30 protein-coding genes are annotated in these 42510 nt (G+C 72.4%); 9 read left to right on the top strand and 21 right to left on the bottom strand.

Annotated features, from left to right (window positions below; genetic code table 11):
- On the top strand, nt 1–133 hold a 133-nt coding region (locus tag CCL05_RS46245), incomplete at its 5' end, for a chorismate mutase family protein (protein ID WP_483025076.1).
- 550 nt (nt 134–683) lie between these two features.
- Here CCL05_RS46245 and CCL05_RS18205 read toward each other — a convergent pair.
- Nucleotides 684–1817 (bottom strand): hypothetical protein, encoded by a 1134-nt coding sequence (locus tag CCL05_RS18205; protein WP_086561556.1) that lies wholly within the window; start codon nt 1815–1817, stop codon nt 684–686.
- A 214-nt stretch (nt 1818–2031) separates the two neighbouring features.
- On the opposite strand from CCL05_RS18205, the gene CCL05_RS43980 reads away from it, so the two are divergent.
- Nucleotides 2032–3021, top strand: a complete 990-nt coding sequence (locus CCL05_RS43980; RefSeq protein ID WP_107400478.1) for an LAETG motif-containing sortase-dependent surface protein — start codon at nt 2032–2034, stop codon at nt 3019–3021.
- 90 nt (nt 3022–3111) lie between these two features.
- On the opposite strand, the gene CCL05_RS18190 is transcribed toward CCL05_RS43980, so the two are convergent.
- The 8 genes from CCL05_RS18190 to CCL05_RS18155 form a co-directional block, all read right to left on the bottom strand.
- Nucleotides 3112–4899: a GMC family oxidoreductase N-terminal domain-containing protein gene (locus CCL05_RS18190; RefSeq protein ID WP_086561554.1), complete on the bottom strand. Its 1788-nt coding sequence runs from the start codon at nt 4897–4899 to the stop codon at nt 3112–3114.
- A 17-nt stretch (nt 4900–4916) separates the two neighbouring features.
- Nucleotides 4917–6545, bottom strand: a complete 1629-nt coding sequence (locus CCL05_RS18185; protein WP_086561553.1) for a succinic semialdehyde dehydrogenase — start codon at nt 6543–6545, stop codon at nt 4917–4919.
- Between the two features lie 137 nt (nt 6546–6682).
- Nucleotides 6683–8332, bottom strand: coding sequence for a serine/threonine-protein kinase (locus CCL05_RS18180; protein WP_086561552.1), 1650 nt, complete (start codon nt 8330–8332; stop codon nt 6683–6685).
- Nucleotides 8333–8393: 61 nt separating this feature from the next.
- A complete protein-coding gene (locus tag CCL05_RS18175) occupies nt 8394–10037 on the bottom strand; it encodes a serine/threonine-protein kinase (protein ID WP_086561551.1) in 1644 nt (547 codons plus the stop codon).
- A 126-nt stretch (nt 10038–10163) separates the two neighbouring features.
- Nucleotides 10164–11375, bottom strand: coding sequence for a serine/threonine-protein kinase (locus tag CCL05_RS18170; protein ID WP_086561550.1), 1212 nt, complete (start codon nt 11373–11375; stop codon nt 10164–10166).
- 105 nt (nt 11376–11480) lie between these two features.
- Nucleotides 11481–13283: a serine/threonine-protein kinase gene (locus CCL05_RS18165; RefSeq protein WP_086561549.1), complete on the bottom strand. Its 1803-nt coding sequence runs from the start codon at nt 13281–13283 to the stop codon at nt 11481–11483.
- Nucleotides 13284–13450: 167 nt separating this feature from the next.
- Nucleotides 13451–15988, bottom strand: coding sequence for a protein kinase (locus CCL05_RS18160; RefSeq protein ID WP_086561558.1), 2538 nt, complete (start codon nt 15986–15988; stop codon nt 13451–13453).
- 152 nt (nt 15989–16140) lie between these two features.
- On the bottom strand, nt 16141–18162 hold the full coding sequence (locus CCL05_RS18155) for a serine/threonine-protein kinase (protein ID WP_086561548.1): 2022 nt from the start codon (nt 18160–18162) through the stop codon (nt 16141–16143).
- A gap of 184 nt (nt 18163–18346) precedes the next feature.
- On the opposite strand from CCL05_RS18155, the gene CCL05_RS18150 reads away from it, so the two are divergent.
- A complete protein-coding gene (locus tag CCL05_RS18150) occupies nt 18347–19390 on the top strand; it encodes a serine hydrolase domain-containing protein (RefSeq protein WP_086561547.1) in 1044 nt (347 codons plus the stop codon).
- Nucleotides 19391–19477: 87 nt separating this feature from the next.
- Here CCL05_RS18150 and CCL05_RS18145 read toward each other — a convergent pair whose 3' ends face one another.
- Nucleotides 19478–21184, bottom strand: coding sequence for a glycerol-3-phosphate dehydrogenase/oxidase (locus tag CCL05_RS18145; protein ID WP_086561546.1), 1707 nt, complete (start codon nt 21182–21184; stop codon nt 19478–19480).
- A 290-nt stretch (nt 21185–21474) separates the two neighbouring features.
- On the opposite strand from CCL05_RS18145, the gene CCL05_RS18140 reads away from it, so the two are divergent.
- Nucleotides 21475–22683, top strand: a complete 1209-nt coding sequence (locus CCL05_RS18140) for a nucleotide sugar dehydrogenase (RefSeq protein ID WP_086561545.1) — start codon at nt 21475–21477, stop codon at nt 22681–22683.
- A gap of 658 nt (nt 22684–23341) precedes the next feature.
- On the opposite strand, the gene CCL05_RS18135 is transcribed toward CCL05_RS18140, so the two are convergent.
- The 4 genes from CCL05_RS18135 to CCL05_RS18115 all read right to left on the bottom strand — a co-directional run bounded on the left by CCL05_RS18135 (nt 23342) and on the right by CCL05_RS18115 (nt 28070).
- A complete protein-coding gene (locus CCL05_RS18135) occupies nt 23342–24466 on the bottom strand; it encodes a GuaB3 family IMP dehydrogenase-related protein (RefSeq protein WP_020276389.1) in 1125 nt (374 codons plus the stop codon).
- A gap of 102 nt (nt 24467–24568) precedes the next feature.
- Complete coding sequence (gene guaB, locus CCL05_RS18130) at nt 24569–26074, bottom strand: IMP dehydrogenase (RefSeq protein ID WP_086561544.1); 1506 nt, start codon at nt 26072–26074, stop codon at nt 24569–24571.
- Nucleotides 26075–26227: 153 nt separating this feature from the next.
- Nucleotides 26228–26815, bottom strand: a complete 588-nt coding sequence (locus tag CCL05_RS18125; protein WP_086561543.1) for a sigma-70 family RNA polymerase sigma factor — start codon at nt 26813–26815, stop codon at nt 26228–26230.
- A gap of 643 nt (nt 26816–27458) precedes the next feature.
- Nucleotides 27459–28070 (bottom strand): response regulator transcription factor, encoded by a 612-nt coding sequence (locus CCL05_RS18115; protein WP_003948568.1) that lies wholly within the window; start codon nt 28068–28070, stop codon nt 27459–27461.
- A gap of 380 nt (nt 28071–28450) precedes the next feature.
- Between CCL05_RS18115 and CCL05_RS18110 the strand changes: the two genes are divergently transcribed.
- On the top strand, nt 28451–28780 hold the full coding sequence (locus CCL05_RS18110) for a WhiB family transcriptional regulator (RefSeq protein WP_086561542.1): 330 nt from the start codon (nt 28451–28453) through the stop codon (nt 28778–28780).
- 129 nt (nt 28781–28909) lie between these two features.
- Here the strand turns inward: CCL05_RS18110 and CCL05_RS18105 are convergent, their stop codons facing one another.
- On the bottom strand, nt 28910–29806 hold the full coding sequence (locus CCL05_RS18105) for a LysR family transcriptional regulator (RefSeq protein ID WP_086561541.1): 897 nt from the start codon (nt 29804–29806) through the stop codon (nt 28910–28912).
- Nucleotides 29807–29886: 80 nt separating this feature from the next.
- Between CCL05_RS18105 and CCL05_RS18100 the strand changes: the two genes are divergently transcribed.
- A complete protein-coding gene (locus CCL05_RS18100) occupies nt 29887–30555 on the top strand; it encodes an MOSC domain-containing protein (protein WP_086561540.1) in 669 nt (222 codons plus the stop codon).
- A 94-nt stretch (nt 30556–30649) separates the two neighbouring features.
- The gene (locus CCL05_RS18095) at nt 30650–31423 is read left to right on the top strand and encodes an SDR family NAD(P)-dependent oxidoreductase (protein WP_086561539.1); all 774 of its coding nucleotides are present in this window, start codon (nt 30650–30652) and stop codon (nt 31421–31423) included.
- On the opposite strand, the gene CCL05_RS18090 is transcribed toward CCL05_RS18095, so the two are convergent.
- Complete coding sequence (locus tag CCL05_RS18090) at nt 31392–35003, bottom strand: tetratricopeptide repeat protein (RefSeq protein ID WP_086561538.1); 3612 nt, start codon at nt 35001–35003, stop codon at nt 31392–31394. The two genes, CCL05_RS18095 and CCL05_RS18090, sit on opposite strands and share 32 nt — an antisense overlap.
- Before the next feature lie 95 nt (nt 35004–35098).
- On the opposite strand from CCL05_RS18090, the gene CCL05_RS18085 reads away from it, so the two are divergent.
- Nucleotides 35099–35806: an ester cyclase gene (locus tag CCL05_RS18085; protein WP_086561537.1), complete on the top strand. Its 708-nt coding sequence runs from the start codon at nt 35099–35101 to the stop codon at nt 35804–35806.
- A gap of 72 nt (nt 35807–35878) precedes the next feature.
- On the opposite strand, the gene groL is transcribed toward CCL05_RS18085, so the two are convergent.
- The 4 genes from groL to CCL05_RS18065 form a co-directional block, all read right to left on the bottom strand.
- Nucleotides 35879–37504: a chaperonin GroEL gene (gene groL / locus CCL05_RS18080; RefSeq protein ID WP_086561536.1), complete on the bottom strand. Its 1626-nt coding sequence runs from the start codon at nt 37502–37504 to the stop codon at nt 35879–35881.
- 116 nt (nt 37505–37620) lie between these two features.
- Nucleotides 37621–37929 carry a co-chaperone GroES gene (gene groES, locus CCL05_RS18075; protein ID WP_003974211.1) on the bottom strand — a complete coding sequence of 103 codons (309 nt, stop codon included), beginning with the start codon at nt 37927–37929 and terminating at the stop codon, nt 37621–37623.
- 340 nt (nt 37930–38269) lie between these two features.
- Nucleotides 38270–39007: a polysaccharide deacetylase family protein gene (locus CCL05_RS18070; protein WP_086561535.1), complete on the bottom strand. Its 738-nt coding sequence runs from the start codon at nt 39005–39007 to the stop codon at nt 38270–38272.
- Entirely contained in the window at nt 39004–39927 is a 924-nt protein-coding gene (locus CCL05_RS18065; protein ID WP_086561534.1) for a polysaccharide deacetylase family protein, read from the bottom strand. Before CCL05_RS18065 ends, CCL05_RS18070 begins: the two co-directional genes overlap by 4 nt.
- A gap of 142 nt (nt 39928–40069) precedes the next feature.
- Between CCL05_RS18065 and CCL05_RS18060 the strand changes: the two genes are divergently transcribed.
- A complete protein-coding gene (locus CCL05_RS18060; protein ID WP_086561533.1) occupies nt 40070–41233 on the top strand; it encodes a class I SAM-dependent methyltransferase in 1164 nt (387 codons plus the stop codon).
- Nucleotides 41234–41236: 3 nt separating this feature from the next.
- On the opposite strand, the gene CCL05_RS18055 is transcribed toward CCL05_RS18060, so the two are convergent.
- Nucleotides 41237–42499: an RNA polymerase sigma factor gene (locus CCL05_RS18055; protein WP_086561557.1), complete on the bottom strand. Its 1263-nt coding sequence runs from the start codon at nt 42497–42499 to the stop codon at nt 41237–41239.
- Nucleotides 42500–42510: the final 11 nt, after the last annotated feature.

Raw genomic sequence — 42510 nt, 5'->3', positions numbered from 1 at the left:
GATCTCCTCCGGCGGCCGGCGCGTGAACCTCTCCCGCGAGATGGAGGTCCTCGGCCGCTACCGCGAGGCGCTGGGCAAGCCCGGCACAGCCCTCGCGATGACCCTGCTGGAGATGTGCCGCGGCCGGATCTGAATCCCCGTTGCCAAGACACGGGCCTGATCTGAATCCCCGTTGCCAAGACAGGGGCCGGATCTGGATCTCCGTTCCCAGGACAGGCGTGCGCCCCCCTCTCACCCGTACGGCGCGTGACCGCCCCGCGGGCCGCTTCGTTGGTCCCGGTATCCGTGCCAGCCAGGCGCGGGCCTGAGAGAACCACGCGTGGCTCGCTGGAGCGATGAGACGTACGGATCGTGCCGTGCGTCGTGGGACGTCGCTCCAGGGAAAGTGACCGGACGGCAGGGGACAGCAGCCCGGTCACCCGAGAGAACGGTCGGCTCCGGGGACGCCCGGGGCCGACCGGCGGACCTGCAAAAACGCACAAGACCGGGTCGGACGGTTGCGGGCGCCGCGTTCATCCAGCACCCAAATCCCCTCGTGGGCATCCGCATTGCCCCCTTGCCAGAGGTACAGACCAGCGGCGCACCCCCCGGCGCCGCTTCCAGGCACCGGCGCTGCCCTGACGTCGGTGCTGACGAGAAGAAGGGCCTCGCGGCTGCACCCCGCGGGGCCCTTCCCTCTGCCGTCAGGTGCGCGACACCGTCCCGCACGCGTCCGCGTCGCGGTCGATGTCCTTGCTCCGGTCGTACGGATCCGTCGTCGGACCGCTCGGCGCCGCGCCCGTGGGCTCGCTCGACGGGAACTCCGGGTGCAGATAGCCGTCGTAGACGTCGCAGGAGGAGTTGCCGATCTCCTGGTCGTACTCCATGAGCAGCAGCCGGCCCTCGGTCACCCGGTACCGCGCGGGGTCGGCGAGTTCGACGTCGAGCACCCGGCGCACGATGGTGCGGGTGACCTCGGTGGGGCCGTCGGCCCGTACGACGGGGTAGACGAAGGTGTAGTCGGCGTGCACGGCCACGCCCCCTTGCGATCCCTTCTCGAACGTCATGCGCCCGCGGGTCTTGATCACGTCGCCGGCCGGACGCACCTCCTCGGGGTCGAAGCGGCTGAACAACGTCACCGGGTCGTGCTTCCTGCTCGGCGAGCGCAGGGCGGTGCCGAGGTTGTCCAGGACGTCCGGCTGCTTGGGGTCGAGCACCGAGAGCGCGGCCTCGGGGCGGGCGCCGCGCACCGTCCTCGGGTCGAGGTTGGCGCCCACCAGCAGCTTCTTCGTCAGCTTCAGCGCCTGCTCCACACGGTCCTTGGGGACCGGTCCGACGGCCTTGGCCGCGGGCAGCACGATGCCGGTCTCGCCGTCGGCCCAGCGCAGCGCCGGGGAGCCGGCGAACGGCTCGTCCAGGGTGGGGGTTTCGGGGTCCGAAGCCTCGGGCGCGGTACTGGGGGCCGCGGTCTCGACGGGCAGCGGTGAGGCGGCCGGTGACTCGTCCGTGCCGAAGGGGTCACCGGGCAGCAGCGACGGCTTCAGCGCCACCAACGCCACGGCGACGGCGAGGGGCACACCGAGCACGGCCCACAGCTTGCGGCGCCGCGCCGCCCGGCCGTTCGTCTCCTGCCGATCCGGGCCCGTCCGCCACCCGGGAGGCAACTCGCCCCGGGCCTCCTGCTGTCGCAGCCGCTCGGTCACCATGCGCGCGCGTGCGGACGGCTCCTTCGGGGCTGAGGCATGGCTGTCCCGCTCGGCGTCGCGGATGAACTGTTCCCAGACGTCGTCGGGGATCTCCGAGGCCGACGGCTCATCGTCGGACGGCTTTTCAGACACGAAGCCAAGATCTAAGCGGCTGGGAAGCGTCTTCACAAGAAGGTCTTGGCTGTGACTCAGCCCACATAAAAATTCTGTGAATGCCAGCACAACCATTCACAGCTCTCACGGATCAAACCTGCCGAACCAAGGGCCACGCCCGCGCCCCACACGCGGAGGCCTCCTCAACGTTCGTACCGCTCCCCGCGGTACGCCCGGACTCTCCGAGGTCTTCATGAAGCTTCGCCGCGCCATGGCAGCAGCGGCCGCCACGGCGGTCATAGCCCCGGTCGCACTGCTCGCGGCACCGGCCGCGTACGCGACCGACGAAACGACGCCCACGCCGAGCACGCCGGCGAGCGAGTCCGCCACCCAGACACCGCCCGCTTCGAGCCCGCCCGCGAGCGACTCCGTCACCCAGACACCGCCGGCTTCGAGCCCGCCCGCGAGCGAGTCCGCCACCCAGACACCGCCCGCTTCGAGCCCGCCCGCGAGCGACTCCGCCACCCCGGCGCCGTCCACCTCCGAGCCCGAGGAGTCGGAGTCCCCCGACCCCGAGCCCTCGGTCTGCGAGGACACCAAGGTCGACGTGAGCATCTCCGGCCTGCCCGGCAAGATCGCGGCGGGCAGCGGCTGGCACAAGTTCTCGCTGAACGTGCTCAACAACTCCGACTCCACGCTCAACGACCTCGACTTCTTCGCCGGGGCCTCCCCCGACAAGAACGGCGAGGAGCTGTTCTCCAGCAAGCAGGTCCAGCTCCAGGCCTGGGACCCCCAGGACAAGATCTGGGTCGACCTCAACGAGGGCGGCTACGCGGTCGGTTACGTCGGCTACACCGACGAGCTCAAGCCCGACTACGAGGTCAACATCCCGCTGCGCCTCAACGTCAAGCCGTCCGCTCCGGTCGGCGCCGGCTTCTCCCTCGGCGCGACGATCTACGGCGACAACGACGCCGAGTGCACCGGCTTCGGCGACGTGTCGTACAAGTTCCAGATCGTCTCGGCCGGTACGGACACCGGCGGCACCAAGCCGCAGGAAGGCGGCAAGGCGCCCGTCACCGACGAGAAGCCGGCCGGCAACACGCCGGAGGTCACCGGCAGCCTCGCCGAGACCGGCTCCAGCTCCGCCCTGCCGATGATCAGCCTCGTCGGCGGTGCCGCGGTCGTCGCCGGTGCCGGCGCGATCTTCGTCGTGCGTCGCCGCAAGGCCGGCGTCCAGGCCTAAGCCACAGCGGCCGGCGGGCCGTTGCACCAGCGGAAGAGGGACCTGCGCTCGGAGGGGGGCGCAGGTCCCTCTTCCGCTGTCCGCTGCCGGTCAGCTCTTCGGCGGTACCGCCGGCAGGCCGAGGAACGGCAGCCGCAGCGCGCCGAACGCGTCCGCCGGGACCGCCGGGGACTTCGGCTCGACCGGCTGGAGACGCTCGTAGGCCGCGCCCTGCCGCGGTCGCGGATCGGGCTCGCCCTTGTTGGGCCAGAACGACATGGCCCGCTCGGCCTGGGCGGTGATGGTGAGGGACGGGTTGACGCCCAGATTGGCGGAGACCGCGGCGCCGTCGACGACCGAGATGCCGGGGTGGCCGTAGAGGCGGTGGTACGGGTCGATCACGCCCGTCTCGCGGGAGTCGCCGATCGGGCAGCCGCCCAGGAAGTGGGCCGTGAGCGGGGTGCCCATCAGTTCGCCGACGTTCGAGCCCGCGAAGCCGTTGATCTCGGCGGCGAGTGCGGACGCGCTCTCCGTGGCCGCCTTGATCTGCTTCGGGTTCGGGGCGCCGTGGCCCTGGCGGGCGGTGAGCAGGCCGCGGCCGACCCCCGACGGTTTCAGGTACGTCGTCAGGGAGTTGTCCAGCGACTGCATCACCAGGCCGATGATGGTCCGCTCCGACCAGCGGCGGTTGGACAGGGAGCGCAGTACCAGCAAGGGGTGTTTCGCCGCGTGGGCGAGGAAGCCCAGCACCCGTGAGGTGCCCGAGTCACTCCCGGCGTACGGGACCTGGAGGATCGACAGGCCGCCCATCGAGTTGGAGCCCTTGCCGTAGCGGACCGGCTCGATGTGGGTGTTCTCGTCCGGGTGGATCGAGGACGTGATGGCCACGCCCCGCGTGAAGTCGGCCTTCGGCGCGCCGTGCGCCTTGCGGTAGCGCCGGTCGTCGGTCTGGGCGCCGACCAGGGCCTCGGAGTTGGTGCGGGTCAGCCCGCCCAGCTTGTCCGACAGGTACGGCAGCTGGCCGCCGGCCTTCATACGGTGCAGCAGCGTCTGGGTGCCGTACGTGCCGGCGGCGAGGACGACCTGGCGGGCCCTGTAGGTCCGGCCCTTGGCCTTGCGGCGGTCGTCGGTGGGCAGGGTGGCGACGGCGTACCCGCCGCGCGAGTCGTCGGTGACCGAGACGACCGTCGTCAGGGGGTGGACGACCGCGCCCGCCTTCTCGGCGAGGTACAGGTAGTTCTCGTTGAGGGTGTTCTTCGCGCCGTGGCGGCAGCCGGTCATGCACTCGCCGCACTCCGCGCAGGCCCTGCGGGCCGGGCCCGCCCCGCCGAAGTACGGGTCGGGCACCTCCTGACCGGGCTTCGCCTTCGCGGTGCCGTCGGCGTCCTCGCCGTCGCCGAAGAAGACGCCGACGGGGGCGAGGTGGAAGGAGTCGCCGCAGCCCATGCGCTCCGCGGCGGCCTTCAGATGCACGTCGGACGGCGTCATGGTCGGGTTGAGCCGTACGCCGAGCATGCGGCGGGCCTGGTCGTAGTACGGCTTCAGCTCCTCCTGCCAGTCCGTGATGTCCCGCCACTGGGGGTCCTCGAAGAACGGCTCGGGCGGGACGTAGAGGGTGTTGGCGTAGTTGAGGGAACCGCCGCCGACGCCCGCTCCCGCCAGGACCATGACGTTGCCCAGGAGGTGGATGCGCTGGATGCCGTACATGCCGAGTTTCGGCGCCCAGAGGTAGTTCTTGAGGTCCCAGGAGTTCTTGGGGAGTGTCTCGCGGGTGAAGCGGCGGCCGGCTTCCAGGACGCCGACCTTGTAGCCCTTCTCCGTGAGGCGAAGGGCGGTCACCGAGCCGCCGAATCCGGAGCCGACGACGATGACGTCGTAGTCGTAAGCGTCCTGAGGCACGTGCTCTCCTCGCTGCGTCACCGGAACCGGAATGCCTTCATCAGGCGCAGGCTCCTGCTCATGAACTGGGCGTACTTCTCGTCGTCCATGCCCAGCGAGGGGGCCATCGGCAGGACTCGCTGGTGGGCGACCGTCTGGGCCTCGGTGTACTTGAGGATGCCCTCGGAGCCGTGGCGGCGGCCGAGGCCGGAGTCCTTCATGCCGCCCATGGGCGACTGGACGCTGCCGTAGGCGGGGGCGTAGCCCTCGTTGATGTTGACGGTGCCGGTGCGCAGGCGGGCGGCGACCTCCCGGCCGCGGCGGGCGTTCTTCGTCCAGACCGAGGAGTTGAGGCCGTACGCCGTGGCGTTGGCGCGCTCGATCACCTCGTCCTCGTCCGTGAAGCGGTAGACCGAGACGACCGGGCCGAAGGTCTCCTCCGTGCAGACGGACATGTCCGTGGCGACCCCGTCGAGGATCGTGGGCTCGAAGAAGTACGGGCCGATGTCCGGCCGGGCCACGCCGCCCGCGACGACCTTCGCGCCCTTGGCGACCGCCTCCTCCACGTGCCGGGTGACGGTCTGAAGCTGGCGTTCGCCGACCAGGGAGCCCATGTCGGCGCCGTACGCCAGGGACGTGCCGAGGCGGATGGCCTTCGTGCGGGCGGCGAAGCGCTCCAGGAAGGTGTCCGCGATCGACTCGTGGACGTAGAGCCGCTCGATGGAGATGCACAGCTGGCCCGCCGAGGAGAAGCAGGCCCGGACGGCACCGGCCGCGGCCTTCTCGATGTCGGCGTCCTCCAGCACCAGCATGGCGTTCTTGCCGCCGAGTTCGAGGGAGACGCCGACCAGCCGGGCGGCGGCGCCCCGGGCGACCTCGCGGCCGGTGCGCGTGGAGCCGGTGAAGGAGACGTAGTCGGCGTGCCGGACGACCTCCGGGCCGACGACGGGGCCGTCGCCGAGGACGACCTGGAAGACGTCGGCGGGCAGGCCGGCCTCGATGAGCAGGTCACGGGCCCACAGGGCGGTCAGGCAGGTCTCCGTGTCGGGCTTCATGACGACCGCGTTGCCCGCGACGAAGGCGGGGAGCGCGTCGCCGACCGACAGCTCCAGGGGGTAGTTCCAGGGCGCGATCTGGCCGACGACGCCGCGCGGGTGGCGCAGTTCGGTGACCTTGGTGAGGGTCGGCATGGCGCCTGCGTGCCGCTTCGGGCGGAGGTAGGCGGGGGCCTTGCGGCCGTAGTGCCGGGCGGCGACCGCGACGGCCTGGACCTCTTCGTGGGCGTGCAGCCGGGCCTTGCCGGTCTCCAGCTGGATCAGGTCGAGCACCTCGGCCTGGCGCTCCAGCACCAGGTCGTGGAAGCGCAGCAGGACGGCGGCGCGCTGCCGTACCGGCGTCTGCGCCCACACGGCCTGGGCGGTGCGGGCCAGGTCGAAGGCCCGCACCACGTCCTCGGGCGTCGACTCCGGCAGGTCGGCCAGCTTCTCGCCGGTGAACGGCGTGTGGTTGGCGGTCCGGCCGGAGCCGGCCACACCCTTGGTGAGCTGGGCGACCAGCTCGGGGGTGACCACGTCGGCGGCGGTGCGGGCGCCCTCCGGCGCGGGGGCGAGGGGGTTCGTGCCGGCCTGTGCCGTGCCGGTCTTCTCCGGGGCGTGCGCGTCCGTCATGAGGCGCAGGGTATGCCCCGGCGGAGCCTTTGGGTACCCGTCGGTAATACGGCTTCACCGAGTGCACACACGGCGCCAGTGGCTGCTGGCAACGAACGCCCTGATCAGGCCGTTGTGCGGTGACCAGTGGGCGTGATTCAGCCTTTTACGATCGCGAGCCGGTCCCGGGCGCCCTTGAACACCGAGGTGCCCTCCTGCTCGTCGGGCGTGCCCTTGGGCATGTCGACGCGCAGTTCGTACATGCGGTCGTCGTCGGTGCGGATCACCGCCCGCATGACCCGCCTGGGGTCCTCGTCCAGGTTGTAGGTGGTGTCGGCGAGGGCGGCCTCGTAGCCCTGGACGCTGGTGCGGGTGTACCGCGTGTCCCCCCGAACGACGGGCGCGTTGCGGACCTGGTCCATCGGGGAGCCCGGGGCCCGGTCCCACAGGAGGAGGCGGACCTGGACGGTACCGCCCTGTTCGTCGCCGTAGAGCACCGTGCGGGGCTGGTCGGTCGCGCTGCCGGTCCGGCCGAGTTCGCGGTAGTGGCTCGGGAGAGGGAGCACGGCCGCCAGGTCCGGATCGCGGTGCGGGGTCCAGGGCTCCGTCCCTTCGTCGGTCTCCGCGCTGCTGGTGTCGCCGAGGTGGGTGGCGGCGCCTATGCCGCCGGCGAGCAGGGCGCTCATCAGGGCGAGGGGGCCGGGCCGGAGGAGGCTCTGGCGCTTCGGGGGTGCGGGGTGGCTCCGCGTCGCGGTGTCGTCAGGAGCTGGAGAATCCCGTATGTCCGAGGACTCGCCTATATCCGAGAACTCCCGTACATCCGCGGCCTGCTGCGTCTCCTTCGGCATCTCCTCCGCCGCCGGCCACTGCCCGGCCGCCGCCTCCAGTGTCTTCGCGACCTCCTCGGCGTCCGGCCGCTGTTCGGGGTCCTGCACAAGCAGTCGTGTGATCAGCGGCCCGAGCGGTCCGGCCTGCTTCGGTGCGGGCGGCTCGGGGGCGAGGATCGCGGCGAGCGTGGCCTCCGGCGTGTCCCGGCGGAACGGGGACGCCCCCTCGACGGCCGCGTACAGCAGGACGCCCAGGGACCACAGGTCGGAGGCGGGCCCGGCGATGCGGCCGGACATCCGCTCGGGCGCGACGAACTCCAGGGAGCCGACGAGCTCCCCGCCGGCTGTGAGCGATTCCTCGCCCGGCACATGGGCGATGCCGAAGTCGGTGAGGACGATCCGCTGGTGCGGGCCCAGCAGCACATTGGCCGGTTTCACGTCCCGGTGCACGATGCCGACGGAGTGCGCGGCACGCAGGGCACCGAGGACGGCGAGGCCGATCCGGGCGGCTTCGCGCACCTCGACCGGGCCGCGCCGGAGCACCTCGTGCAGGGACTCGCCCGGCACCAACTCCATGACGATCCAGGGCAGTCCGTCGAGCACCGCGTCGACCGCGTCCAGCCCGTCGCGTCCGAGCCGCACGGGGCGATCGGTCCGCCCGGCGCGTGCGTCCGGCCGGTGCTCCGGCTCGACGACCACGTCGTGGATGGTGACGGCGGCGGGATGGTCGACGCGGGCGGCGGCGCGGGCCTCGCGGTAGAGCCGGTGGGCCGCACGCCGGCGGCTGTCGTCCTCCGGGTCGCCCGCGTCGCCCGGGTCGCCCGGCAACCGGGGCTGCTTGACGGCGACTTCCCGCTGCACGAGCTCGTCGTAGGCCCGCCAGACGGTGCCCGTCCCGCCGGAGCCGATGCGCTCGATCAGCCGATAGCGCCCACCGACCGACCGGCCCTGGGCGCCCGTCCCGCCCCCGTCGTTGCTCATGCCCCATCAGTACCCCGCGGGACGGCCGCTTGTCGACGCGAGGCAGTGGCCGGGCGCCGGTTCAGGTCCCGTCGATGTCCAGGTTCGCGATCGCCGTGTCGGCCACCTCTTGCCCGCGCTTCGTGAAGTCGCCCTTGCCCGGGTAGCTGACGGTGAGCTTGTACATGTCGCCGCCGGAGCTCCGGTAGTAGAAGATCCTGAGCTCGCGGGGACGGGGGTTCTCGCTGTCGTCGGTGTCGTACGTGACCGTGTTCTGGGCGGCCTTCTTCCCCCGGTAGGTGGTCTCCTTGGGGTCCGTCTTCGGGTTCTCGGGCATGTCCAGGCTGTAGCTGCCGCTGTCCTTGAACCCACCGTCGTCGTCGTACATCTCGGCGGCCGCGGAGCCGGCGATGGTGCGGCTGGTGTCCTCCGACTTCCTGTCGAGCGTCAGGCCGATCCAGATGCTGCCGCTCCAGTCGGTGTACGTGACCCAGTGCCCCTGGTCCGACGTACGGTCGGGCACGGTCCGCTGGTAGTCGCCGGGGACGGCCAGCGACGCGGCGAGGTCCTTCTCCTGGCGTGTCGTCCAGCCGTCGGGCAGCGGCCCGGCGAACGGGTTCGCGAGCACCAGGTACGCCGTCACCGCCGCCGCGACGACCGCCGCACCGAGTCCGGCCCACCCCTTCCGGCCGAGCCGGAGTCTTCGGCCCTGACCGTCCGTCACGGGGACGACCTGCGTGGCCTGGACGGCCGGCGGGTTCGCGGCGGCCTCCAGCAGGGCACGCACCCGGGCGGCGTCCGGGCGGCGGGCCGGGTCCTTGTGCAGCAGGCTCGTGATGGCCTCGGCGAGCGGGCCCCGGGCGGAGGCGGGCGGCGCGGGCGTGGCGTTGAGGACGGACTGGAGTGTGGCGGGGGTGTTGCTGCGGCGGAACGGCGAGACGCCCTCCGTCGCCGCGTACAGCACCACACCCAGGGACCACAGGTCGCTGGCCGGACCCGGGCGCTGGCCCAGCACCCGCTCGGGTGCGATGTACTCGGGCGAGCCGACGAAGCCGCCGGTGTCGGTCAGGTTGGTCTCGCCCTCGATCTGTGCGATGCCGAAGTCGGTGAGGACGACCCGGTCGTAGCGGCCGAGCAGCACGTTGTCCGGTTTCACGTCGCGGTGCAGGATGCCCGCCGCATGCGCGGCCTCCAGCGCGCCGAGGACCTCCAGGCCGATCCGGGCCGCCTCGCGCGCGGACAGGGTGCCCTCCTGGAGCGCGTCGCCCAGCGAACGGCCCCGTACGAGCTCCATCACGATCCACGGCTGCCCCTCCACGACCGCGACGTCGTGGACGTCGACCACCGCCGGGTGGTCGAGCCGGGCCGCGGCACGTGCCTCGCGGCGCATCCGCTCGAAGGCGTTGGAACGTTCGCGGTCGGGAAGATGCTCCGGGACGCGGGGTTCCTTGACGGCGACCTCCCGGTCCACCGTCTCGTCCTTGGCGCGCCACACCGTGCCCATGCCGCCGTGCCCGAGCTTGGCGATCAGCCGGTAACGCCCGGCGATGAGCCGCCCGGCTCCGGGATCCTGGACCGTTGCCGCCGAGTGGGGCGGCACGACCTGGGTGGGCGTCGCGTACGGGTTGCCCGGTACCGGCGCCGGTGGATTCGGCTGATGCGGTGGTTGCAGAGCGAAACTCGTTGGCTCGTCGGCCCCGGCTCGGGCTCCCCCGTTGTTGCTCATGAGGTCATCCATACCGCGCCAAGCGCTTGCGCATCCAGCACGGACGCGTCCCGGTCACGGACCCGTGACGCGGTCCGGGGCTTATCTCCCTTTATGCCGGTACGGGGCTCATCGGTCGCACTCGGGTCAGGGCGAGGACGAGGTGGCAGCGGTCGTGGTGGCGCTGGTGGCCGCGGGAGTGCCAGGAGTGCGCGTGCCGTGGGAGGACGGGCCGGCCGACGGCGTCGTCGGCGCCGAGCTCTTCGGCGTACGGCCGCCGTCCCCACCGCCCTCGTCCGTGAGCAGCGCCGCCGCCGACACGCCCGCCCCGGCCATGGCGGCGACCAGCAGCGCGGCCACCAGGACCCGGCGCGTGGGCTGTCGGATCAACTGCTCGTGCCGCGGGTCCGGGCCGGGCAGGTCCGTCGGCGGCATCGGCGGTTGCCGGTCGGCGCTGTCCTGCGGCCGTCCGTGCGAGGCGTCCCGCACCGTCGGCGCGTATCCGGGCGGCGGAGCATGCGGCGTACTGCCCGTCTCGCGGAACGCCCGCAGCATCCGCTCCGCCCGGTCCGCGTCCAGCCGCCGGTCCGGATCGCGCTCCAGCAGGCCCTGTACGACGGGCAGGAGCGGCCCGGCCTGCGCGGGCGGGCGAATGTCGCCGACGACGACCGCGTGCAGGACCCCGCCCAGCGAGTCCCGGTGGAACGGCGACTCGCCGCTGAGGGCCGCGCACAGCAGCGCGCCCAGCGACCACAGGTCGGACTCGGGCCCGGTCCTGACTCCGGACATCCGCTCGGGCGCCGTGTACTCGGGCGAGCCGACGAAGGACCCGCTCTCGGTGAGCGTGGGGGCGCCCGCGACCTGGGCGATGCCGAAATCGGTGAGGACGACCCGGTCGGTACCGGCCTCCAGCAGCACGTTGTCGGGCTTGAGGTCGCGGTGCAGCACCCCGGCCGCGTGCGCGGCGCGCAGCGCGCCGAGCAGGGCGATGCCGATCCGCGCGGCCTCGGCGGCGTCGACCGGGCCTTCGGTGGCGAGCCGGTCGGCGAGCGAGCCGCCCTCGATCAACTCCATGACGATGTACGGGCGTTCGCCGTCCTCGACGACATCGTGGACGACGATGATGTGCGGATGGCTCAGCTGGGCGACGGCCCGCGCCTCGCGCAGCGTACGGTCCCGCTGCCGGCGCGCTTCCGCCGCGGAGAGCGTCTCGTCGTAAGGGAGCTCCTTGACGGCCACGCCCCGGCCGAGCAGCTGGTCGGTCGCCCGCCAGACCACACCCATGCCACCGCGCCCGAGCCTCGCCTCGAGCCGGTAACGGCCCGCGATGACACGCATGTTGTGTCCCTCGGTCCCCATGCGGCCATCATGCCCCAACGGAGGAACGGGCTCCGGGAGCAGCGGCCCGCGGGTGGCCGAAACACATGGCCCTGTGCCAGGGGTCCCGGGCAGGGGCCCGCCGCGTCAGGGGGTCTTCTCGTGCCAGCCCTGCAACAGCGCCGTGAACTGCTTGCGCGCCTTCGGCCAGTCCTGCGCGGGCGCCGACATGTAGAGCGCGTACTCGGTGCCGTCACGGGCGACGTACGTCTCCTCGATGGCCCTGCGCGGACCGGGGAACTTGGTGTCCTTCGCCTGCGCGGTCCAGGTGTACTCCCACAGCGCGCCGTCCCGGTCACGGTAGACGTTGCGTTTCAGCTGCACGCGCTTGTAGTCGACCAGCCGCTGCAACTGCTGTTCCAGGTCGAGCTGGTGGGCGTACGGGTCGGCGAAGTCCGGGGAGGTGTCGACGGCGATCCGGACGAAGTGCCGGCCGCCGTCGGGTGTGTAGTCGATCTGCTTGAGCTCGCCCTGCGGGCCGAAGGTCTGGCGCTTCCAGCCCTTGGGCAGGTAGAGGCTGAAACCCACGGGGTCGTCGCGGCGGGTCCAGCCGGCGGGCACCGAGCCCCCGGGCCGCTCCGCGCTCGTCGTACCGGGCGAGCCCGATACGGCGCCCGGCGTCTGCCGGCTCTCGTTCCACTGCTGGAGCACCACCGCGGTGCCTCCGCCGATGATGGCCGCGAGCGCGACGACGAGGGCGAGGGTGCGCAGCCGACGGCGCCGGCCCGAACCGGCCGGCCGCGGCCCCGGAGCCATCGGGCCGACCATGGTGGGGCCGGGCGTCCCGTGCCCGTTGGCGAAGGCCCCGGCTGCGGCGGTGCCGGGGGTGGCCGTACCGGCCGTCGGCCTCCCGTCGGCGGGCGTCCCGGCCAGCGGCGGGAGCGGCGTCCCGGTGTGCGATCCCGAGCCGGTACCGGCCGTGTCCGTGCGGGACGTGCCGGTGCCGGCGGTATCCCTGCTGGACGGGTACGTACCGGAAGGGTGCATGCCGGACGCGCCGGTCCCGCTGTGCGCCTCCCGGTACGGCGACGGCCCCCCGTACTGCGTCGGCACATACGCCTGCGCCCCGCTCGGCCGCCGCCCCTCCGCCGCCTCGGCGAGCATCTGCTCGGCCTCGGACGCGTCGGGCCGGGTGGCCGGATCCTTGCGCAGCAGGGCGGTGATGACCGGCGTGAGCGCGTCCGCGTGCTGAAGCTGGTCGGCCTCCTCCTCGACCACGGCCTGCATGGTGGTCAGCGGGGTGGTGCGGCGGAACGGCGAGCGCCCCTCGACCGCCGTGTAGAGCGTCGCGCCGAGCGCCCACAGGTCGGAGGACGGGCCCGGGTCGTGGCCGCGCACGCGCTCGGGCGCCAGGTAGTCGACCGAGCCGACGACCTCTCCGGTCCGGGTGATGGTGGTGTCGCCCTCGATCTGGGCGATGCCGAAGTCGGTGAGCAGGACACGTCCGTCCCGGGCGAGGAGGACGTTGCCCGGCTTGACGTCGCGGTGCAGGACGCCGGCGGTGTGCGCGGCGCGCAGGGCCCGCAGCACCCACATGCCGATGCGCGCCGCCTCGCGCGGTTCGACGCGCCCCTCCTCCTTGACCGCGTCGGCCAGGGAGCGGCCCTCGACCAGCTCCATCACGATCCACGGGCGGCCGTCGTGCTCCAGCACGTCGTGCACCGTGACGACCGCGGAGTGGTTGATCCGCGCGGCGGCCCTGGCCTCGGCCCTGGTGCGCGCCAGCAGGATGGCCTGCTCGCTCTCGGAGACGTAGAGGGCGGCCGTCAGCTCCTTGATGGCGACGGACCGGTGCAGCACCTCGTCATGTGCTCGCCATACCCGGCCCATGCCGCCACTGCCGATGGAGTCGGCGAGCCGGTAGCGGCCCGCGACGAGCAGGCCCTGCATCTGATTCACGTTGCCCCGCAATGGTCTTGACAGGGTCAGCGTAAGGACCCGCTCTGCCCCAGGGAACAAGCGGGGTACCACGGTGACCGCACTGTGACGGTTGTCGCCGCCTGAGACGGGAGGGAACCGCGAGGTGAACTCCAGCGCACGGCATTCGGGTCAGAAGATCATTTCGTCACCCGGTACGTCGCCGCCGCCTGCTCGTACAACCGCGTCACCTCGTCCCGTTCCGACTCCGGACCCCGCACCTGGACCACGTGGTACCGCCCGCCGACCAGCATCGCGAGGTTGCGCACATACAGCTCGCCCCCGTCGCCGCTCCAGGTGAACTGCCCCTCGGCCATGGTCCGCCCGCCCACCTCGATCGTCTTCAGCCCCGTGGAGGTGGCCCAGCTGGAGTCGCGGTACGGCTGCAACTCGCGCTCCTTCTCCCGCTGGTAGACCATCGGATCGCTGCCGTGCTCCGACGCGCTGTCCCGGCCCGGTACGACGATGAGCTCGAAGTCGCCCTTCGCGTAGACGACCTGGCCGCTGCCACCCCGCGCGGTGCGGCCCCAGCCCTTGGCGACGGCGACCTGGAAGCCCGCCACGTCCTTGCGCAGGGTGAAGCCGTCGGCGACCTCGGGGCCGGTGGTCTGCGTCTGCGTGGAACCGGCCGACGTCGACGGGTTCTTCTCGGGCTCGGGTGACGTCCGGTCGGGCCGGGGCTCGCCGCTGGACTCCGGCTCGGGCGCCTGGCCGGCCTCACCGGCGACACCGGTCCGGTCGGTGCCTGCCGCGCCGTCGGTCTGCGACTTGGGCATGAAGAGCACGGCGTAGGCGATCGCCGCGGCCATCACGAGCAGGACGAGCAGGAGCAGGGTGCGGCCGAGGCGGTGCGGCGACCGGGACTCCTTGGCCCGCTTGTGCCGCCCGTGGTGCGCGGGCAGTCCGGCCCGCCGTCTGCGCACGAGTTCCCCCCGGCGCCGTACGACGGGCAGCCGGCTCGCGTCGACGGGCGGCGCCGCGACGACGTGCACCCCGGCCTCCGGCTCGGGCGCCGAGCGCACCAGCGAGCGCAGCCAGCCGCGCAGTTCCTCGAAGTCGAGGCGCTCGGTCGGGTCCTGACGCAGCAGCGACTCCACGACCGGCCTGAGCGGCCCGCACTCCTCGGCGTACGCCGGCGGTTCCGCGCACACCATCTGCACCAGCTCGGCCGTCGACTCCTCCGGGTAGGGCGCATGCCCCTGCACGGCCCGGAAGAGCAGCGCGCCGAGCGCCCACAGGTCGGTGGCGGGACCGATCGGCGCGGCCAACTGCCAGTTCTCGTGCACGGGTCCGGCCTGCTCCGGCGCCCAGCGCTCCGTCACGGGGCCCACCACGGCCATCCGCGCCTGCCGTGCCCGCTCGGCTGCCAGCGCCGTGGCCGGGCCGCGCCGGGGCGCGGGGGTGTGGGCGACCAGGTCGTCCCACCGGGTGGGCTCGCCGGGGGCGGCGGTATCCGGGGCCGGCGGGAGCGCCGTCTGTTCCTGTCCCTGCGGCGAGGGCGTGCCGCCTGTTCCGCCGCGGGGGGTGGCGCCGTGCCAGCCGGTCGCCCGGGGGGCGCCGCCGACGCCGTAGGGGTCGGCTATCTGCCCCGGTGCGATCCCGCCGGGCCCCGTGCTCTGTCCGGGGACGTACGGCGACCGCGCCGGGCCGTTGCCGTGGGGCCCGGGTCCGTCGTCCGGGGCGGGCCGCGCGCCGGGCAGGGCCGCCCGGCCGTTCTGCGTCTCCTGGACCCGGGCCGCGGCCCGGGCACCCGCCCGGTAGGCCGCGATCGCCCCGGCTCGCGCGGCCCGCGGGTCCTCGCTGTCCTCCGCGCTCCTGCGGGCCGGCACGGGCGCGCCCCCGCTGTCCGCGTCGGCTCCGGCCGCCGGCAGTCCCCGGGCCTCCCGAGCCTCTATGGCGGCCCGCCGCGCGGCCTCGGGATCACCCGCGCCACCGCCGCCGCCCGGACCACCGGCAACACCCGGGCCGCCGACGCCTCCTGAGCCCCCGGCACCGACCGGGCCGCCGACGCCCTCGGCCACCCCGGCGCCACCGGTCTCCCGGCCGGGCTCGCCGAAGGCCGGAGCCGGAACGGGGTCGTACCCGCACAGCGCCTCCTCCGCCGCGCCCACCGCCAGCCCGGTCAGCATCACCCGGCCGTCGTCGCAGACGAGGACCGTCCGCGCGGTGATGTTCCGGTGCACCCAGCCGTGCCCGTGCAGCACCCGCAGCGCCATGAGGACGTCGGAGGCCACCTCGGCCGCCCGGTACGGCGTCAGCGGCTTCTCGGCGAGCAGCGCCGCCAGCGGACGCGCGGCCACCAGCTCACTGACGATCCACAGCGAACCGCCCTCGGCGAACACGTCGAAGACCTGGTCGAGTCGGGGATGGTCGGGGATGGCCGCCGCGGCCTGCGCGGCCTCGACCGCACGCCGTACCACCGGGTCCGTGGGCCGCCGGGTCCCCGCACGGGCGCCGGGTCCGCGCGCGCCGGCGTCACGTGCCGTGAAGCCGTCGGGCAGCCCCTCCGCGTCGAGGACCTCCGCCTCGACCACCTCCGGCAACGGCACTGCCCTGACCAGGACTTCCTGCCCGCTGTAGGTGTCGAAGGCCCGGGACTCGGTGAGTTCGTACTCGTCGGACGGCGGCAGCGGCAGGCGGTAGCGGTCGGCGAGCACCCGTCCCGCATAGTCGTCCACGATGCCTCCCCCGGCAGCCTGGTCGGTCACATCCGTTCGCCCCACGGTCCGTTCCGGCTGCGCACGGTCCGCAAACATTTACGATACGTGCCGCAGGCAACCCGCATGGGGGGATGCCAGATCTCACTCCCCAAACCCGGGGCCGCTCATGCTCAGGACTTGGGTTCGAAGGTCTTGGTCAGCGTCCGCCAGGTCTGCTTGCGCAGCTCACCGCCCCAGCCGGCCGCTTTCGCCGTGTACATCAGCGCGTAGCCCTGCCGGTCGTCGACGACGAACCCGCGGTCGATGGTCCGGTACTTGGTGCCGCTCTCGACGTAGGTGAACTCCCAGTCGGCCGTGTTCCAGTCGCGGTAGTCCACCTGCTCTATGCGGATCTTCTTGTACTGCGCGCGCACCATGTAGCGCTCCTGGTTTTTCCAGTCCGCCACCGGGTCGCCCTTGGGCGTGGACGTCCAGGCGATGAGCAGCTTCTGCCCGTCGGGGCCGGTGAACCGGTCGCCCGCGGCACCCGTGGACTGGTACTTCCACCCCTTCGGCAGTCCGATCGAGTATCCCTGGCTGCCCTGGTGCGTCGACGTCGCGGCGGTGCCCTTGCCGCCGTCGGAGGACTCGCTCGCCCGGTCGCCGGGCGTGCTGTTCGAGGCGGGCGCCGACGACGCGGGCTGCGTCGCCGTGTTGTCGGTGCGCGTGCCGTCGCTCTTGTCGCCCTTGGTGTCGGCGCTGGTGGACGCGGTGGCGGCGGTCTTGCCGCCGTTCCCGCCGGCGGCCCCCTTCGCGTCCTTGTCGTCTCCGCTGAGCGCGATGGCGAGCACCGTGCCGATCACGGCCAGCACCACGACCGCGGCGATGATCATCATGGTGCGCCGCGGCACCACGTCGGTGAGCGGCGCCCGGGGCGCGGGCCGCGGCGGCAGATCCGGCCGCGGCATGACGGGCCACCCCGAACTCCGGCCCCCGGACGTCGCCTTCGCCCCCTGCGCACCGGCCCCGGTCCCGGCAGCCGCCCCCGAGGCCGATGCCGAGCCCGACGCCGGCACGGACGCACCGGCGTCCCCGGCCCCGGCCTTCGCGCCCTCCGGTCCGGACGAGGCCGTGCCGTCCTCGGACCCGGTCCGGGACGCGGCGGACGCCCCGGCCGTTCCCGCGGCGGCCTTGCGCACCGAGCGCAGCGCCCCGCGCAACCGCTCCCCCGGCTCCTCGCTCCGCTTGCTCCCGGACCCCGCCGAACTCCCCTTGCGCGAGGACTTGTCCGGCTGCGCCGGCAGCGGCACCACCTTCGTCGCGTCCATCGGCTCCGGCTCGGCCGGCGCGGGGGCGTGGATGACCGAGTTCAGCATCGCCCGGGCGCCCGCGTCGTCGAGCCGCTGGGCGGGGTCCTTGTTGAGCAGCCCGTGGATGACGTCCTTCAGCGGGCCGGCGTTCTTCGGCTCCTCCAACGGCTCGGTCATCACCGCCGTGAGCGTCGCTATGGCCGACCCCTTGTCGTACGGCGGCGTGCCCTCCACCGCCGCGTACAGCAGCCCGCCGAGCGACCACAGGTCGGCCGCCGGGCCCGGCTTGTGCCCGCGCGCCCGCTCCGGGGAGATGTAGGAGGGCGCGCCGACGAGCATGCCGGTCGAGGTGATGGACGGGTCGCCCTCGACCTGGGCGATGCCGAAGTCCGTGAGCACGACCCGGCCGTCCTCGGCGATCAGCACGTTCGACGGCTTCACGTCGCGGTGCAGGATGCCCTCGCGGTGCGCGGACCGCAGCACGTCCAGGACGGCGAGCCCGACCTCGGCGGCCCGCTTCGGTTCGAGAAGGCCGTCCTCCCGGATGACCTCGGCGAGCGACTTGCCCTCGACGAGCTCCATCACGATCCAGGGCCGGTCGTCCTCCTGGACCACGTCGAAGACCGTCACGGCGCTGTTGTTGCGGATCCGCGCGATCGCCTTGGCCTCGCGCAGCGTCCGCGTGATCAGCCGCCGCTTCTCCTCCTCGTCGATGTTCGACGGGAACCGCAGCTCCTTGACGGCGACCGTCCGCCCCAGGGTCTCGTCCTGGGCCCGCCACACCGTGCCCATGCCACCGCGGCCGAGCACCTCGCCCAGCCGGTAACGCCCCGCGAGGAGACGCTCCCTGTTGTCCTGACGAGTGTCCTGACGAGATGTGCCCGCCCGCTCCGCCTCCGACATGCGTCCCCTCATACAACCCGCCCTGACAGAGCCTCCATTGTCTCTCACCCGACAAGTGCCCAGCGCCCCAGGGGCCCCCTGGTGAAACGCCCCCGCGGGCCCGCCCGTCCGGAACCCGGGCGCGGCGCCCGGCGCGCCGCCTTGCATGATGGGTCCCCGACGCCCCGACCAGGGAGGAACCCGCGTGCCGCCCTTTCGGACCTTGCTGGCCCTGCCGGTGTCCGTGGCCCTCCTCGGCCTGCCTCCGGCCGACTCGTCGGCCCTCTCCGCTCCGCCGACGGACGCGGTGCTCCCACTGCTGGTGACCCGGGGCAGGGCACCGGCCGCGGCCCTGCTCGCCCAGGAGGGGACCACCACCCGCTATGCCCACGCCGGGCGGGGAATCGCCCGGTCGGACCACTTCCGGGCCGGCAGCGTCACGAAGACGTTCATCGCGACGGTCGTGCTGCAACTGGCCGCCGAGCACCGGTTGTCGCTGTCCGACACCGTGGACCGGCACCTGCCGGGCCTGGTGCGGGGAGCGGGCAACGACGGCCGCGCGCTGACCCTGCGCTCCCTGCTCACCCACACCAGCGGCCTGTACGACTACACCGCGAAGACCCGCGGAACCGCACCCGTCACACCCCGTCAGGCCCTACGCATCGCACTCACCCACCCCCCGGCCGTCCGCGGCCGCTTCTCCTACTCGAACACCAACTACGTCCTGCTCGGCCTGGTCGTCCGGCAGGTCACCGGCCACTCGTACGCCACCGAGGCCGAACGCCGCATCATCACTCCCCTGCGTCTGACGGGCACCTCCTTTCCCGGATCCCGCTCCTCGCTGCCCTCTCCGCACGGCCGCGCCTACGCCGCCGACGGAACCGACGTCACCGATCTCGACCCGCGGGTGGCCGGCGCCGCGGGCGAGTTGGTGACCACACTCGCCGATCTGGACCGCTTCTACTCGGCCCTGCTCGGCGGGCGACTGCTGCCCCCGCGCCGGCTGCGCGAGATGCTCGACACCCGTGCCGCACACGGCGTGTACGGCATGGGCCTGTTTCCCGAGAAGCTGCCGTGCGGCACGACGGTGTGGGGGCACGACGGGCACATATCCGGCAGCTACGTGCGCACCGCAGCCACCGTCGACGGCCGGCGTGTCCTCACCTTCCGCGTGAACACGGACGCGATGGCGGATCCCGGTCTCGAACCCGCGGTGCTCGCGGCCGAGTTCTGCCCCCGCACCTCGTAGAACGACCGGGTTCCGAACGAAGATCCCGGTTCCCGGCACTCGTTCGGGTGACGTCGAAAGCGCCGCCAAGTGCGCGGGAACAGCCGCCTACAGCGGCACGATGTCCGGCGCCCCCAGCCGCGCCGCGTCCGCCGTCAGGTCGTCCGGCTGGCGCTGCGACTCCCGCTCGGCCTCCACCCGCTTCTCGTAGTGCTGCACCTCGCGCTCTATCTGGTCCTTGTCCCAGCCGAGGACCTGCGCCATCAGCCCGGCGGCGTCGCGTGCGCTGCGCGTTCCCCGGTCGAAGGTCTCGATGGAGATGCGCGTGCGCCGGGTCAGCACGTCGTCCAGATGCCGCGCCCCCTCGTGCGAGGCCGCGTAGACGATCTCGGCGCGCAGATAGTCGTCGGCCGCCGGCAGGGGCTCGCCCAGGGACGGGTCCTCGGCGATGAGCGCGAGGAGTTCCTCGGTCAGCGTCCCGTACCGGTTCAGCAGGTGTTCCACCCGCACCACGTGCAGTCCGGTCCGGGCGGCGATGCGCGCCCGCGCGTTCCACAGCGCCCGGTAGCCCTCGGCGCCCAGCAGCGGCACGTCCTCGGTGACGCACTCGGCGACCCGCATGTCCAGCCCGTGCACCGCCTCGTCCACCGCGTCCTTGGCCATGACCCGGTAGGTCGTGTACTTGCCGCCCGCCACGACGACGAGCCCGGGCACCGGGTGCGCCACCGTGTGTTCGCGCGACAGCTTGCTGGTGGCGTCCGACTCGCCCGCGAGCAACGGCCGCAGGCCCGCGTACACGCCCTGGACGTCGTCCCTGGTGAGGGGCACCGCGAGCACCGAGTTCACATGTTCCAGCAGGTAGTCGATGTCGGCGCTGGACGCGGCCGGGTGGGCCTTGTCGAGGTCCCAGCCGGTGTCCGTGGTGCCGACGATCCAGTGCCGGCCCCAGGGGATGACGAACAGCACGGACTTCTCCGTGCGCAGGATCAGCCCGGTCGTGGAGTGGATCCGGTCGCGCGGTACGACCAGATGGATGCCCTTGGACGCCCGGACGTGGAACTGGCCGCGCTCCCCGACCATCGCCTGGGTGTCGTCCGTCCATACGCCGGTCGCGTTGACGACCTGCTTGGCGCGGATCTCGTACTCGCCGCCGCCCTCGACGTCCTGCACCTTCGCGCCGACGACCCGCTCACCCTCGCGCAGGAAACCCGTGACCCGCGCACGGTTCGCGGCCTTCGCGCCGTACGCCACCGCCGTGCGCACCAGGGTGGCCACGTACCGGGCGTCGTCCATCTGGGCGTCGTAGTACTGCAGAGCCCCGACCAGCGCGTCCTTCTTCAAGCAGGGCGCCACGCGCAGGGCGTGAGAGCGGGTCAGATGGCGGTGCATGGGCAGGCCCCGGCCATGGCCCCGGGCCATGGACATGGCGTCGTACATCGCGACGCCCGACCCGGCGTACAGCCGCTCCCAGCCCTTGTGCTGCAAGGGGTACAGGAACGGCACGGGCTTCACCAGATGCGGGGCGAGCCGCTCCAGCAGCAGGCCGCGTTCCTTCAGGGCCTCCCGGACGAGCGCGAAGTCGAGCATCTCCAGGTAGCGCAGGCCGCCGTGGATCAGCTTGCTGGACCGGCTGGAGGTGCCGGACGCCCAGTCGCGCGCCTCCACCAGTCCCGTGGACAGGCCCCTGGTCGCCGCGTCGAGGGCGGTGCCCGCACCGACCACGCCTGCGCCCACCACCAGCACGTCCAGCTCGCGCTCGGCCATAGATGCGAGTGACTCGGCGCGCTGCGCCGGCCCGAGTGTCGCTGTCCTCACCGCTGCCTCCCGCTCATCGCGGCGGCTGGTGCCGCCTCGGTCGCGCCGGCCGCACCCGTCGGGTGAGACCCCGTCCGTATCCCATGCCCAAATTCTGACCGTGTTGCCCGACTTCAGCCACCACGGGCCGACAGCCTGTGGACAACGCCCACGGGACACTCACCGAAACTCGGGCGAGCAATCCCGCATATCGGTCATATTTACTCCTAGTCTGACATTGCGCTCGCCCGTCCTGTCCACAGGGCTTGCGCATTTGTCCCACTTCGGCTATCGGGAAGGACGGCCACGCCATGCCCGCAGATCTCGCCGTCATCGGACTCGGACCGTACGGCCTGCCCCTGGCCCAGGCCGCCGTCGCCGCCGGTGTCGCCACCATCGGCTACCGGACCGGCCCCGAGGCCGGCTCCCTCAGCCCCGCCGAACAGCGCCGGATGCTCTCGGGGGGCTTCCGGCCGGCCACGAACGCCGCCGAGCTCGGCCGGGTGCGCACCGCGGTCATCTGCGCACCGACGCCGCGGGGCGCGGACGGCGGACTCGACCTGAGCCAGCTTGAAGCGGCCGCCCGCACCCTGGCCGCACAGCTGCGCCCGCACACCACTGTGATCCTGGAGTCACCTGTGTACCCAGGGACCACAGAGGAATTCCTGCGCCCCCTCCTCGAGGAGGGATCGGGTCTGCGCGCGGGCCGCGACTTCCACCTCGCCTACTCCCCCAGCCGTGTCGACCCCGGCAACCGCGACTTCACCCCCGCCAACACCCCCAAGGTCATCGGGGGCCTCACCCCGGCCTGCACGGAGTCGGCCGCGGCCTTCTACGGACGGCTCACCGACAAGGTGGTACGCGCGCGTGGACTCCGCGAGGCGGAGACCGTGCAGCTCCTGGAGACCAACTACCGGCATGTGAACATCGCCCTGGTCAACGAGATGGCCGTCCTCTGCCACGACCTGGGCGTCGACCTGTGGGACGTCGTCCGCTGCGCGGAGACCAAGCCGTTCGGGTTCCAGGCCTTCCGCCCCGGCCCCGGCGTCGGCGGCCACGCCGTCCCGCAGGACCTGACCACCCACGGCGGCCGCACCCTGCGCATGGTGGAACTGGCCCAGCAGGTCAACAGCCGCATGCCCGGCTACGTCGTCCAGCGCGGCGCCACGCTCCTCAACGAGCACGGCAAGTCGGCCCGCGGCGCCCGCGTGCTGCTCCTGGGCGTCACCTACAAGCCCGACCTCGCCGACCTGCACGGCACGCCCGCCCAGGAGGTCGCCCTGCGCCTGATGGAACTGGGCGCGTCGGTCAGCTACCACGACCCGTACGTTCCCGCCTGGAGCGTCCTGGACCGCCCCGTCCCCCGCGTGGACTCCCTCTACGAGGCGGTCGCCGACGCGGACCTGACCATCCTCCTCCAGCAGCACCGCACGTACGACCTGCAAGGCCTGTCGGTGAAGGCACAGCTGCTGCTGGACACGCGGGGGGCGGCGCCCACGGGGGCGGCGCATCGGTTGTGAAGGGGGGCGCGTGGGGGCGCTGACCCCCCTGGGCTGGTGGCGCGGGGCACCCCGCCGCCAGTACCTTGGGAGACGGCGGAGCCCACCGTAGTGGCCACTGCGGCAGGCTCCTGGATGGATCACGGAGTGTCCGCCCCTAGCTCTCTTGGGGGCGGCCGCTCACCATCCGAAGCAAGGTGGAGCCCACCGCAGGGGGTACTGCGGCAGGCTCCTGGATGGATCACGGAGTGTCCGCCCCTAGTCTTCTTGGGGGCGGCCGCTCACCATCCGAAAAGTCGCAAGATCCACCTCCTCCGGCACTGAACCATCCGAAGACGGATTCGGTCCCAGCGGGTGGGCTTGCGGTGGCGTCCCATGGGCGCCCCCTTCCACGACGCCACCCATTGACCCGGTAGGCGGCACGTCGGAATCGGGCCGGGCCCCGAGGGCCGGGGTCCGGAACCGTGTCCTTGGAAGGGGGCACCCAGAAGAACCTGGGGCGCCGATCACGGACACTAGCGCCTCGGAACCGCCCTCCACCGCGCCATCCGGCCCGAAGGCAACCACGCGCCCCCCTACGGCAACACGCGCCCCGTCAGGGCCAGTTGAGCACGCGAAAGGGCCCGGTCACTCACCCGAGTGACCAGGCCCTTCCTTGTCCCGTCCTGGGGGCTACCGACTACCGCCGGTGCTGCGAGTCCGCCACCGTCACCTCGACCCGCTGGAACTCCTTCAGCTCGCTGTACCCGGTCGTGGCCATCGCCCGCCGCAGCGCGCCGAAGAGGTTCATCGAGCCGTCGGGGGTGTGGGACGGACCCGTGAGGATCTCCTCGATCGTGCCGACCGTGCCGAGGTCGACCTTCTGGCCGCGCGGCAGCTCCTCGTTCACGGCCTCCATGCCCCAGTGGTGGCCCTTGCCCGGGCCGTCGGTCGCGCGGGCGAGCGGGGAGCCCATCATGACCGCGTCGGCGCCACAGGCGATCGCCTTGGGCAGGTCGCCGGACCAGCCGACACCGCCGTCCGCGATCACGTGCACGTACCGGCCGCCGGACTCGTCCATGTAGTCCCGGCGGGCCGCGGCCACGTCGGCGACCGCCGTCGCCATCGGGACCTGGATGCCCAGCACGTTGCGCGTGGTGTGCGCGGCGCCGCCACCGAAGCCGACCAGCACGCCGGCCGCGCCGGTGCGCATCAGGTGCAGGGCCGCGGTGTACGTGGCGCAGCCGCCGACGATCACCGGGACGTCCAGCTCGTAGATGAACTGCTTCAGGTTCAGCGGCTCGTGCGAACCGGAGACGTGCTCCGCGGAGACCGTCGTACCGCGGATGACGAAGATGTCCACGCCGGCGTCGACGACGGCCTTGGAGAACTGGGCCGTGCGCTGCGGGGAGAGCGCCGCGGCCGTGACCACGCCCGAGTCGCGCACCTCCTTGATCCGCGCACCGATCAGCTCCTCCTTGATGGGCGCCGCGTAGATCTCCTGGAGGCGCCGGGTCGCGGCCTCGGCGGGCAGCTCGGCGATCTCGTCGAGCAGCGGCTGCGGGTCCTCGTAGCGCGTCCACAGACCTTCGAGGTTCAGCACGCCGAGGCCGCCGAGCTCGCCGATGCGGATGGCGGTGGCCGGGGAGACGACCGAGTCCATGGGGGCGGCCAGGAACGGCAGCTCGAAGCGGTAGGCGTCGATCTGCCAGGCGATCGAGACCTCCTTCGGGTCCCGCGTACGGCGGCTGGGGACGACGGCGATGTCGTCGAAGGCGTACGCCCGGCGGCCGCGCTTGCCGCGCCCGATCTCGATCTCAGTCACGTTGGTGGCCTTTCCCTTTGCGTTTCAGCGTCTTCCAGTATCGCCGACGGACACGACGAGGGCGGCCCCGGATGCTCCGGAGCCGCCCTCGGAAGGCCGGGCCTACTTGCTGCGGCTGTAGTTCGGCGCCTCGACGGTCATCTGGATGTCGTGCGGGTGGCTCTCCTTGAGGCCCGCCGACGTGATGCGGACGAAGCGGCCCTTGCTTTCCATCTCCTCGATGGTGGCCGCGCCCACGTAGCCCATGGTCTGGCGCAGACCGCCGACGAGCTGGTGCAGCACGTTGGCCAGCGGGCCGCGGTAGGGCACCTGGCCCTCGATGCCCTCGGGCACGAGCTTGTCGTCGGAGCCGACCTCGGCCTGGAAGTAGCGGTCCTTGGAGTACGACTTGGCCTGGCCGCGGGACTGCATCGCACCGAGCGAGCCCATGCCGCGGTACGACTTGAACTGCTTGCCGTTGATGAACTGCAGCTCGCCCGGGGACTCCTCACAGCCCGCGAGCAGGCTGCCCAGCATGACCGTGTCGGCGCCCGCGGCGAGCGCCTTGCCGATGTCGCCCGAGTACTGCAGACCGCCGTCACCGATCAGCGGCACGCCGGCCGGACGGGCGGCGAGGGACGCCTCGTAGATGGCCGTGACCTGCGGGACGCCGATACCGGCGACGACCCGGGTGGTGCAGATCGAGCCGGGGCCCACGCCCACCTTGATGCCGTCGACACCGGCGTCGATCAGCGCCTGGGCGCCGTCACGCGTGGCGACGTTGCCGCCGATCACGTCGACGCCCACGCTCGACTTGATCTTCGCCATCCAGCTGAGGGCGTTGCTGTTGTGGCCGTGCGAGGTGTCGACGACCAGGAAGTCCACACCGGCCGCGGCGAGCGCCTGGGCCCGCTCCAGCGCCTCGGGGCTGGCGCCCACGGCGGCGCCGACGATCAGCCGGCCCTCGGCGTCCTTGGCCGCGTTGGGGTACTGCTCGGCCTTGACGAAGTCCTTGACCGTGATGAGGCCCTTGAGGACACCCGCGTCGTCGACCAGCGGAAGCTTCTCGATCTTGTGGCGGCGCAGCAGCTGCATGGCGTCGGGACCGGAGATGCCGACCTTGCCGGTCACCAGGGGCATCGGGGTCATGACCTCGCGCACCTGACGGGAGCGGTCGGTCTCGAAGGCCATGTCGCGGTTGGTGACGATGCCGAGCAGCTTGCCGTTGCCGTCGGTGACGGGGACGCCGCTGATGCGGAACTTGGCGCACAGGGCGTCGGCCTCGCCGAGCGTCGCGTCCGGGTGCACCGTGATCGGGTCGGTGACCATTCCGGACTCGGACCGCTTCACCAGGTCGACCTGGTTGACCTGGTCTTCGACGGAGAGGTTGCGGTGCAGGACGCCGACGCCGCCCTGGCGGGCCATGGCGATCGCCATCCGCGACTCGGTGACCTTGTCCATGGCGGCGGACAGCAGCGGGATGTTGACCCGCACGTTGCGGGAGATGCGGGACGAGGTGTCGACCGCGTTGGGGAGCACTTCCGATGCACCCGGCAGCAGCAGCACGTCGTCGTAGGTCAGCCCGAGTGTCGCGAATTTACCGGGCACTCCGTCGACGTTGGCAGTCATGACACCTTCCCCAAATGGCCTTGATCGGTGCGGATGTCCATGCTAACGGGAAGCGCGGCTGTCTCATTCCACGGTTCCGCCTGGCTCCGGGCTTCGTATGTTCGTACGGAAGCAGCGCACCGCCTGTTCAACAAAGGGGTTGTTCCAGCAGGGCTACTGCTCGGCCAGCGCCCGCAGCCGGCTCAGCGCCCTGTGCTGCGCCACCCGGACCGCGCCGGGTGACATTCCCAACATCTGGCCCGTCTCCTCGGCCGTGAGGCCCACCGCGATCCGCAGCAGCAGCAGCTCCCGCTGGTTCTCGGGCAGGTTGGCCAGCAGTTTCTTGGCCCATTCCGCGTCGCTGCTGAGCAGGGCGCGCTCCTCCGGGCCCAGGGAGTCGTCGGGCCGTTCCGGCATCTCGTCGGAGGGGACGGCCGTCGAGCCGGGGTGGCGCATCGCCGCGCGCTGCAGGTCGGCGACCTTGTGAGCGGCGATGGCGAAGACGAACGCCTCGAAGGGGCGCCCGGTGTCCCGGTAGCGGGGCAGTGCGAGAAGCACCGCCACACAGACCTCCTGGGCGAGGTCCTCCACGAAGTGCCGGGCGTCGCCCGGGAGGCGGGACAGACGGGTGCGGCAGTAGCGCAGGGCCAGGGGGTGGACATGGGCGAGCAGGTCGTGCGTGGCCTGCTCGTCCCCGTCGACGGCGCGGTGGACGAGCGCGCCGATCGCCCCATGGGCATTGACCGCCTCGTCGTCGCGCATCGGTCCATGGTGCCTTGCGGCCGCCGGGTCCGTGGCACCGCGCCCGTTGTTGTGCACCGAAGCGTTATGAGCAGGTGCGCCGGAACTCATCCCCTGCGCCCTCCCCTTCCGCTCGACCGACTCGTCCCCGAGGAACTCCACACCCTCAAGGATGCGGCATCCGCGGCGAAACGAGCAGCGGGCATCCGGCGGACCCCCGGTCCACCCCCGCCGACCTGGCTTTCCGTGCCCCCACTGCGACCGCTGGGGCCTGCCGTTCGGATCATCCCGGGGCCGTGGGTCCTCGCGCGCACCCTGCCGGGCTCTCGGCCTCGCCCGGGCGGGGACGGATCCCCTCCGGGGCTGTCGTCGGCCGCCGGCCTCGGCGCAGGCGTGTACGGCTCGCGCGGGGGCATCCACGTGCCCCCGCTCTCCGGCTCTGGCCGGGGCCCGCGCGTCGAAGCCGGCCCGGTCCGAAGGACAGGCCCTAGGGGGTGTCCGTGAAGTCCCGTCGTCCGCCCGGAGGGCGGGCCCTGCGGCGTCCGGTGCGTGCTCTCGGCGTGCCGGGCGGACGCCCGCGTACTGGTTGTACGTGGGTGTTCGACCGGTGCGGCGAGAGGGCGTGCCGGGCGTCGCGGGACAGGCGGGACTTTGCGGACATCCCCTAGCGCACCAGGCCCCACCGGAAGCCGAGCGCCACGGCGTGGGCCCGGTCCGAGGCGCCGAGCTTCTTGAACAGGCGCCGGGCGTGCGTCTTGACCGTGTCCTCGGAGAGGAACAGCTCGCGCCCGATCTCCGCGTTCGAGCGGCCATGGCTCATGCCTTCGAGCACCTGGATCTCACGCGCCGTGAGCGTCGGCGCGGCGCCCATCTCGGCCGAGCGCAGCCGGCGCGGGGCGAGCCGCCAGGTCGGGTCGGCCAGCGCCTGCGTCACCGTCGCGCGGAGCTCCGCGCGGGAGGCGTCCTTGTGCAGATAACCGCGGGCACCGGCGGCGACCGCGAGGGCCACACCGTCCAGGTCCTCGGCGACGGTGAGCATGATGATGCGCGCACCGGGGTCGGCGGACAGCAGCCGCCGGACCGTCTCGACGCCGCCCAGTCCGGGCATGCGTACGTCCATCAGAATCAGGTCCGAGCGGTCGGCCCCCCAGCGGCGGAGGACTTCCTCGCCGTTGGCCGCCGTCGTCACGCGCTCTACGCCGGGCACGGTTGCGACCGCGCGACGGAGCGCCTCTCGGGCAAGCGGGGAGTCGTCGCAGACGAGGACGGAAGTCATGGCCGCCCTCCGCAGCTGATGCGCGTCACCTTGAGCCTCCAGGCTGGTACGAAATCGTCACCTGTGCGGTCGACCGTCTCGGACGCCCGCCCGAGCGCTTGTTCCTTCAACCGCCTCGCACTCTCAACGACGGTCACTCGAAAGAGTTACGGGGGCGGCTGACATCTTCGGCACTCTACGTGAGGGGCCGGACACGGTGCAGACATGCGCAACAGACCCGCGAACTTTCATCACAACCTATGCCCCGTTCGGATCTATTTCTTCCGCTTTGCCAGTGTCTGGAGCTAGATTCGCAATGAGTCATATTTTCATCTCCTTAGATCGTAGTTGTACGGTCGTTGACACCGGATCCGCCCAAAACGGCTACAAGGGGTCACGTAATGGCAGATTTCTCCCGCCTTCCCGGACCGAACGCGGACCTGTGGGACTGGCAGCTGCTGGCTGCCTGTCGCGGGGTGGACAGCTCGCTCTTCTTCCATCCGGAGGGCGAGCGCGGTGCGGCTCGGAGCGCTCGCGAGAACTCGGCCAAAGAGGTCTGCATGAGGTGCCCTGTGCGTGCCGAGTGCGCCGCCCACGCGCTGGCGGTGCGGGAACCGTACGGCGTGTGGGGCGGACTGACCGAGGACGAGCGCGAAGAGCTGATGGGTAGGGCGCGCAACCGGCTGGTGTCGGCGTCGACATCCGGCGGGCACGCCGCCTCGAACACCTGAAGGAACGTTTCTGCGAGACAGGCACGCACACGCGTGCCGTTGGTTTTGACGCGCCGGCGCCGTGGCGGACGCGCCCGCGCTGTGGCTGGGACACGCTTGCGCTGCGCCCGGGGCACGCCTGCGCCGTGGCTAGCGGTGGGCGGCCCGTGCCAGTTGGCCGAGCGTCGCCGCGACCGCCGGGACCTGTGCGAGGTCCGGCAGGGTGAGCGCGACGATCTCCCGGCGCACCGCCGGTTCCAGCGTCACGGTCCGTACCCCCCGGGGCCGTACGGACTCGATGGCCAGCTGGGGCAGCACGGCCACGCCCAGACCGGCCCCGACCAGGCCGGCGACCGCGGGGTAGTCGTCGGTGGCGAAGTCGATGCGCGGGGTGAAGCCGGCCGCCGCACAGACCTCGACGAGCTGGCCGCGGCAGCGCGGGCAGCCCGCGATCCACGGTTCCCGCGCGAGGTCGCCGATCGCGACGGACTGCGCGCCCGCGAGCCGGTGCCGCTCCGGCACGAGTGCGACGAGCCGGTCGGTCAGCAGCGGCCGTACGACGAGGTCCTCCCACTCCTCGGCGCCCGCCGCCCCCTCGTAGCGGAAGGCGAGCGCCACGTCGCAGTCGCCCTCGCGCAGCATGCCGACGGACGCGGGCGGTTCGGCCTCCTCCAGGAAGACCCGGGTGCCGGGGTGCGCGTCGCGCAGGGCGGCGAGGGCGGTCGGCACGAGCGTGGAACTCCCGCTGGGGAAGGAGACGAGCCGGACCCGGCCCGCGCGCAGCCCGGCGATGGCGGCGACCTCCTCCTCCGCGGCCGTGAGCCCGGCGAGGATCCCGGCGGCGTGCCGCACCAGCGCCTCGCCGGCCTGGGTCAGGCGCATCTCGCGTCCCGTACGGATCAGCAGGGGTGTGCCGACGGAGGCTTCCAGGGCCTTCATCTGCTGGCTGACGGCGGGCTGGGTGCAGCCCAGTTCGCGGCCCGCGGCGGAGAAGGAGCCGGTGGCCGCGACGGCGCGCAGGACACGGAGATGACGGGCTTCGATCACCCTCCGAGGATAAGCGACCCTTTGGAGCCGCTCCGAATAATGCGTCGACGCTTTGGGGACGGGTCCCCTACCGTGCGGGCATGAAGCTTCTGTCTGTGAATCTGGGCCGTGCCAAGGCTGTGCCGTACACGGACAACCCGGAGGGTGTGACCGGAATCGACAAGCGGCCGGTGGACGGGCCGGTGCGGGTCTCGGCGCCCGGGCCCAAGGGCGTCGGCGGGAGCGGGCTGGCCGGGGACGCGGTGTGCAAGCTGGAGCACCACGGCGGCGACGACCAGGCGGTCTACGCGATGGCGCGCGAGGACATGGACGCGTGGGAACGCGAGCTGGGCCGGACACTGCCCGACGGGGCGTTCGGCGAGAACCTCACGACGCAGGGTCTCGACGTGTCCGGCGCGCGGATCGGCGAGCGCTGGCGCATCGGGTCCGAGGTGGTGCTGGAGGTCACCTGCGGGCGGATCCCGTGCCGCACGTTCCAGGGCCATCTGGACGAGAAGCAGTGGGTGAAGCGGTTCACGCAGCGGGGCGCGCCCGGGGCGTATCTGCGGGTGATCGAGCCCGGTGCGATACGGGCGGGCGATTCCGTCGAGATCATCCACCGCCCCGAGCACGACGTGACCGTGGCCCTCCAGTTCCGGGCGCTGACCACCGAGCGGACGCTGCTGCCGCGGCTGCTGCCGGCGGGCGAGGCGCTGCACCCGGAGTCGCTGAGGCTGGCGCGGGAGTACGCGGAGAAGCACGGGGTCTGACAGCCGCTGGCCGTGCGGGTCTCCACCGACCCTTCACCGGTGCGACCCCCGCACGGAAGCGGATGCTCACAGTCCGGGTCACTAACCTTCTGCCATGACAACGGCTCTGATTACGGGATCGACGGCAGGCATCGGGGCCGCGTTCGCGCGGCGACTGGCGGCGGACGGGCACAACCTCGTGCTGGTGGCCCGCGACACCAAGCGGCTCCGGGAGCAGGCGACCGAGCTGCACGACCGGCACGGCATCGAGGCGGAGGTGCTGACGGCCGACCTCGCCGAGGACAAGGGGATCGAGTCGGTGGCCGACCGGCTGGGCGACCGCAAGAACCCCGTCGACCTGCTGGTCAACAACGCCGGATTCGGCAACAAGGGCCGCTATCTCGACGTCTCCATGGCCGACGAGCTGCGGATGCTGAAGGTGCACTGCGAGGCGGTGCTGCGGCTGACGTCCGCGGCGACGGAGGCCATGCGGGAGCGCGGCCGCGGCGGCGTCGTGAACGTCGCGTCGGTGGCCGCGTTCGTCCCGCGGGGCACCTACGGCGCGTCCAAGGCCTGGGTCGTGCAGTTCACCCAGGGCGCCGCGCGTGACCTGGCCGGCAGCGGCGTACGGCTGATGGCGCTCTGCCCGGGCTTCGTGCGCACCGAGTTCCACGAGCGGGCCGGCATGGGGACGGACAACATCCCGGCCTGGATGTGGCTCGACGCGGACAGGCTGGTGGCGGCGGCACTGCACGACCTGGCCCGCGGCAAGACGCTGTCCATCCCGGACCCGCGCTACAAGGCGCTGATGGGGGCGGCGAAGCTGGTGCCGCGGGGGATGCTGGGGGCGGTGTCGTCTAGGACGGGGCGGAAGTACGGGCCGCAGTAGGAGCCCCGGTGTGCTGAACGCAGGCGGACTTCATCGCGTCGGCGGCCTCCAGCACGAGCACAACCGCGTCCGGTGCCTGCCCGAGGAGCGCGGGCAGGGCCGCCGCCCACTCACCGCCCTGGAGGGCCAGGGCAGCCAGGCGTCGGGCCTGTTCCCCGTCGGTCGTCGCGGCCGCGATGCACGCCCAGGCCCTGGACAGCGTCGCGGGGGTGGGCAGGGTCCGTGCGAGTTCCTCGGCGCGGGCGCACTCTCCCGTCCTGGCCAGTACCTCGACCAGGGCGAGCGTCCCGTGAGCGCGGTCGTACGGGTCCTCGATGGTGTGCAGCGTCTCCATGGCACGCTCGTGGTGCCCGAGGGCGGTCAGGGCCTCGGCCACGGCTATGGCCTCGATGTACCAGGCGGACCCGCTCGGCGGGCCCGGTGGCGGCATGGCGGCGAGCGCGGCCTCGGCCGCCTCCCGGTCCCCCGCAGCGGCCAGGGCCCTGACCAGAGCGCTCAGCTCCATCGGGGACGTGCGGTCGTACCCGCCCTCGATCGCGATCACTTCGTCGACGATGCGCCGTGCCCTGTCGGTGTGCCCCGTTTCGGTCATCGTCACGGCGAGCCGGCAGAGCACCGAGGCGAGGTCTCCGGGCCAGGCGCCCTCGCGCACACGGGCCTCGGCGGCTTCGACGTCGCCTGCTTCGGCCAGACCGCGAGCGAACGGCACGATCAGCGGCGACACGAATCCCGCGAGTGCGGGATCCGCCTCGGCCTCGGCCCTGATCACCGCTTCGGCCCGGGCCACCTCACCGGCTCTGGCCCACGCCCGCATCACCGGGCTCAGAAGACCGCGCCGCTCGAAGTCGTCAGGAACCCGCCGTGCCAGCATCTCCGCCCGGTCCGGCTCGCCCGTGGCCGTGCGGGCGGCGACCAGCGCCCGCAGGGACGAGATGTACTCCCACTCAGAGGCGTGCGGCTCGCTCCGGGGGTCCGCTACCAGCGTCTCGGTCCCGTCGAGCACCGCGAGCGCCGCTTCCCGGCGCCCCGCGTCGGCCAGCGCCGTGGCGGCGACGCCGAGCTTCCGGGCGGCCGTGAGCGGATGGAGCACTCGGGTCCGGCTCTCGACGTCCAGCAGGAGCCGCGCGGCCTCCTCGCGCCGTCCGGCCCGCGCCAGTGCGGCAGCCACCTCCAGCGACGCATGGGTGTGCTCCACCGGGTGGGACAGGGAATCGGCGAGCGTCCGGGCCCGGTCCGGGTTGCCGGACTGCGCCAGGGATTCGACGACCTCGTAGAGGGCTGACGGGCCCTCCGTCCGCGGGCCGAGGGTGCGGGCCAACTCCGCGGCCCGGTCGGTCTCGCCCGCGTCCGCCATGATGCGCACGATGGAGCACAACGTCGTCAACGCGACATTTGCGGCGGGGATCTGCCGGGCCAGGGCCTCGGCCTGCTCGTAGCGCCCGGCTCTCGCCCGAGCCTGTGCCACCTCCCGCAGCGCGTAGAGGTTCCCACGAGGTTCCGGCGTGCCGAGCAGTGCCTCGGCCCGGTCCAGTTCCCCTGCCCACGCCAGACACCCGGTCAGCTCCGCCGCGGCCGCGTCGTGGCCCGCCTCGCCGTGCAGGCCGGCCAGGAACGCCTCGGCCTGGTCGAACTCGCCCGCGTCGGCCAGGAGGTTCACCACGTCCTCGGCGTCCGCACGGTCCCGCGCCCGCGCCACGGCCTCGGCGCACAGGGCGTCAGCGCGTCGGTGCTGACCCGACGCGCGCAGTGCGGAGGCCAGGGTGATCAGCGCGCCGGCGCGGACGCCCGGCTCGGTGGCCCTCGCCATCATCTCCGCCTCGGCGTGCCGGCCCGCAACGGCGTGGGCCGCTATCACCGTGTTCTCCATACCGGTGCGGCACTCCTCGTTGGGCGCGCCGTCGACCAGGTCCTGTGCGAGATCCCACCGCTGGGCCGCGAGGCAGGCCTTGCCGACCCGAACGTACGTGTGGACGGCGAGGTGCTGGGTGCTGGCCGTCCGCGCGAGCGCTGCCGCCCTGTCGAACTGCCCGGCCCGGGCCAGGAGGTCCGCCACCGTGCAGCGCGCCACGTTGTCCCGGCCGTGTCCCTCGCCCTGGCGCGCCGCCTGCTCCGCCTCGGCGAGCAGGTCCAGCGCCCCGTCGCCGTCTCCCCGCTCCAGCAGCACATCGGCGACGGCGGCCAGGCCCATGGCCCGGCGATGACCGTTCGGGAGGCTGCGGGCCAGTGCGACGGCCCGGCCGGTCTGCCCGGCCAGGGCCCAGGCGTGCGGCAGGGAGTCCGGGGCGCCCGCGCTGCGGTCGACCAGCCGTTCCCGGTGGATCGCCAGGCGCAGTGAGTCGAGCGGCCGTCGCGCACCGCGCTCGATGATCAGGTCCTCGGTGAGGTGGATCTCGGTCACGGCGGACGCGTCACTGCCGGTGAGGGCCAGCATGCGCTCCTGCCGTCGGGTGTCCGCCCCGCACCGGAGCATCCGCTCCAGGTCACCGGTGGACCGGAGCATCCGGAAGTACCCCCGCAGCAGGTACTCCGGTGTCTCCTGCGGCCAGCCGCGCCCGCGCCACTCCTCGGCCCAGGCGTGCAGCTTCGCGCGGTAGAGGTCCGTCTCGGACGGGCCGAGCATCTCTTCCGCCTGGGACTGCAACTCCTCGTGACCGAGCAGGTAGACGTCGACGCGCAGGCCGAAGGTCCGCCCCGCCCGGGTGCGCAGGACGTCCCGCACCCGGTACGGAACCGCTCCGGTCAGCGCGGCCAGGTCCTCGGCCGTCAGGCCGCCGCCCGCCGCCGCCACCAGGCCGAGCAGGTCGTGCTCCAGGCCGCCCGCCTCGATCAGCCGTTTCAGCTCGCGTTCCGCCTCCGCGCGGATCGCCCGGGCGTACGGGGACGGCGACAGCGTCCGTACGATCGCGGGGTCGCGCAGCGGATGGTCCTCGGGTACGTCACCGGGCAGCGGCGGATTGAGCCGCCCCGCGACCAGCACCCGCATCCCGGCCTCCGGGCGGGCGGGCAGCAGGCTCGCGATGCTGTGGGCGTCCGGGCCGGTGGTGACGCCGCGGTCCTCGTCCAGGCCGTCGACCAGGAGGACCAGGCGTTCCCCGCGCTCGGCGCAGGCGCGGGCGGCGACGCCGTACAGGTACAGGAGATGGGCCTCGCGGGTCGCCACGGTCAGGTGGGCGGGCAGGGCCTGACCGGCCAGCTCCGCCAGCTGTTCGAGTACGACGTCCGCGTACGCCGCGACGTCGTTCTGGGCGCCCAGGCGGGCCGTGATGAAGAACGGCACGATCCGTACACCCTGCGGAGGGTGCAGGGCGAACCATGACAGCAGCGCCGTCTTGCCGGCCCAGGCGCCCGCGCGCCACCAGGCGTACGCCGGGCCGGAGTCGGCCGTGCCGAAGGCGGACAGCCCGGCCAACTCCTCGTCGCGATCGACGAGTCGGGGCGGGGCGATGCGGCGGACCTGCTCCCAGTACGCCGACCGCACCGCCGGGGCGAGCAGGATGCGGTTGTGATCGCCGGTGACGGCCACCGCGATGTCACCGCCCGCGGTCACCGACCGCTCCCCCCGCTTCCCCCACCAGCGCATGGCCTCATGATGCCAAAGGGCCGGGAGGCGACGAGCAGCTCTCGTTGGGACAATGGAGCTGTTCAGCCGGACCCAGGGGGGCCGGAGGCGAGGCCATGACCTTCGTACAGCTCATCGAATGCAGGACCAGCCGGCTCGACGAGATGAACCGGCTGATGGACCGGTGGGTCGAACAGACCAAGGGGAAACGGACCGCTACGCACAGTGTGGTGGCGAAGGACCGGGCCGACTCCTCGCACATCGTCGAGATCGTGGAGTTCCCGTCGTACGAGGAGGCGATGCGCAACTCCGGGCTTCCGGAGACCGACCGGATCTTCCAGGACATGGTGGCGCTCTGCGACGAGGCGCCGACGTTCACGGACCTGGACGTGGTGCGGGACGAGCAGCTGAACGCGGCCACGGCGCGCCGGTTCTTCGAGCTGGCACCCGGGCAGGGTGCGGCGCCCGCGTTCAACGACGTGTTCATCGAGGACTACCACGACCACGATCCCGCCAATGTGCAGGACGTCATCGGGCTGGACGCGTTGCGGCGCGAGGTGGAGGTGTGGCGGGGCGGGTTCGACTTCTCGTTCACCATCGAGGACCAGCTCGCCGAGGGCGACCGGGTGTGCACCCGGTGGGCGTGGAAGGGGCACCACAAGGGTGAGTTCCTCGGGATCCCGCCGACCGGGAAGGACGTCACCATGACCGGGACGACCGTTTACCGCTGCGCGCCGGACGGGAAGCTCGCCGAGGGCTGGTGGCAGTACGACCGGCTGGGGCTGATGCAGCAGCTCGGGGCGCTGGACCCGCTGGAGTTGTGACGGGATCCACTTACGGGAGAAGCCCCCGTTCCGCGCGAGGCGGGGCGGGGGCTTCTCGCAGAGGCCGGTGCCTCAGTGGGCGTGGCCGTGGCCGTGGCCCGCGGCGGCCGGCTCCTCTTCTTCCTTCTTCTCGACGACCAGGGTCTCGGTCGTGAGCAGGAGGGAGGCGATGGAGGCGGCGTTCTCCAGGGCGGAGCGGGTGACCTTGACCGGGTCGATGACGCCGGCCTTGACCAGGTCGCCGTACTCGCCGGTGGCGGCGTTGTAGCCGCTGCCCTTCTCGAGCTCCGCGACCTTGGAGACGATGACGTAGCCCTCCAGGCCGGCGTTCTCGGCGATCCAGCGCAGCGGCTCGACGACGGCGCGGCGGACGACCGCGACACCGGTGGCCTCGTCGCCGGTCTTGCCCAGGCTGCCCTCGAGGACCTTGGCGGCGTGGACCAGGGCGGAGCCACCACCGGAGACGATGCCCTCCTCGACCGCGGCGCGGGTCGCGGAGATGGCGTCCTCCAGACGGTGCTTGCGCTCCTTCAGCTCGACCTCGGTGGCGGCACCCACGCGGATGACGCACACGCCGCCGGCCAGCTTCGCGAGGCGCTCCTGGAGCTTCTCGCGGTCCCAGTCGGAGTCGGTGGTCTCGATCTCGGCCTTGATCTGGGCGACGCGGCCCTGCACGTCGTCCTTGTTGCCGGCGCCGTCGACGACCGTGGTGTCGTCCTTCGTGACGGTCACGCGGCGGGCGGAGCCGAGGACGTCCAGACCGACCTGGTCGAGCTTGAGGCCGACCTCCTCGGAGACGACCGTGGCGCCGGTGAGGACCGCCAGGTCCTGCAGCATCGCCTTGCGGCGGTCGCCGAAGCCGGGGGCCTTCACCGCGACGGCGTTGAAGGTGCCGCGGATCTTGTTCACGACGAGGGTCGACAGGGCCTCGCCCTCGACGTCCTCGGCGATGATCAGCAGCGGCTTCGAGGAGTTGGACTGGATGACCTTCTCCAGCAGCGGCAGGAGGTCCGCGATGGCGGAGATCTTGCCCTGCGTGATGAGGATGTACGGGTCGTCCAGGACGGCTTCCATGCGCTCCTGGTCCGTCACGAAGTACGGCGACAGGTAGCCCTTGTCGAAGGCCATGCCCTCGGTGAAGTCCAGCTCCAGACCGAAGGTGTTGGACTCCTCGACGGTGATGACACCGTCCTTGCCGACCTTGTCCATCGCCTCGGCGATGAGCTCGCCGACCTGCTGGTCCTGGGCGGACAGCGCGGCGACGGCGGCGATGTCGGACTTCTCGTCGATCGGACGGGCCGAGGCGAGCAGGTCCTCGGAGACGGCGGCGACGGCGGCGTCGATGCCCTTCTTCAGGGCGGCCGGGGAGGCACCGGCGGCGACGTTCTTCAGGCCCTCGCGCACGAGCGCCTGGGCGAGCACGGTCGCGGTGGTCGTACCGTCACCCGCGATGTCGTTGGTCTTGGTCGCCACCTCCTTGACCAGCTGGGCACCGAGGTTCTCGTACGGGTCCTCGATCTCGACCTCGCGGGCGATCGTGACACCGTCGTTGGTGATGGTGGGGGCGCCGAACTTCTTGTCGATGACGACGTTGCGGCCCTTGGGGCCGATCGTCACCTTGACCGTGTCGGCAAGCTTGTTGACGCCGCGCTCGAGGGCGCGACGGGCGTCCTCGTCGAACTTCAGGATCTTCGCCATGGGAGCGTGAGCCCTCTTCCGGAATCAGGGTTAACGGCACTGCGCCCCGGGCGCCCGGCTTCTTATCGATCGCGGGGGGCCAGGGGCGCAGCTCAAAGCAATGTGCTTGGGGTGAATTACTTCTCGACGATCGCGAGCACGTCACGGGCCGAGAGGACGAGGTACTCCTCGCCGTTGTACTTCACCTCGGTGCCGCCGTACTTGCTGTAGAGCACGACGTCGCCGACGGAAACGTCGAGCGGAAGACGGTTGCCGTCCTCGAAGCGGCCCGGGCCCACGGCCAGGACGACGCCCTCCTGGGGCTTCTCCTTGGCGGTGTCCGGGATGACCAGGCCAGAGGCGGTGGTCTGCTCGGCGTCGAGCGGCTGGACCACGATGCGGTCCTCGAGCGGCTTGATGGCAACCTTGGAGCTGGTGGTCGTCACGATCCGACCTCCCCCTTCGGAGATCTCACGGGGTTAACTGTCTGAGGTGGCGACCAGGTGGATCCGTCGTCGCGGGTGCCGGACCTGCCCGTCGCTGTGTTGGCACTCTCCAGTGGGGAGTGCCAGAGCCGAGACTATGACTGCGATTAGCACTCGGTCAAGCGGAGTGCCAATTGCCGGCGGCGCGTCGGCCGGTTCCGATGTCGCCGTACGTCTGTGCAGGTGCTCGGCGTCGGTGTCCTGGTCTTCCGGGGGCTGCCGCCCCCGGGCCCCCCGCTTCGGCCTGGACGGCCTCGTCCTCAAGCGCCGGACGGGCTGAACGAAACCGCCGACCGAGACGTCAGAGGTAGTCCTCCAACCGCCCCACCCGCAGTTCCCTGCCCTCGATCTCCCTCAGCAGGCGCCGAGTCCGTTCCGTGAGCGTCAGGGAGGCACTCTCATCGGACGGAACCGAGATGACGTCGCCGGGGCGCAGGGCGGGCTTGCCGCGGGTGTACGTCAGGGCGCCGTCGGCGTTGAGGGACGCCCGCCACAGGACGACCGCCCGGATGCCGCAGTCGGCGGCGGCGCGCAGGGTCGTCGTGTCGTACCTGCCGTAGGGCGGGCGGAAGAGGCGGGGGCGGATGCCGAAACGGGAGTGGAGTTTGTACTGCTGGCCGCAGACCTCGGCGCGCTGGCTGGCGTAGGGCAGGCCGCGCAGGGCGGAGTGGTCGAGGGTGTGGTTCTGGAGGGACGCGCCGACCGCGCGCAGCCGGGCGAAATGGCCGTAGCCGGGCCCCACGACACTGTCCGTGAGGAACATGCTGACCGGAAGCCGCCGTTCGCGGACGAGGCCGACGAAGGAGGGGTCGCGCTCGGCGCCGTCGTCGTAGGTCAGGAAGACCACCCGGTCGGGGGTGCCGACGTGGTCCACGACCGGCGGCAGGCCGCCCCGGTCCGGCCCGCGGACGTCGCTCGACGCGTGCGCCGGCGACTGGCCCCGGCCGTCCGCCTCCGCGCGCTCCCCCGCGGCCCCGGCGCATCCGGCCAGCAGGATCACTCCCGCGCACACCACGGCGGCCGGCGACCGCCGCCTCACAGGTAGTCCTCCAGCCGGCCCACCGCGTATCCCTGGGCCGTGACCTTGTTCAGGAAGCGGCGGATCATGTCGGGCATCGTGCCCCGCCACTGGTCGCGGCCGCGGAAGTGGGTGAGGACGATGTCGCCCGGGCGCAGTCTCCGGTCCCCCTCGCGGTACTCCCAGTGGTCGGCGAAGACCTCCTCGTTCCAGAGGGGCGCGTACTCGATGCCGCAGGCCTTGGCGGCGCGCAGGGTCGCCCTGTCGTAACTGCCGTAGGGCGGGCGGAAGAGGGTCGGGCGCTTGCCGTAGCGCTTCTCGATGAGGCGCTGCATGCCGCAGATCTCGCGCTTCTGCGCGCGGTACGACAGGCCCCGCATGAGGCGGTGGCGGAGGGTGTGGTTGTTCAGGACCACGCCCCGGTCCTGCATCTTCTCGAAGTAGCCGTAGTCGTTCCTGATCAGGTAGCCGCTGAGGAAGGCGCTGTACGGGACCTTCAGGTCGCTCATCATCCGCAGGAACGCCGGGTCCTTCTCCACGCCGTCGTCGATGGTGAGGAAGACGACCTTGTCCCGGGTGGGGACGGTGGTGAAGACGGGCGGGAGGTGCAGTCTCCGGTGGCCCTTCACCTCGAAGCCCTCGCGGGTCCTGATCCGCGGTTTCTTCGCGGGGGCAGGCGGGGCGGTCAGCGGAACCGTCCTGAGCCTCCAGCGCTGCGCGGCGGCGACCCGGGCGGCGTGCGCGGCGCGCAGTTTGGAGGCGTAGGAGTCGAGCGCGCGGGCCGGGGGCGCGTCGAGGGGCTGCTGGCCGCCGGCCGCGGGGACCCGGCCGGTGTCGCCCTGCGCGCAGCCCGAGGCGATGGCGGCGAGGGTGAGTACGGCGATACCGATCCGCACACCGCCAGATGCCCGGATTTTGTCATTTTGTACGACTGCTCGCATGATGCGGGATCCTCGCAGCCGGTCTCCCCGGATCGGCCCCGACACCGCGACGGGCGGCACACCATCCACCGAGTGGCCCACACAGGGTCCGGCCGTTCCACCGCCCACACCGCCCGCCCCACCCGTGGCCCACAATGATCCGGTGAACGACCTCGCGCTCCTCCTCACCCCCGAAGGCCGCGTCCTCCTCGACGAGGTGCGGGACACCGATCCGGCACAGGAGCTGACCGTGGCTACCCGGCTGCGCCGTGAGCACCCCGCCGAGCTGGTGTCGGCGGCGCTGGGCCAGGCGCGGCTGCGGCAGCGGGCAGTGGTGAAGTTCGGGGCGCAGGACGCGGGGCGGATGTTCTTCACGCCGAACGGGGTGGAACAGTCGACCCGGGCGAGCGTGGCGGCCTACCGGGCGCGGCGGCTCGCGGAGTCGGGCGTGACCTCGGTCGCCGACCTGTGCTGCGGCATCGGCGGTGACGCGATCGCGCTGGCCCGGGCCGGGATCCGGGTGCTGGCCGTCGACCGGGATCCGGCGGCGGCCGCAGCGGCGCGGGCGAACGCCGAGGTGCTGGGGCTGGCCGGCCTGATCGAGGTGCGGGAGGCGGAGGTCACGGAGGTGGACACGGCCGGTTACGACGCTGTGTTCGTCGACCCGGCCAGGCGCGGCGGCCGGGGCCGGATCTTCGACCCCGAGGCGTACTCACCGCCCCTGTCCTGGGCGGTCTCCGCGGCACGCCGAGCCCCTCGCACCGCCGCGCTGAAGATCGCCCCCGGTATCCCGCACGAGGCGGTCCCCGAGGACGCCGAGGCCGAGTGGATCTCCGACGGCGGCGACGTGAAGGAGGCGGTGCTGTGGTTCGGCACCGAGCCCGGGGCGGTACGGGCCACCCTGCTGCCGGGCCCCCGCACCCTGCTCTCCCGCGGCCTGCCGGACCCGGAGGTCCGTCCGCCCGGCCGTTACCTGTACGAGCCGGACGGCGCCGTCATCCGGGCCCACCTGGTCGCCGAGGTGGCCGAGGAGCTCGACGGCGGGCTGCTGGACGCGACGATCGCGTACGTCACCGCGGACGAGCTGCGCCCGACCCCGTACGCCACCGCCTACGAGATCACCGACCACCTCCCCTTCAACGTCAAGAAGCTGAAGGCGCTGCTGCGGGAGCGCGAGGTCGGCAACCTCACGGTGAAGAAGCGGGGTTCGGCGGTTGAGCCGGAGGAACTCCGCAGGAAGGTCAAGCCGCACGGTCCGCACGCGGCGACGGTGTTCCTGACGCGGGTGGCGGGAGCGCCGGCGATGCTCATCGGGCACCCGGCCTGACCTTCAGGACTGCTCCGCCGCCCGCCGCAGCAGCAGGTCCCGCTCCCGCTCGTTGCGCGTCAGCGACGCCGCCCGTTCGAACTCCGCCCGGGCCTCCGCCGTGCGTCCCAGGCGGGCGAGCAGGTCGCCGCGGACGCTGGGCAGCAGGTGGTAGTCCCGCAGGGCGGGGTCGCCGCGCAGCGCCTCGATGAGGGGCAGGGCGGCCTCCGGGCCCTCGGCCATCGAGACGGCCACCGCGCGGTTCAGTTCCACGACCGGGGACGGGATACGGGCGGCCAGGAGGCCGTACAGCGTGGCGATGCGGGGCCAGTCGGTCTCCTCGTACGTGTACGCGTGCGCATGGCAGGCGGCGATGGCGGCCTGGAGGAGGTACGGGCCCGGGGCGCCGGAGGAGGTGGACTCGGCCCTGCCCAGCGCGGCGACGCCGCGGGCGATGAGCATGCGGTTCCAGCGGGCGCGGTTCTGGTCCTTGAGGAGGACCGGTTCGCCGGAGTGGCCCGTGCGCGCCGCCGTGCGGGACGCCTGGAACTCCAGGAGCGCGGTCAGGCCGTGCACCTCGGGTTCCTTCGGCATGAGGCCCGAGAGCACCCGGGCCAGGCGCAGGGCGTCCTCGCACAGGGACGGGCGGAGCCAGTCGTCGCCGGCCGTGGCGGCGTAGCCCTCGTTGAAGACGAGGTAGATGACGTCGAGGACCGAGCCGAGGCGGGCCTCGCGGTCGGGGCCGTAGGGCACCTCGAAGGCGACGTTCCGCGTCGCCAGGGTGCGTTTCGCGCGGACGATGCGCTGGGCGACGGTCGGCTCGGGGACGAGGAACGCGCGGGCGATCTCGGCCGTGGTCAGGCCCCCGAGGAGGCGCAGGGTGAGGGCGGTGCGGGCCTCGGTGGACAGGACCGGGTGGCAGGCGGTGAAGACCAGGCGGAGCAGGTCGTCGTCGATGTCGTCCGGGTCGGCGGGCTCCTGAGGGGGCGATGCAGCCGGCAGGTCCCGGCCGATCTCCGCCAGCTTGCGGGCGTAGTTCTCGCGGCGGCGGACCAGGTCGACGGCGCGGTTGCGGGCGGTGGCCATGAGCCAGGCGCCCGGGTTGTCGGGCACCCCGTCCCGCGGCCACCGCTCCAGCGCGGCGACCAGCGCGTCCTGCGCGAGTTCCTCGGCGATGCCGACGTCCCGGACGACCCTGGCGACGCCGGCGATGATGCGGGGCGACTCGATGCGGAAGACCGTCTCGATGGCCTCGGCGGTCCGGTCGGGCCGGGGCGCCGGGGCCATCGAGACGGTCT

It is taken from the genome of Streptomyces africanus, from assembly GCF_002150735.1.
GTDB lineage: Bacteria > Actinomycetota > Actinomycetes > Streptomycetales > Streptomycetaceae > Streptomyces > Streptomyces africanus.
The sequence above is the reverse complement of the archived record's forward strand: the minus strand, read 5'-3'. Positions and strand labels throughout refer to the sequence as shown.

Bases quoted from the DNA above. Each gene is read 5' to 3' on its own strand.
- CCL05_RS18090 (WP_086561538.1), bottom strand. From the start codon at position 35,003: ATGCGCTGGTGGGGGAAGCGGGGGGAGCGGTCGGTGACCGCGGGCGGT.
- CCL05_RS18155 (WP_086561548.1), bottom strand. From the start codon at position 18,162: ATGTCGGAGGCGGAGCGGGCGGGCACATCTCGTCAGGACACTCGTCAG.
- CCL05_RS18180 (WP_086561552.1), bottom strand. From the start codon at position 8,332: ATGAGCAACGACGGGGGCGGGACGGGCGCCCAGGGCCGGTCGGTCGGT.
- CCL05_RS18140 (WP_086561545.1), top strand. From the start codon at position 21,475: ATGCCCGCAGATCTCGCCGTCATCGGACTCGGACCGTACGGCCTGCCC.
- CCL05_RS18165 (WP_086561549.1), bottom strand. From the start codon at position 13,283: ATGCAGGGCCTGCTCGTCGCGGGCCGCTACCGGCTCGCCGACTCCATC.
- CCL05_RS18095 (WP_086561539.1), top strand. From the start codon at position 30,650: ATGACAACGGCTCTGATTACGGGATCGACGGCAGGCATCGGGGCCGCG.
- CCL05_RS18085 (WP_086561537.1), top strand. From the start codon at position 35,099: ATGACCTTCGTACAGCTCATCGAATGCAGGACCAGCCGGCTCGACGAG.
- CCL05_RS18170 (WP_086561550.1), bottom strand. From the start codon at position 11,375: ATGGGGACCGAGGGACACAACATGCGTGTCATCGCGGGCCGTTACCGG.
- CCL05_RS18055 (WP_086561557.1), bottom strand. From the start codon at position 42,499: ATGGCCCCGGCGCCCCGGCCCGACCGGACCGCCGAGGCCATCGAGACG.
- CCL05_RS18175 (WP_086561551.1), bottom strand. From the start codon at position 10,037: ATGAGCAACAACGGGGGAGCCCGAGCCGGGGCCGACGAGCCAACGAGT.
- CCL05_RS18110 (WP_086561542.1), top strand. From the start codon at position 28,451: ATGGCAGATTTCTCCCGCCTTCCCGGACCGAACGCGGACCTGTGGGAC.
- guaB (WP_086561544.1), bottom strand. From the start codon at position 26,074: ATGACTGCCAACGTCGACGGAGTGCCCGGTAAATTCGCGACACTCGGG.
- CCL05_RS18065 (WP_086561534.1), bottom strand. From the start codon at position 39,927: ATGCGAGCAGTCGTACAAAATGACAAAATCCGGGCATCTGGCGGTGTG.
- CCL05_RS18100 (WP_086561540.1), top strand. From the start codon at position 29,887: ATGAAGCTTCTGTCTGTGAATCTGGGCCGTGCCAAGGCTGTGCCGTAC.
- CCL05_RS43980 (WP_107400478.1), top strand. From the start codon at position 2,032: ATGAAGCTTCGCCGCGCCATGGCAGCAGCGGCCGCCACGGCGGTCATA.
- CCL05_RS18185 (WP_086561553.1), bottom strand. From the start codon at position 6,545: ATGACGGACGCGCACGCCCCGGAGAAGACCGGCACGGCACAGGCCGGC.
- groL (WP_086561536.1), bottom strand. From the start codon at position 37,504: ATGGCGAAGATCCTGAAGTTCGACGAGGACGCCCGTCGCGCCCTCGAG.
- CCL05_RS18115 (WP_003948568.1), bottom strand. From the start codon at position 28,070: ATGACTTCCGTCCTCGTCTGCGACGACTCCCCGCTTGCCCGAGAGGCG.
- CCL05_RS18125 (WP_086561543.1), bottom strand. From the start codon at position 26,815: ATGCGCGACGACGAGGCGGTCAATGCCCATGGGGCGATCGGCGCGCTC.